56 protein-coding genes and 7 tRNA genes (1 of these 63 running past the window's edge) are annotated in these 57,671 nt (G+C 38.5%); 36 read left to right on the plus strand and 27 right to left on the minus strand.

Annotation, left to right across the window (positions count from 1 at the left end; translation table 11 throughout):
- Positions 1-26: 26 nt before the first annotated feature.
- Both ACG59Z_RS13365 and ACG59Z_RS13370 read left to right on the plus strand, forming a co-directional pair.
- On the plus strand, positions 27-1,418 hold the full coding sequence (locus ACG59Z_RS13365; protein WP_400199844.1) for a coproporphyrinogen-III oxidase family protein: 1,392 nt from the start codon (positions 27-29) through the stop codon (positions 1,416-1,418).
- Between the two features lie 7 nt (positions 1,419-1,425).
- Entirely contained in the window at positions 1,426-2,307 is an 882-nt protein-coding gene (locus tag ACG59Z_RS13370) for an alpha/beta fold hydrolase (RefSeq protein WP_400199796.1), read from the plus strand.
- Positions 2,308-2,444: 137 nt separating this feature from the next.
- On the opposite strand, the gene dapE is transcribed toward ACG59Z_RS13370, so the two are convergent.
- The 3 genes from dapE to ACG59Z_RS13385 all read right to left on the minus strand — a co-directional run bounded on the left by dapE (position 2,445) and on the right by ACG59Z_RS13385 (position 4,853).
- On the minus strand, positions 2,445-3,578 hold the full coding sequence (dapE, locus tag ACG59Z_RS13375; RefSeq protein WP_400199797.1) for a succinyl-diaminopimelate desuccinylase: 1,134 nt from the start codon (positions 3,576-3,578) through the stop codon (positions 2,445-2,447).
- A gap of 125 nt (positions 3,579-3,703) precedes the next feature.
- Entirely contained in the window at positions 3,704-3,847 is a 144-nt protein-coding gene (locus ACG59Z_RS13380; protein WP_002051109.1) for an entericidin A/B family lipoprotein, read from the minus strand.
- Between the two features lie 112 nt (positions 3,848-3,959).
- Positions 3,960-4,853 carry a DUF1853 family protein gene (locus ACG59Z_RS13385; protein ID WP_400199798.1) on the minus strand — a complete coding sequence of 298 codons (894 nt, stop codon included), beginning with the start codon at positions 4,851-4,853 and terminating at the stop codon, positions 3,960-3,962.
- Positions 4,854-4,957: 104 nt separating this feature from the next.
- Between ACG59Z_RS13385 and ACG59Z_RS13390 the strand changes: the two genes are divergently transcribed.
- The 8 genes from ACG59Z_RS13390 (at position 4,958) to ACG59Z_RS13425 (ending at position 6,843) form a co-directional block, all read left to right on the plus strand.
- Positions 4,958-5,326, plus strand: coding sequence for a YbaN family protein (locus ACG59Z_RS13390; RefSeq protein WP_400199799.1), 369 nt, complete (start codon positions 4,958-4,960; stop codon positions 5,324-5,326).
- Between the two features lie 151 nt (positions 5,327-5,477).
- A complete protein-coding gene (gene elsL, locus ACG59Z_RS13395) occupies positions 5,478-5,981 on the plus strand; it encodes a cell wall-recycling L,D-carboxypeptidase ElsL (RefSeq protein WP_400199800.1) in 504 nt (167 codons plus the stop codon).
- Positions 5,982-6,187: 206 nt separating this feature from the next.
- Positions 6,188-6,263, plus strand: a tRNA-Val gene (locus ACG59Z_RS13400).
- A 24-nt stretch (positions 6,264-6,287) separates the two neighbouring features.
- Positions 6,288-6,364 (plus strand) — tRNA-Asp (locus tag ACG59Z_RS13405).
- A gap of 47 nt (positions 6,365-6,411) precedes the next feature.
- Positions 6,412-6,488, plus strand: a tRNA-Asp gene (locus tag ACG59Z_RS13410).
- 21 nt (positions 6,489-6,509) lie between these two features.
- Positions 6,510-6,585 (plus strand) — tRNA-Val (locus ACG59Z_RS13415).
- Positions 6,586-6,624: 39 nt separating this feature from the next.
- Positions 6,625-6,701: transfer RNA gene (locus ACG59Z_RS13420), tRNA-Asp, on the plus strand.
- A gap of 66 nt (positions 6,702-6,767) precedes the next feature.
- Positions 6,768-6,843 (plus strand) — tRNA-Val (locus ACG59Z_RS13425).
- Between the two features lie 226 nt (positions 6,844-7,069).
- On the opposite strand, the gene ACG59Z_RS13430 is transcribed toward ACG59Z_RS13425, so the two are convergent.
- From ACG59Z_RS13430 to yccS, 4 genes are all read right to left on the minus strand, one after another.
- Complete coding sequence (locus ACG59Z_RS13430) at positions 7,070-7,855, minus strand: YdcF family protein (protein ID WP_400199801.1); 786 nt, start codon at positions 7,853-7,855, stop codon at positions 7,070-7,072.
- Positions 7,856-7,981: 126 nt separating this feature from the next.
- Positions 7,982-10,528 carry a PepSY domain-containing protein gene (locus ACG59Z_RS13435; protein WP_400199802.1) on the minus strand — a complete coding sequence of 849 codons (2,547 nt, stop codon included), beginning with the start codon at positions 10,526-10,528 and terminating at the stop codon, positions 7,982-7,984.
- Positions 10,529-10,685: 157 nt separating this feature from the next.
- Entirely contained in the window at positions 10,686-11,261 is a 576-nt protein-coding gene (locus ACG59Z_RS13440) for an SdpI family protein (RefSeq protein ID WP_002051565.1), read from the minus strand.
- Between the two features lie 100 nt (positions 11,262-11,361).
- Positions 11,362-13,536 carry a YccS family putative transporter gene (yccS, locus tag ACG59Z_RS13445; RefSeq protein ID WP_400199803.1) on the minus strand — a complete coding sequence of 725 codons (2,175 nt, stop codon included), beginning with the start codon at positions 13,534-13,536 and terminating at the stop codon, positions 11,362-11,364.
- 127 nt (positions 13,537-13,663) lie between these two features.
- Here yccS and ACG59Z_RS13450 point away from each other — a divergent pair, with 127 nt between their 5' ends.
- On the plus strand, positions 13,664-14,878 hold the full coding sequence (locus ACG59Z_RS13450; RefSeq protein WP_400199804.1) for a multidrug effflux MFS transporter: 1,215 nt from the start codon (positions 13,664-13,666) through the stop codon (positions 14,876-14,878).
- A 27-nt stretch (positions 14,879-14,905) separates the two neighbouring features.
- Here ACG59Z_RS13450 and ACG59Z_RS13455 read toward each other — a convergent pair whose 3' ends face one another.
- Complete coding sequence (locus tag ACG59Z_RS13455) at positions 14,906-15,610, minus strand: nitroreductase (RefSeq protein ID WP_400199805.1); 705 nt, start codon at positions 15,608-15,610, stop codon at positions 14,906-14,908.
- Positions 15,611-16,120: 510 nt separating this feature from the next.
- On the opposite strand from ACG59Z_RS13455, the gene ACG59Z_RS13460 reads away from it, so the two are divergent.
- The 6 genes from ACG59Z_RS13460 (at position 16,121) to sbmA (ending at position 22,224) form a co-directional block, all read left to right on the plus strand.
- A complete protein-coding gene (locus tag ACG59Z_RS13460; RefSeq protein WP_263614502.1) occupies positions 16,121-16,324 on the plus strand; it encodes a hypothetical protein in 204 nt (67 codons plus the stop codon).
- A gap of 184 nt (positions 16,325-16,508) precedes the next feature.
- The gene (locus ACG59Z_RS13465) at positions 16,509-16,649 is read left to right on the plus strand and encodes a hypothetical protein (protein WP_396520605.1); all 141 of its coding nucleotides are present in this window, start codon (positions 16,509-16,511) and stop codon (positions 16,647-16,649) included.
- A gap of 99 nt (positions 16,650-16,748) precedes the next feature.
- Positions 16,749-18,224: a sodium:alanine symporter family protein gene (locus ACG59Z_RS13470; protein WP_263614501.1), complete on the plus strand. Its 1,476-nt coding sequence runs from the start codon at positions 16,749-16,751 to the stop codon at positions 18,222-18,224.
- 166 nt (positions 18,225-18,390) lie between these two features.
- Positions 18,391-19,362: a patatin-like phospholipase family protein gene (locus ACG59Z_RS13475; RefSeq protein ID WP_400199806.1), complete on the plus strand. Its 972-nt coding sequence runs from the start codon at positions 18,391-18,393 to the stop codon at positions 19,360-19,362.
- Positions 19,363-19,556: 194 nt separating this feature from the next.
- Complete coding sequence (locus ACG59Z_RS13480; protein ID WP_087606030.1) at positions 19,557-20,792, plus strand: threonine ammonia-lyase; 1,236 nt, start codon at positions 19,557-19,559, stop codon at positions 20,790-20,792.
- A 235-nt stretch (positions 20,793-21,027) separates the two neighbouring features.
- Positions 21,028-22,224, plus strand: a complete 1,197-nt coding sequence (sbmA, locus tag ACG59Z_RS13485) for a peptide antibiotic transporter SbmA (RefSeq protein ID WP_263614498.1) — start codon at positions 21,028-21,030, stop codon at positions 22,222-22,224.
- 42 nt (positions 22,225-22,266) lie between these two features.
- Here sbmA and ACG59Z_RS13490 read toward each other — a convergent pair whose 3' ends face one another.
- Positions 22,267-23,016 (minus strand): DUF4850 domain-containing protein, encoded by a 750-nt coding sequence (locus tag ACG59Z_RS13490; RefSeq protein WP_400199807.1) that lies wholly within the window; start codon positions 23,014-23,016, stop codon positions 22,267-22,269.
- A 126-nt stretch (positions 23,017-23,142) separates the two neighbouring features.
- Between ACG59Z_RS13490 and ACG59Z_RS13495 the strand changes: the two genes are divergently transcribed.
- Positions 23,143-24,210: a DUF1176 domain-containing protein gene (locus tag ACG59Z_RS13495; protein ID WP_400199808.1), complete on the plus strand. Its 1,068-nt coding sequence runs from the start codon at positions 23,143-23,145 to the stop codon at positions 24,208-24,210.
- Between the two features lie 83 nt (positions 24,211-24,293).
- A complete protein-coding gene (locus ACG59Z_RS13500; RefSeq protein WP_004705802.1) occupies positions 24,294-24,812 on the plus strand; it encodes a hypothetical protein in 519 nt (172 codons plus the stop codon).
- Between the two features lie 78 nt (positions 24,813-24,890).
- Here ACG59Z_RS13500 and ACG59Z_RS13505 read toward each other — a convergent pair whose 3' ends face one another.
- The 5 genes from ACG59Z_RS13505 to gatC all read right to left on the minus strand — a co-directional run bounded on the left by ACG59Z_RS13505 (position 24,891) and on the right by gatC (position 29,530).
- Positions 24,891-25,469 carry a DJ-1/PfpI family protein gene (locus ACG59Z_RS13505; protein ID WP_400199809.1) on the minus strand — a complete coding sequence of 193 codons (579 nt, stop codon included), beginning with the start codon at positions 25,467-25,469 and terminating at the stop codon, positions 24,891-24,893.
- A 169-nt stretch (positions 25,470-25,638) separates the two neighbouring features.
- Positions 25,639-26,103 carry a hypothetical protein gene (locus tag ACG59Z_RS13510; RefSeq protein WP_114270221.1) on the minus strand — a complete coding sequence of 155 codons (465 nt, stop codon included), beginning with the start codon at positions 26,101-26,103 and terminating at the stop codon, positions 25,639-25,641.
- Between the two features lie 111 nt (positions 26,104-26,214).
- Entirely contained in the window at positions 26,215-27,684 is a 1,470-nt protein-coding gene (gene gatB, locus ACG59Z_RS13515) for an Asp-tRNA(Asn)/Glu-tRNA(Gln) amidotransferase subunit GatB (protein ID WP_000796643.1), read from the minus strand.
- Positions 27,684-29,162 carry an Asp-tRNA(Asn)/Glu-tRNA(Gln) amidotransferase subunit GatA gene (gene gatA / locus ACG59Z_RS13520; protein WP_400199810.1) on the minus strand — a complete coding sequence of 493 codons (1,479 nt, stop codon included), beginning with the start codon at positions 29,160-29,162 and terminating at the stop codon, positions 27,684-27,686. The genes gatB and gatA overlap by 1 nt, the downstream gene beginning before the upstream one ends.
- A 53-nt stretch (positions 29,163-29,215) precedes the next feature.
- Positions 29,216-29,530, minus strand: a complete 315-nt coding sequence (gatC, locus tag ACG59Z_RS13525) for an Asp-tRNA(Asn)/Glu-tRNA(Gln) amidotransferase subunit GatC (protein ID WP_000107699.1) — start codon at positions 29,528-29,530, stop codon at positions 29,216-29,218.
- Between the two features lie 133 nt (positions 29,531-29,663).
- Here gatC and ACG59Z_RS13530 point away from each other — a divergent pair, with 133 nt between their 5' ends.
- From ACG59Z_RS13530 to ACG59Z_RS13555, 6 genes are all read left to right on the plus strand, one after another.
- On the plus strand, positions 29,664-30,704 hold the full coding sequence (locus tag ACG59Z_RS13530) for a rod shape-determining protein (RefSeq protein WP_000601379.1): 1,041 nt from the start codon (positions 29,664-29,666) through the stop codon (positions 30,702-30,704).
- A 16-nt stretch (positions 30,705-30,720) separates the two neighbouring features.
- Positions 30,721-31,578: a rod shape-determining protein MreC gene (gene mreC / locus ACG59Z_RS13535; RefSeq protein WP_002051136.1), complete on the plus strand. Its 858-nt coding sequence runs from the start codon at positions 30,721-30,723 to the stop codon at positions 31,576-31,578.
- The gene (mreD, locus tag ACG59Z_RS13540) at positions 31,565-32,056 is read left to right on the plus strand and encodes a rod shape-determining protein MreD (protein WP_002051447.1); all 492 of its coding nucleotides are present in this window, start codon (positions 31,565-31,567) and stop codon (positions 32,054-32,056) included. The genes mreC and mreD overlap by 14 nt, the downstream gene beginning before the upstream one ends.
- Positions 32,044-32,604 (plus strand): Maf-like protein, encoded by a 561-nt coding sequence (locus ACG59Z_RS13545; RefSeq protein WP_263614492.1) that lies wholly within the window; start codon positions 32,044-32,046, stop codon positions 32,602-32,604. Before mreD ends, ACG59Z_RS13545 begins: the two co-directional genes overlap by 13 nt.
- Before the next feature lie 113 nt (positions 32,605-32,717).
- Positions 32,718-34,172, plus strand: a complete 1,455-nt coding sequence (gene rng / locus ACG59Z_RS13550; protein WP_396481166.1) for a ribonuclease G — start codon at positions 32,718-32,720, stop codon at positions 34,170-34,172.
- Positions 34,173-34,313: 141 nt separating this feature from the next.
- Complete coding sequence (locus tag ACG59Z_RS13555) at positions 34,314-34,487, plus strand: PA1571 family protein (RefSeq protein WP_002116397.1); 174 nt, start codon at positions 34,314-34,316, stop codon at positions 34,485-34,487.
- Between the two features lie 27 nt (positions 34,488-34,514).
- Here the strand turns inward: ACG59Z_RS13555 and ACG59Z_RS13560 are convergent, their stop codons facing one another.
- Entirely contained in the window at positions 34,515-35,900 is a 1,386-nt protein-coding gene (locus ACG59Z_RS13560) for a wax ester/triacylglycerol synthase family O-acyltransferase (protein WP_400199811.1), read from the minus strand.
- Between the two features lie 172 nt (positions 35,901-36,072).
- Complete coding sequence (locus tag ACG59Z_RS13565; RefSeq protein ID WP_400199812.1) at positions 36,073-36,807, minus strand: phosphoadenylyl-sulfate reductase; 735 nt, start codon at positions 36,805-36,807, stop codon at positions 36,073-36,075.
- 184 nt (positions 36,808-36,991) lie between these two features.
- Here ACG59Z_RS13565 and thrH point away from each other — a divergent pair, with 184 nt between their 5' ends.
- Complete coding sequence (thrH, locus tag ACG59Z_RS13570; RefSeq protein WP_002051289.1) at positions 36,992-37,609, plus strand: bifunctional phosphoserine phosphatase/homoserine phosphotransferase ThrH; 618 nt, start codon at positions 36,992-36,994, stop codon at positions 37,607-37,609.
- 57 nt (positions 37,610-37,666) lie between these two features.
- Here thrH and ACG59Z_RS13575 read toward each other — a convergent pair whose 3' ends face one another.
- Positions 37,667-39,166 carry an outer membrane protein transport protein gene (locus ACG59Z_RS13575; protein WP_263614489.1) on the minus strand — a complete coding sequence of 500 codons (1,500 nt, stop codon included), beginning with the start codon at positions 39,164-39,166 and terminating at the stop codon, positions 37,667-37,669.
- A gap of 597 nt (positions 39,167-39,763) precedes the next feature.
- Positions 39,764-40,462 (minus strand): NAD(P)H-dependent oxidoreductase, encoded by a 699-nt coding sequence (locus ACG59Z_RS13580; protein ID WP_400199813.1) that lies wholly within the window; start codon positions 40,460-40,462, stop codon positions 39,764-39,766.
- Between the two features lie 157 nt (positions 40,463-40,619).
- Between ACG59Z_RS13580 and ACG59Z_RS13585 the strand changes: the two genes are divergently transcribed.
- A complete protein-coding gene (locus ACG59Z_RS13585; RefSeq protein ID WP_400199814.1) occupies positions 40,620-41,654 on the plus strand; it encodes a helix-turn-helix domain-containing protein in 1,035 nt (344 codons plus the stop codon).
- A 42-nt stretch (positions 41,655-41,696) separates the two neighbouring features.
- On the opposite strand, the gene ACG59Z_RS13590 is transcribed toward ACG59Z_RS13585, so the two are convergent.
- Both ACG59Z_RS13590 and ACG59Z_RS13595 read right to left on the minus strand, forming a co-directional pair.
- The gene (locus tag ACG59Z_RS13590; protein ID WP_400199815.1) at positions 41,697-42,689 is read right to left on the minus strand and encodes a fatty acid desaturase family protein; all 993 of its coding nucleotides are present in this window, start codon (positions 42,687-42,689) and stop codon (positions 41,697-41,699) included.
- Between the two features lie 106 nt (positions 42,690-42,795).
- A complete protein-coding gene (locus ACG59Z_RS13595; protein WP_400199816.1) occupies positions 42,796-43,596 on the minus strand; it encodes a PaaX family transcriptional regulator in 801 nt (266 codons plus the stop codon).
- A 344-nt stretch (positions 43,597-43,940) separates the two neighbouring features.
- On the opposite strand from ACG59Z_RS13595, the gene ACG59Z_RS13600 reads away from it, so the two are divergent.
- From ACG59Z_RS13600 to hchA, 4 genes are all read left to right on the plus strand, one after another.
- Positions 43,941-44,759 carry an undecaprenyl-diphosphate phosphatase gene (locus ACG59Z_RS13600; RefSeq protein ID WP_017393864.1) on the plus strand — a complete coding sequence of 273 codons (819 nt, stop codon included), beginning with the start codon at positions 43,941-43,943 and terminating at the stop codon, positions 44,757-44,759.
- A gap of 156 nt (positions 44,760-44,915) precedes the next feature.
- Positions 44,916-45,809, plus strand: a complete 894-nt coding sequence (locus ACG59Z_RS13605; protein ID WP_068936384.1) for an AraC family transcriptional regulator — start codon at positions 44,916-44,918, stop codon at positions 45,807-45,809.
- 46 nt (positions 45,810-45,855) lie between these two features.
- Positions 45,856-46,854 carry an NAD(P)H-quinone oxidoreductase gene (locus ACG59Z_RS13610; protein WP_068936381.1) on the plus strand — a complete coding sequence of 333 codons (999 nt, stop codon included), beginning with the start codon at positions 45,856-45,858 and terminating at the stop codon, positions 46,852-46,854.
- Between the two features lie 201 nt (positions 46,855-47,055).
- A complete protein-coding gene (gene hchA, locus ACG59Z_RS13615) occupies positions 47,056-47,931 on the plus strand; it encodes a glyoxalase III HchA (protein ID WP_400199817.1) in 876 nt (291 codons plus the stop codon).
- A 9-nt stretch (positions 47,932-47,940) separates the two neighbouring features.
- On the opposite strand, the gene ACG59Z_RS13620 is transcribed toward hchA, so the two are convergent.
- Positions 47,941-48,013: transfer RNA gene (locus ACG59Z_RS13620), tRNA-Arg, on the minus strand.
- Between the two features lie 312 nt (positions 48,014-48,325).
- Between ACG59Z_RS13620 and ACG59Z_RS13625 the strand changes: the two genes are divergently transcribed.
- On the plus strand, positions 48,326-48,580 hold the full coding sequence (locus ACG59Z_RS13625) for a TIGR03643 family protein (protein WP_049066178.1): 255 nt from the start codon (positions 48,326-48,328) through the stop codon (positions 48,578-48,580).
- Positions 48,581-48,665: 85 nt separating this feature from the next.
- On the opposite strand, the gene ACG59Z_RS13630 is transcribed toward ACG59Z_RS13625, so the two are convergent.
- Both ACG59Z_RS13630 and ACG59Z_RS13635 read right to left on the minus strand, forming a co-directional pair.
- A complete protein-coding gene (locus tag ACG59Z_RS13630) occupies positions 48,666-48,848 on the minus strand; it encodes a DUF2256 domain-containing protein (protein WP_400199818.1) in 183 nt (60 codons plus the stop codon).
- Entirely contained in the window at positions 48,811-50,334 is a 1,524-nt protein-coding gene (locus ACG59Z_RS13635; RefSeq protein WP_400199819.1) for a cryptochrome/photolyase family protein, read from the minus strand. The genes ACG59Z_RS13630 and ACG59Z_RS13635 overlap by 38 nt, the downstream gene beginning before the upstream one ends.
- Before the next feature lie 288 nt (positions 50,335-50,622).
- Between ACG59Z_RS13635 and nudC the strand changes: the two genes are divergently transcribed.
- Positions 50,623-51,402 carry an NAD(+) diphosphatase gene (gene nudC, locus ACG59Z_RS13640; RefSeq protein ID WP_400199820.1) on the plus strand — a complete coding sequence of 260 codons (780 nt, stop codon included), beginning with the start codon at positions 50,623-50,625 and terminating at the stop codon, positions 51,400-51,402.
- Between the two features lie 96 nt (positions 51,403-51,498).
- Here the strand turns inward: nudC and ACG59Z_RS13645 are convergent, their stop codons facing one another.
- The gene (locus ACG59Z_RS13645; protein ID WP_400199821.1) at positions 51,499-52,854 is read right to left on the minus strand and encodes an amino acid permease; all 1,356 of its coding nucleotides are present in this window, start codon (positions 52,852-52,854) and stop codon (positions 51,499-51,501) included.
- A 379-nt stretch (positions 52,855-53,233) separates the two neighbouring features.
- On the opposite strand from ACG59Z_RS13645, the gene prpF reads away from it, so the two are divergent.
- The 3 genes from prpF (at position 53,234) to ACG59Z_RS13660 (ending at position 55,921) form a co-directional block, all read left to right on the plus strand.
- Complete coding sequence (gene prpF / locus ACG59Z_RS13650; protein WP_200027415.1) at positions 53,234-54,421, plus strand: 2-methylaconitate cis-trans isomerase PrpF; 1,188 nt, start codon at positions 53,234-53,236, stop codon at positions 54,419-54,421.
- Between the two features lie 160 nt (positions 54,422-54,581).
- On the plus strand, positions 54,582-55,493 hold the full coding sequence (locus tag ACG59Z_RS13655) for a polyprenyl synthetase family protein (protein ID WP_000097114.1): 912 nt from the start codon (positions 54,582-54,584) through the stop codon (positions 55,491-55,493).
- A 59-nt stretch (positions 55,494-55,552) separates the two neighbouring features.
- Entirely contained in the window at positions 55,553-55,921 is a 369-nt protein-coding gene (locus ACG59Z_RS13660) for an MmcQ/YjbR family DNA-binding protein (protein ID WP_200027416.1), read from the plus strand.
- A 69-nt stretch (positions 55,922-55,990) separates the two neighbouring features.
- Here ACG59Z_RS13660 and ACG59Z_RS13665 read toward each other — a convergent pair whose 3' ends face one another.
- From ACG59Z_RS13665 to ACG59Z_RS13675, 3 genes are all read right to left on the minus strand, one after another.
- Complete coding sequence (locus ACG59Z_RS13665) at positions 55,991-56,845, minus strand: SPFH domain-containing protein (protein WP_016805262.1); 855 nt, start codon at positions 56,843-56,845, stop codon at positions 55,991-55,993.
- 28 nt (positions 56,846-56,873) lie between these two features.
- Entirely contained in the window at positions 56,874-57,335 is a 462-nt protein-coding gene (locus ACG59Z_RS13670) for an NfeD family protein (RefSeq protein WP_400199822.1), read from the minus strand.
- Between the two features lie 105 nt (positions 57,336-57,440).
- On the minus strand, positions 57,441-57,671 hold the 3' portion of the coding sequence (locus tag ACG59Z_RS13675) for a patatin-like phospholipase family protein (protein ID WP_016805260.1). The gene runs 687 nt beyond the window's last position; 231 of the gene's 918 nt are visible here — the last part of the coding sequence; its start codon lies off the right edge, out of view — the gene reads right to left on this strand; the stop codon is at positions 57,441-57,443.

The raw sequence follows: 57,671 nt of genomic DNA on the forward strand, positions 1-57,671 counted from the left end.
GATATATAATGACAAATATAGTGACTATGGATATTGCTTCAATTAAAAATTTCATCCAAAAAAATAAAGTAAGACATTTATCAAATAAAGTTCTACATACCCATCCCTCACCTAAAATGTGGAAAACAGATTTAAAGGAAGAAGAAAATAATTACTTTTTATTAAATACAGATGCTCAATATAAGTCTATAAATTTATATTTAGGCATTCCATATTGTATTCCTACTGATCCACCTCATTGTGGATTTTGTCTTTTCCCAACACAAGACTATAAAGGTAAGCGGGAAATGGACTTTTATCTGGATTTTTTAAGTAGAGAAGCCCACTTATATAAAGAATTTTATCAAGGAGCTAAGCTTGAAAGTTTGTATGTAGGGGGAGGTACACCTAATTTACTTCAACCTAATGACTATATGAAACTGACTAAGGTTGTATCTTCTCTTTTTCCCGATGCTGGTATATCTAGTCCTATAGAAATGACATTAGAAGGTATCCCTCAACTTTTTAATGAAGATAAAATAAGAGCAATTAAAGATGCAGGTTTTAACCGTGTCAGTATGGGAGTACAACAGGTTAATGATGAATTAATCGCTACAAGCGGTCGAAAACAAACGAGAAAGCAGGTTTTTGATGCAATTGAATTGTTCCATAAGTACTCTTTATCTTGTAACGTCGATTTGATCTATGGTTGGCCAAATCAAACGGTTGAGGCAATGCTAGGAGACTTGGAAAGTATTGTTCAATCAGGAATAAAACATATTACTCACTATGAACTTAATATTGCTGGTCGTTCTGACTTTGCGACAAAACAAAAGCAAAATACGCCCTCTATTGAGAAGAAAATTGAAATGTATAACATTGCTAAACAGTTCTTAATAAGCAAAGGCTATAAACAAAAAACAGTATATGATTGGGAAAAAGAAGATAATAACCAATTAATTTCAGAGAAATATTTATATGAAGATAACCTTAGAGACTGCTTAGATGCCAATGGGCAAAGTAAAATGACCACAATGAGTGGATTAGGTTATGCAGCGGTTAATATGAGACTGCAACCTAACTCATCAAGTATTAAATCTGTTTCAGCAATGAATCATCGAAACCTAACTGAATACTACAATGCAATATCTTTAAATAAACTTCCTGTTGAACGTATGTTTGTTCATGATCCTGAAGACGTAAAGTTAATTTGGATATTTCAAGCATTACAGGAAATGAAAATTAACACCAAAAAGTACGAGAAAATTTTTAATAGTGATATTAAACTCGATTATAAGCCTATTTGGGATGCATTAGCAGAAGAAGGTTGGGTAGAGCATAATGATGAATATATTAAACTTATTAATGAAGGTGAGTTTTATACTCCACTTATTCAGGCATTATTAAGTCAACCTAGAATAAAATCTTTGCAACAGTAGAAAATAAATGTCAATTCATAAAGAGCTGCATATTTTAAAAACAGATGACCATGGCGAGTTTGCTTTATGGGAAGTTGCTAAAAGCGAGAATACCCTGATAAAAAAAGAAGCAATTTTCTTATCTCATGGTGCTTTTTCAGACAAGACTGTTTGTATGGGTATTGCAGATTACTTGGCAAATCACGGATATATCTGTTTTATTTTAGAATGGCGAGGGCACGGCACAAGCCCAAAAACAGATATACCATTTAATTTTGAAACTGTTGCGTTATATGAATATAAGACTGCATTTCACTATATTTATCATCATTTTAATATCGCCTCTTTACACTGTGTAACCCATAGTGGCGGAGGTTTATGCTTAACAATGTTCTTGATTAATTATCCAGAATATTTGAAGAATATCCAAAGTATTACTTTTATAGCTTGCCAAGCATTTGGAGCAGTAAATAACTCTTTTGACTTTATTAAACTCTTTTCTGCAAAACTCATTGTTAAAGGTCTAGGCCAGATACCAGCTAATAAATTTAAATTAGGACGAGTAAATGAAAGCTACTACACCATGCGGCCATGGTTTAACTGGAATTTAAAGCAAAATTTTATTAGTGAATTTAAAAATATTGATTATAAAAAACATATGAGCTCTATTAGAGTCCCAATATATTCTATTAGCGGAACTGGCGATAAATTTATTGCACCAGTTAAAGGATGTTATAAATATTTAGAAGCTTTTAAAAATCAAAATAACGTATTTCGTGAATTTGGTTACTCTAATAATAACTTAGAAAATTATTCTCATAGCCGAATTGTTTTAAGCCAAAATGCTGCTAAGGAAGTCTGGCCAACTATATTGCAATGGATAGATAAGAACTCAAAAGAAGTTCTATAAAGATTATGAAAATAAATTATCTAGGTTAATAAATAAGAATCTTATTTTAAGATTTTTAAAAAATATACTCACAGTTAAAAATAATAAAAAGCACCCTAAAGAGGATGCTTTTTATCTAATTACTGATCTTTAATATTTTAAGCAAGTAGGTTTTCTAAAATTTGCTCATAAATATCAGTTAAAGGATCAAGGTCGTGTACATCTACATGTTCATTAATTTGATGAATAGTTGCGTTTAGAACACCGAGTTCTAAAACTTGTGCACCTGTTGGCGCAATGAAACGTCCATCAGATGTACCGCCACTAGTCGATAGCTCAGTTTCAGTGCCAGTTACATTTAGAATAGCAGTTTGAGCAGCATTAACTAATTCACCTACTGGAGTCAAAAATGGCAAACCAGATAAGTTCCAGTCAATCTCATATTGCAAACCATGCTTATCTAAAATTTCATGTACGCGCTGTTTAAGCTGTTCAGCTGTAACTTCTGTTGAGTAACGGAAGTTAAAAGTAACTTCTAAAGTACCTGGAATAACGTTAGTTGCACCAGTACCTGAATGAATATTCGAAATTTGGAATGAGGTTGCAGGAAAATATTCATTTCCATTGTCCCAAACAGTTTGGCATAACTGTGCTAAGGCAGCCGAAGCTTCATGAATTGGATTGCGAGCTAAGTGAGGATACGCTACATGACCTTGCTTACCATGAACATGTAGAACCCCATTTAAAGAACCACGACGGCCATTTTTAACAATATCACCTAATTTACTTGTACTTGATGGCTCACCGACCAAACACCATGTAATTTTTTCATTACGCTCTTCAAGTGTTTCAATAACTTTAACTGTACCGTTAACAGCAGGGCCTTCTTCATCTGAAGTAATTAAAAAAGCAATTGAGCCCTTATGATTTGGATGCTTTGCTACAAAGCGTTCAGATGCGACCACCATCGCTGCCAACGCAGTTTTCATATCAGCTGAACCACGACCATAGAGTTTGCCATCACGAATTTCTGGTGCAAATGGGTCTGAATTCCACGCTTCTAAACGGCCTGTTGGAACAACATCGGTATGTCCTGCAAAACAAAACACAGGCCCTTCAGTGCCGCGTCGAGCCCATAAATTATCGACATCTCCAAAGCGCATAGGCTCAATGTGAAAACCAGCTTTAGCTAAGCGGTCAGCCATAATCGTTTGGCAAGTATGATCAATAGGAGTAACAGAAGGCTGTTGTAAAAGTTCTAAACTAAGCGAGAGAGTGTCTGAGTGGTTCATACCGGAAACTACATGATGAGTAGGTGAAATATAGTCCGATATAATAGGCGAATCTCTGAAGGTTGGGTATTTAAAAATAAAAAAACCTTATCGAAGTGATAAGGTTTTCCGAAGCTGTGCATAACTTACATTTTATTCTCAGTTTTTTGTGCGGTATTACTTACAGCATCACCAGCTTTAGAGACATCTTTACCAAAACCCTTGAACGTATTACAGCCAGTTAATACAAATGCAATCATTACAGACGCGACTAAAACTTTTTTCATCATTTTCTCCGTTTAAATTTAATAATGAAGTAAATTTAGATTAAAAAACAAACGCAAAAAGAAACATGACTATTTAATAGTAAAAACGTTATAAATTGTTTCTATAAGCTCATACCTACTTGTAAAGCGGCATTTTTTCGTCGCTATCGAGTCCTAGGCTTAAGAGAGGAGGATGTCTAAACATATAAAACTGAGTGTTCTCAGTGTTTCTATAATATAAGCCATCAGTCCACCAATAAGCAGTGTTTGAACTTGCTTGTTTATTTGGACAAAGCCATTCATGTCTCTCTAGACGATAAAAATTGGAGTTAGGAATCACTGTTCCCCAAAATCCGAGACGACGGGTTGAATTTACCCAGTCTGGAATCGATTGATCTTGAGCTGAATTTAAGGGAAGGTAGAGCTGACCTTTTAGTACAGCAAAACGCTGTTGAACTTTAAAACCTAAAGCTTCTGAAAACTGAAACTGCTTATCGGTAAAGTGATAAAGCTTTTTACTCAAAGTATCTTCTCTGTTTAGGCCAATCCACTGTTCTAAATTTAATTGACCTTCACCCAAGTAATATTTTAGGGCGACTTCCCAGTGTTCAACTTGTTGAGTTTCTTTATTTAAAACTAAAAAATCGAGCTCTCCTAAAGTTTTTGCACCCTCGATTTTTTGAATACTATGACCTAATAACTGATAAGAATGATATTGATCTTCCTGTAACCAAAACCAAAGTAAATTTTCAAAACGTAAGCCTAAGCGTGTGCTTTTCAGCCGAGACATAAACTGAAGTAAAGGTTCTGGTGTTTCGTCGAGTTGTTTTAAACGTGGTAAATAGCTCTGGAAATGTTGTTCCCACATCTGATCAGGGTGTAATTGAAAGTTATGCTGAATAAAAAGACTTTGAGGAAGATGACGAAGTAAATTGGGACTAGCAATAGTAAAGGCTAATTGTCTTACTATTGGATGGTTGAACTGTAGCCATGGCTCAAAATAGGATGTTTTAACTGAGGCAATATTCATACGTTTAGTACTCGAAATAATTCATCCCAATTTCATGGTCGATCAACAAAACAATACCAGAAAAACACTTTATACTACGATCAACAATAGCTTAAGGTTTATATATGCGAACATTGTTTTGGCGAACTCTGGTCGTGATTTTTATCACGCTTGGTATTATTGGAGCAATTTTACCAGGCATGCCGACAACAGTGTTTCTTATTCTGGCTGCTTGGGCTGCCTCAAAGGGATGGCCTCAGATGGATGCATGGTTATTAAATCATCCAAAATATGGACCAACCCTACGTGACTGGCGAGCCAATGGTACGGTACCACGTAAGGCGAAATGGATTGCAAGCATTATGATGACCGCAAGCGGTATTTTAATGCTGTTTACCACTGCGCCATTTTGGGTGAAAGTTTTCACTGATACTACCATGCTCGTTGTTGCAATTTGGTTATGGCTACGCCCTGAGCCAAAATTAAAAGATTGATAATCTTTTATTTTTGGCGCAAGACAAGCGGTGAAACCGCGCGTAGATAAAAGAGCATTAATAATCTTTTACTTGCGATGTATGACAAGTTTCCCATTAATTTTTATTAAAGCTCAAAATAGAGTTGAGTTTATATAAGAGAAGAAATTCGATGTCCCAATTTAAACTTGAAGATGCAGATATTCTTATCGATTTAGCAAACCAAACTTTAAGCCTTCCTAAACATAATAAGTTTTACGTGGTTTCTACGGGGAAGAATGGAATAGGGGAACAAGAAAATACCGGAAAAACTCCACGTGGATGGCATCGTGTTGCCCAGAAATTTGGTATGCAGTCCCCTAAAAATGCAGTTTTTATTGCACGTAAGCCAACAGGCGAAGTCTATAGCAGTGAACTCGCTACACAATTTCCGGAACGAGATTGGATATTGTCACGCATTCTTTGGTTAGATGGTTTAGAAGAAGGCTTTAACAAAGGGGAAGGCCACGACACTATGCAACGTTATATCTATATTCATGGTACACCTGATAAAGAACCGATGGGTGTTCCAATGTCACATGGATGTATTCGAATGCGTAATGATGAAATCATTGAATTGTTTGATTTAGTCCCTGAAGATGCTCTTGTTTATTTGTCTGAACAATCTTTAACCTAAATTCTGTTTTTAAACATTCTTGTTTTATTCATCGAATGATCAAAATATTAAAATAAGTGCTTAAATAAAATACAAAAAATTGTTTTTTACTTAATAATGACTTATTTTTAATCATTCATTCGCATTTTTTTGAAAAGTTGTCGAAAAGCGTTTGACACCTGTTAAAGATTCTCTATAATGCACCTCACAAACGATGAAGACGTTAAGGGCGCTTAGCTCAGTTGGTAGAGCGTCTGCCTTACAAGCAGAATGTCGGCGGTTCGATCCCGTCAGCGCCCACCAAGCCTTTACGTTAAGCTCTCAAGTGCAGCGGTAGTTCAGTTGGTTAGAATACCGGCCTGTCACGCCGGGGGTCGCGGGTTCGAGCCCCGTCCGCTGCGCCACTTAAGGCTTAACATCGTTTACCCCACAATTGCGATATTGTGAAAGTGCAGCGGTAGTTCAGTTGGTTAGAATACCGGCCTGTCACGCCGGGGGTCGCGGGTTCGAGCCCCGTCCGCTGCGCCACTTTTATAAAACGCTTTTGCAGGGCGCTTAGCTCAGTTGGTAGAGCGTCTGCCTTACAAGCAGAATGTCGGCGGTTCGATCCCGTCAGCGCCCACCATAATTTGTGACCATGCTTTATTTTTAAAGTATTGCAAGTGCAGCGGTAGTTCAGTTGGTTAGAATACCGGCCTGTCACGCCGGGGGTCGCGGGTTCGAGCCCCGTCCGCTGCGCCATTCTCTTGATTCCCTGATCTAGAGGATGTAATGTATAAAGACTGCGTTTGTTGTCTTTTTCAATCAGGGCGCTTAGCTCAGTTGGTAGAGCGTCTGCCTTACAAGCAGAATGTCGGCGGTTCGATCCCGTCAGCGCCCACCATAATTTTTAAGTTTTAAAAAATATGCACTAATTTATTTAGTGTTTTTGGCGTTTCTGCTATTCCTATTTCTTATCTATCTATTTTATCTCTTCTATTGTTAGTCAAAACCTATCCTTTCTATGCTTAATTTTTTAAGTTCAGCTTTTATTACTTTAAATTATGATTACTATCTGGTTTAACTAAAGCTGCCATGCCGTAAAGCTATAGCAGCTTTCTGAACTAATATTAATACTCGTTTAGAATCCAGCCACTCGCATACGCAAAGTATTCACGTAGCCAAGCGTTATAGCGTGTGACCAAAGGAGTTTCAGCAGCAACTGTATAAACCTGGGTATAGCCTTGTTTCTTTGCAATAGCTGCAGCTCGTGGGGTATGGAAGTCACTTGTAACAATCGCAATAGGTTGATCAATACTAATATGAGCTTGCTCAAGTAGTGGTTTGCTGTTTCTAAGGTTAAGTTCAGTACTTGTGCTTTTGTCTTCAAGAATCATTCGGTCTTTTGCTATATGAAAACGTTGTTCCAAGTAACGAGACATGACTAATGCTTCGGGTTCTTTCTCTGAAAAGTCTAAACCACCTGTTAAAACAACTTTTGCTTGAGGTTGTGAAAGGGCAACAGGGGCTGCTGTATCAAGGCGTTTTGCAAGAATGGCAGAAGGTTGACCATTTTCTACACCACTACCTAAAACAATAATTGCTTTCACAGCGGGAATATTTTGACCTGTATCTTTATTTTCTTTAATAAAATTAAAAAAATAGCCTAAGCCTATTAACCAGATCCAAAAACATAGCCATCCAAAACGCCAAACTGAATGCAGTCGATAGTGGTAAAAGAAAAAACGTTCCAGATGATAATAAAATAATGCATAGAGACAGAAAAATGCCCCTAAGATTAAAGGAACAATTGTGCCTACATGAATTTTATTTAGAAAAGCTAGAAATAAGCCGTCCAAAAATAAAATCGAACCAATGATAGCTAAAAAAATCCGAATCCACTTACTGACTTGCATTGTGTTTAAAGTTGCAATTTAAATTGCAGACAGTGTATGCAAAATCATTCCGAATTCAATGCTGATTGCAATAAAAAGCCGAGTAAAGCATTTTAGCTATTACTCGGCTTTATTATTTATTGAAATTTAATAAACATCGCGGCGATAACGACCTTGTTGTCTTAGCTCATCGACTTGTTCTTCACCTAAAATATCAATAAGCGCTTGATCTACTCCGCTAGCCATTCCTCCAATACTTCCACAAACATAAAGAACTGCACCGCGCCCAATCCAGTTGACCAATTCCGCTGCATTTTCTCTTATTAGATCTTGAACATATATACGTTGTTCTTGATCACGTGAGAATGCCAAATCAAGTCGCTTTAACATTCCCATTGTTTGCCAAGCTTCAATAGTTGATGCATAGAAGAAATCATGAGCTCGTTGGCGTTCGCCAAAAATAAGCCAATTTTCAGTATAGTTATGACGAGTTCGCGTATGAAGTAAACTCATTAAACCTGCGATTCCCGTTCCATTGCCGATACAGATAATTGGACGGTTATCATCGATCAAGTGAAAAGATTCATTGGTGCGAATACGTAATGCAATACTCTGATTAATTTCTGTGTATTGAGTCAGCCAGCCAGATCCTAACCCTAAATGACCAGACTCATCGGATTGCTGGCGAACAACCAAACGAAGCACTTGCTGAGAAGGGATGCTAGCAATTGAATATTCCCGCGTTGGTAGGGTAGGGAGCTGTTCTAATAAGTGGTCCAGATTAGCAAACGGTTCAATTTCACCCGTTAAATCTTTATTCCAAAGCGCCTTTTCAATAGAAATTTGTAGCGAGTCTACTACTGCATTTCTAAGAATATGGTGGTGTTGTAAAAACTCATTAATACGTTCAGGACTATTACCTGGTTGTATTTCAGCAATATCTCCCGCTTGCCATACAGCTTCATGCTTGGCAGTAAGTTCAATATTGTAAGCGGGGTGCCCTAGACTATTTGGGTTGAGTAAATCACGTTTTTGTAATGTCCAAGTGTCAAATACTTTTTCAAGATTAACAGCATGCAAATCTAGTTTAGTTGCTTTTGTAAGAGCTTGATTCCAGTTTTGAATATGTGCTGGATTTGCATTATCGACTTCGATCGTATCAAAGTAGGCTTCAGCTCCATTGTTTTTAAGCCACGTATCTACAGTGTGACCAAAACTACAATAAGTATCTGAGTATTCTTTCGAGCCTAAAGCTAACACAGCATATCTGAGATGTTTGAGCTCTAATTGCGTTTTTAATAGCTTTTTAGCAAAACTAGAAGCTAAATCTGGCGCCTCTCCAGTACCATAAGTACTGATCACAAAAAGAATTTGCTCATGCTGTTGCAAATCCGATTCAGTTAACTGTTGTATAGATTTAACCTGAACAGGTTGATGTGCTTCTTGTAAACTCGTTGCGGTACTCCATGCGAGCTGCTCTGCAACTCCTGTTTGGGTGGCATAAGTAATTAACCAAGGTTTAGCATTTTGATCGATGTAGTGACCAGCTAAAGACTGGCGAGCAGCTTGTGTTAGTTTTTTCTGTTTGCGGCGTTTTAGATAAAGCATCCATCCGGTAACAAAGAATAAAGGCATTGCTAAAGACGCAAGCATTGCTACAAATTGATAAACTGGTCCAAAGAAGCTACCACGGTGTACGGGTAACATGCTGCTCATGATTTTCTGATTTAGCTTTTTATCTTCATAAAGCTCCATCTTTTCAATATGGGCAGTTTTATAGTTATACATAGCTTGGTTACGCGCACGTTCATGTTGTGGCGTTGCATCAACAAAAGTTAATTCTACTTTTCCATCATCTTTTTTCGGTAAATTCACTGTTAGAGTTGAATAGTCACGTCCGATTTTATTGTTAAAGCCGCTCCAAGTCTGGTTGAGGGCAGTAGTCAGCTGAACGCTATCTAATTTAGCTTCAGAAGATTTGTCTTTATCGCGTCCAGCTCCGCCATGTCCTTGCATTTTAGGTTGTTCTACACCTAATACTTTGAACATACCACTACGCCACCAGTCATATGACCAGTATAAACCTGTACATGCAAAAAGAAGATAAAAAACAATAACCCATGTACCTACGACAGCGTGTAAATCCCAAATAAAATTTCGACCTTTAAGTTTGGGTTTAACAGCAAGCCATTGACGTGCAGAATGTTTCTTTGGCCAACGTAAATATAATCCGCTCAATACAAAATAAATGAGCATGAGGGCACAAGCGCCAGTAATTTGTTTACCGAACTCTCCAGCAGTTAAGTTACGGTGAATTTGTTGTATTAATAAAAGTAACTCGCGGCCTTTAACATCAGGCAATACCTGTGCTGTATAAGGGTTAACCATCATATTGTAGCCACGTCGTTCGCCTTCTTTTTCAATGTTTACAACAGATGAGGCGGTAGGATCTTTGGCTATGGTAATACTATTAATTTTAATTTCAGGCTGGGTTGTTGTGAAATGCTGATAAAGCTGAGCAGGGGTAAGCTTGGGTGAGCTTTCTGCTTGCACAACATAACTATCTGTATTTACCCATTTTAAAATTTGTTGATCATAAGAATAAATTGCGCCTGTAACACCCATAATTGATAAGATGAGGCCAGCACTAATACCCATAAACCAATGAATTTGAAATAAAAACTTTTTAAACATGGTCGAAAAATGTGAATATGATGGAGATCTTGTAACGGAGTATAGCCGAAGATTGAGTAGATAGTATGGATTTTGGAGATAATATTAATTTTCATTATCATTTATTTTTAGCATAATAAAAAACCTCCTGTAAAGGAGGCTTTTTAATGAGGTGAACTTATAAAGTTTTTGGTTCACCTACAGTTTCTTTCAAATGCTTACGAATTGTATTGAAAGAAAAGTTTTTAGAGTCCATGCGTTTAGGCAAGATATACGCACCTTGCTGTTCTTGGCCCTTAGGATCTTTTACTTTAAAGTTAACTAAAATAAAGTCAGGGGTGTTGTACCATTCATAGATGTTTTTCCATCCAATGGTTCCAACGCCTTCTTGTAAGCCCATTTGCTGGCGCATTACGATACCGTGAGGTTGTACACCTAAGCGAATGCCTTTAATTTCCTGTACAGGAAACTCATTCATCTTACGCTTAACATACCATTCCAAACCATATGTGCGGCCAAGGTAATAAAGTACTACACCAACAATGGCAACCCAGCAAATCACTGTGGAGTAGTTCTTAATAAAAATAAGACCTAAAATCGCAAGGGCTAAAATTACGCCCATAATAGCCCAGATTTTTGTGCTGATTTTATTGGTGCTGCGCCAGATAAGAAGCTGTGCATTACGTTGTTCAGCTTCTGTTACCTCGTAAGGAACTGGCTGAAGCGTATAAGCATATAGAGTTTTCGCGGTCATAGTGCAAATAACAAATTGTAAACTGTTTTAAGTTTAGCATTAATTGGCATAAGTCAGGAAAGGATATTATGCCAATTTCATACTAAATTCCGACTCAAATTTATAATGATGCGAGTTCACTGGCATCATTATCAAGATCATGACTTAGGCGTTGTTTCAACATACTAAATCGGTTTAAAACACTCAGCATCAGTGATAACTGCTGTAAAATAATGAGTGATTTCTGGTCATCTTCATCATTTTGGCTTAGACGCTGACGTATCGTTTTTAGCATGTTTTGTGCTGTAAGATCAGGCATTTCATCTCTTAATAGCGCACCTTGTATGTCGTCTAACGCTTGATCTAAAACGTTAAGAACCGCTTGATCTTGAATCTTTTCCCGATGTGCTCCAAGTGCTGCGATATAACTTAAAAATGTATGATTCAGACATAGAAATTCAAATATATCTGACTTACGGGTAGGGTCAAAATCTGGCTCAGTGGCTAAAGTTGAAATTAGTGAAGCGACCTCAGCATCGGTATTATGGGCGGCACGGCGAACAATACGATAATTAAGCGCATGGTTATGTCCTTCATGATATTGCTTTACCACTTCCGCTAAATAATTACATTGTGCTTGTAAGGAGCGTCGAATACTGCGCGGTAGGCGGCGGAACTTCCAGTCAGGCCAAATAAAGGTGACACCAAACCATGCTAAAGCGCATCCAATTAATGTATCAACAAATCTAGGAATAGCCGCAGCGACTGCCGAGCCATCTAAGTTGAAGTTAATTAATGCCAAAATTGTGATGAAAGCGGTTGCTTGGGCATATTGCTTACTACGTAACTCGAAAAATAGTACGCCGCTTAAGACCAGCATAACTAATTGTCCTTCGACAGAAGGTACAAGGAATACCACGCTAAGGCCGACAATAATTCCGACTAATGTTCCAACTATACGTAAGCGTAAGCGGCGCTTGGTCGCGTTAAAGTTAGGTTGGCTAACAAATAGTGCGGTCAGCATAATCCAGTAGCCATATTCGATTCGAGTGGTTTGAATAAATACATATCCAATAAACAGAACAATCGATACTCGAATGGCATGACGAAATAGCACAGATTCAGGTGTTAGATTTTGTTTAATTCGAACAACAATATCATTCCAACCCTTTAAATCATCATCTTTGAGTTGGTTTTCAGCCTGTTTCACTTTATCAGACTGAATGTGTTGTTCTGTTTCTAAGTTGAGTAATTGTGAGTCGATAGACTTCAAATTTCGGTATAAAGCAAAAAGTGCATTTACCCACAATAAGTCATACTGTTGATCATCTCTTAACTTTACTAAAGATAAGCGTAAGTTCTCAAAACTTTGCTTAAAGCGTTTGTTATGGATATATGGTTTGCGCTGTAAAATACATTCATTTAGCTCTTGGCAAGCTTTACCTTGAATCGCCAAAATACGCTGAAATCTAAATAAAATATCACTGTGCTGAAAAATTTTGGCTAACTTTTGATAGTCAATATGGGCAGAGTCTGCACGTTCATGAATATCTTGTGCAACAAAGTAATAATGTAAGCTACGGCGAGTACCTTTTTGTCCACGGTCACCTTTTAAACGGGTTAAAAGGGCGGTTTTAAGATCATTAAAAATTGTTATTAATTTGCCATTTTCTAATGAAAGATCAATCATGCTCTGCTGATAACTCGCAGGAGTCATATCAACATCAAATAAATTAGATTTAGCAAATAGAAAGTCGCCTAGTGAAGCATAAGACGCGGCAAGTTTGTCTTGAAGCTGACGAACCGGAAATAATAAAAAGCTAATGGTTGCAATAAGCCCGTACCATGCTGCACCCGCGACCAAAAGCGCTGGCTGTATATACCACTGGTCAAATAAATGGACTCCGAGCATGGTATAAACCGAAACAACCAGACATCCATAAGAGATTGTTGCGTAACGGCGGCCTAATGACCCCAGTAAAATCCAGCCGATGCAAGAGGCGATTAGTCCTAGTGCAAAAAGCATTGGATAAGGGAAAAGTAATTGTACGGAAGCTGCGGTAATGAAGAAACCAATATAGGTATAAATCAAATTCATGATACGCACTGAAAAGCGATCATCGATGTCACTTAAACCAGCTGCGACCACACCTAAAGTAAGGGGAATTGTTGCTAATTGATGGCCTAGAAAATAAGGCACGAATGCAGTTCCTGAAAAGGCGATCAGCATCCGCACGTTATACATAAATGATGTGTTATAAGTCGCTCTTTTTAGGCGTTTAAACCAAGATTTCAAATGAAGTCCTTGCTGATCAACCTGAGTGATAAAGGATTTGCGTATTTCTACACCAATGTTGCACAAATCATACGATAGACAGTGTAAGCTTGTCTGTATGCAAATGATTGAAAAATGAAATATCGTTATGTCTGAACAAACAGCCCAGCGTCAATATTCAATTGGCTGGATTATGTTGCTCGCTTTACTCACGGCTTTAGGGCCATTATCCATTGATATGTATTTACCAGCGTTGCCTCAAATGGCTCACGATTTTGGGGTAAGTACACAAATGGTAGCAAACACATTACCTGCTTATTTTTTTGGTTTAGCCATTGGTCAATTGGTATATGGGCCTTTAAGCGACCGCATTGGAAGAAAGAAACCACTTTATTTTGGGCTTGCGCTTTATGCAGTTGCAAGCTTGTTTTGCGTGCTCGCTACAAATGAATGGACCCTAATAGCAGCCCGTATTTTGCAGGCTTTAGGTGGCTGTGTAGGTGTGGTTATGGCTCGTGCTGCTATACGTGATCGGTTAGATGTTCAAGGTTCGGCACAAGCTTTTTCTAGCATGATGATCGTGATGGGTTTAGCACCTATTTTGGCACCAATGATTGGAGCTTGGATTTTAATCTGGTTTCCGTGGCAAGCGATTTTCATTGCACTTTCAATTGTTGGAGCAATCTGCTGGTTATGCGTACATTTCTTTTTTAAAGAAACTTTGGCAATCGATAAAAGGCTCAAGTTATCTTTATATCAAGTGGCTACCTTATATGGTGCTATTTTCAAAGATGCGAGCTTCCGGTTACCTATGTTCGCAGGGTGTTTAACTGGTGCTGCATTATTCTGCTATATCAGTTCAGCTCCAGCCGTTTTTATGGACCAGTATGGCCTAAATCAGCAAGAGTTTGCTTACGTATTTGGACTGAATGCTTTTGGCATTATGTTGATGTCATCTTTAAACAAGCACTTAACAACACGTGTTGAAATCACTAAACGTTTAAGAGCTGGTTCAATGGTACAAGTTACAGGGGCAAGCATTGTATTAATTGCTGGTTTAATTCCTGCGGCACCTTTATGGCTTGTAATGATCGGGTTATTTTTAGCGATTTCAGGGATTGGTTTAACAGGACCAAATGCCATGGCCCTTGCCATGTCAAAGCAAGGCGCACGAGCAGGAACAGCCAGTGCAATCATGGGAAGCATGCAATTTGCTTGTGGTTTGCTGGGGGGAGTGCTGCTTAACTTTCTAGTTTGGTCTGCATCACTCAATATGGGCGTGATGATGGTGTTATTTACTTTAAGTGGTTTCATCGTTGTTTTAAAAGCAGCACAACAGGCAAAAAGTAAACCTCTCTCATAATTTTAAGAGAGGGGTTTTCAGAAATTCTTAATCTAGAAAAACTGCGAAGTTCTCTACAGGCTCTCTGGGTGTAATAAATGTATTTACAATGTGTGCAGGATCGGCATGACCTAATGCAACTGCACATACCAGCTCTTCATCATCTGCTGCGCCCAAAATATCTAGAACTATCGGGTGGAAATGATTCCAAGCTGCCTGTGGACATGTATCTAAACCACGTGCTTTAGCAGCGACCATGAAATTTTGAATCATCATGGCGATATCCATTTTTGAACCAATTCCCATTGCTTTATTGACTGTAAAGAAAATCCCGACTGGTGCATCAAACAGTTTGAAATTACGTAATTGCTGTGCAGCCATTTTTTCTTTTTCACCCTTTTTAATCTCTAGTAGACCATAAAGTCCCCAACCATTTTCGCGGCGACGGTCAATAAAGGGTGAAACCCATTTTTCAGGGTAATAGGCAAAGGTTTCTTTATATTGTTCCGCAAGTTCTGGATTTTTAGAAATCTCAACTTGTGCTGCACAAACGCGCTCTACCATTTCATCACGTTTTGGCCCTGTCACTACATAGACTTTCCATGGTTGAGTATTGGTCCCAGAAGGTGCTCGACTTGCGACTTTTAAGATGTCTTTAATGACTTCGGACTCAATTGGAGTATTTAAAAAAGCACGGACAGAGTGTCGAGAGGTAATAGCTTCGTCAACAAGGCGGACTTGTTCCAGATTCATGAGTACTCCTGATCTTTTCTTTCAATATTAACTGCTTTATAGAAGTCTAATTTCATATGTTGAAATTGATGCATTTATAAGCAAAAAATATTAGAAAAGAGATATCCTTACATGTATGATGAGTCGATTCGTTTAGACATAATGTCTAATCAATGATAATTCGAATATGCCACTTTCTATTCAAATAGACAAAATAGTGTGACTTCGTCAGTTATAAAAATAAAAGTATAACAGTGGATGAGCGAAAAATATTCAACTAGAAAAAAGGTATAATATGTTTAAAAACAGTACAAAACGGATGATTTTGTATAAAATGCGACCAATTTTTATATAAAATTTTAATGAAAAACATACACAAAAGTTTAAATTTCTGCATAATACCGATTTTTTACGCAAGTATGATTTCTCCATACTCACGTTAGGAAAAAGTAGTAGCTGCATAATAAAATACTTTTACAAAAAGGATTTTATGCAGAAGTGGAGAAATACACGAGGTATAAGGAGCTTTACATGAGTTTACCGCTCATCAACAAGCAGTTCATGAAACAAGGATTGGCGATTACCATTGCAACCATGAAAATGAACTTAACTCACGCAACGACTAAGCCACAAAAAATACAACAGCTTGGTACACATCTCAATGCACTCTTCTTTCATTGCAAAGAAAGGGGCTCAGATAGTCGCGTCATAGCGATCGCTTGTTACAGTCTTTGAAATTTATATGCAGTTTAGACATTCGCTCAAAAGTATATGTAAATATGCTTATTGGCTTAAATCCAGATTTTTTGTAACTCGATTAATTGATGGGAATCATTAAGCGAGCTGATTTAGCGGTGGTCATTTGTTAGTTTCCAAGTTTGTAGCCGAGTCGATGCATACTGTTCACCCAAATGGGGTTATGTTCAGTGATGCGATGAATTCATTTTATTTGAAGGATGCTTTCTCTCATGCGACCTTCAAAGGCTTAGTGCTGGGCATCATGTTGCTTAAACTTGTGACGATAATTGCTATTCAATTGACATTAAAAGTTTTTTCTTAAATGTACTGAAAAAGTCCCTATTGCTAGGGGCTTTTTTGTTTATTGCAGTATTTTGGCTTGTGCTAATAGCACATTAGCAAGAACGTAAGCGGACCGAGTATGAATGAACAACTCAATGCGACATTGATGTCGTGGGTAAAATTTTTTAATGACCCTTTATGGGATTTCCTAGTTATTTTCTTGCTGGCTGTCGGTATTTTTTATACGGTCTTAACAGGTGCAGTGCAAATTCGCATGTTCTTGCAAAGTATTCGTGTCATGAAAAGCAGTCGTACAGAAGGCGAAGATGAGCATGGCCTTACACCTTTCCAAGCATTTGTAACAGGTCTTGCGAGCCGTGTTGGGGTAGGTAACATTGCTGGTGTAGCAATCGCTATCGCAATTGGTGGTCCTGGTGCAGTGTTCTGGATGTGGGTAACAGCTGTTCTTGGTATGAGCTCGGCTTTTATTGAGTCTACACTTGCTCAGCTATTTAAAGTTCGAGACAGCAAGAGCAAACAATTCCGTGGTGGACCGGCTTACTATATTACTCAAGGTTTACGTAGTAAAACCTTTGGTGTGGTTTTCGCACTAGCATTAATCTTTACTTACGGTTTTGTATTTAACTCAGTACAAATCAATGCGATTGCTAATGCATCTTCGCATGCATGGGGTTGGGACAAAGCCAATCTTATTGCTCATTTAGGTGGCGTTGATTTAGAAATCTCTTGGGTTGGTCTTGCGCTTGTCGTTATGGTTGCGTTGGCAATTTTTGGTGGTATTAAACGTATTGCTAAATTTGCAGAAATGTTCGTACCTTTAAAAGCAGGTCTTTACCTATCTGTAGCGTTATATATTGCATTAAGCAACTATGCAATTTTACCTGATGTGTTAAAACTCATTGTAACTGAAGCTTTCCATTTCAATGCTGCGGCAGGTGGTTTCTTTGGTGCTGCCGTATCAATGGCAATGATGCAAGGTATTAAACGTGGTTTGTTCTCAAACGAAGCAGGTATGGGTTCTGCACCAAACGCAGCTGCTGCGTCTGATGTAAAACATCCTGTAAACCAAGGTTTAGTACAAATGCTTGGTGTATTCGTAGATACATTTATTGTATGTACAAGTACGGCAATCATTATTTTAGTTTCTGGTGTATACCAAGACGCAGGCTTTGTTGGTGTTGAATTAACTCAACGTGCATTAGAGACTCAAGTTGGACACTGGGGATCTGACTTCCTAGCAGTTCTATTATTCTTGTTCTGTTATTCTGCTGTATTAGGTAACTATGCTTATGCAGAAAGTAACGTACAGTTCATTAATAACAACCCGAAAGTTATGTTCATCTTCCGTATTTTTGTATTGGTGATGGTGTACTTCGGTGCAATTGGTAGTGTGCCACTCGTTTGGTCAATGGCTGACTTGTTTATGGGTATCATGGCGACTATTAACTTAATCGCAATTTTACTTTTAACGCCTGTAGCTCGTACTTTGTTGAAAGACTACCGTGAGCAATTAAAACAAGGTATTAAAGAACCAGAATTTAAAATTAATAAGTATCCAGAGTTGAAGAAAAAAGTCGATTCAGATATTTGGTAATTTTCAAAAAAGCCCCTTAGAAATAAGGGGCTTTTTTTATGATGCATAAAAACACTTGAGTATAAAATTTAAACATGACAAATTAAATAAATTCACTACAGCTTTTCACAAAACGAGCAACTAAAATTGCAATTCGAAAATTAACGTCATAGTGCAAAGATGGGCCATGAAACAGCTTAAATTGTGGATTCTCGGACTTTCTATGGTGTTGGCAGGATGCCAGACCACCTCACACTTGTCTGCCTTAAAACCGCAAACGGCAGAGGCATACTCACGTTTTGTTGATCAGCCTTTTGCCCAACTCAAGAAACAACATAAAAAACCAGTTGTTGCGTTGGTGTTAGGTAGTGGTGGCGCCCGAGGTTATGCACATATCGGCGTGATTGAAGTTTTAGAGCAGCATGGTATTCGTCCGGATTTTATTGTTGGAACCAGTGCAGGCAGTATTGTTGGGGCAATTTATGCGAGTGGAAAAACACCTGATGAACTGCGCGATACCGCATTGAAAATGAAAGCGGCCGATGTTCGTGACATTAGTATCGGTTTAAAAGGTTTTTTTGATGGCAAAAAAGTTGAAGACTATGTAAACCAACAAGTAAATAACTTGCCGCTCGAAAAAATGAAAATACCGATGTATGTGGTTGCAACAGAGCTCAAGCATGGTACAAAAACCGTATTTAACTATGGCAATACTGGGCAAGCTGTTAGAGCATCTGCTTCAATTCCAAGTATGTTTATACCCACTAAAATTGGTAAATCTGAATATGTAGATGGCGGTTTAGTCAGTCCAGTGCCTGTTGAAGTCGCCCGTGACTTAGGTGCAGATGTTATTATTGCTGTCGATATTTTAGCTCAACCGATTTATACGGAAACCTCGAATGTATGGGGGCTATTTAACCAGAATATTAATATTATGCAAGGGCGTTTAGCTGCTGAAGAACTTCAATATGCAGATGTCGTGATTCAACCGGATTTAAGAGAAAAAGCCCATATTTTTGATGTGAAAGGCCGTGAAGCAACCATGAGAGCTGGTATAGATGCAGCAAATGCAAAACTGTCTGATATTCAGTTTGCAATTGATGAAAAAATAGCTGAACAGAATCTTTCTACCGATGGTTTAAGTGCCCAGTCAAAATAAGTTATAAGCAAGTATATGAAAATTAAATAAAAGCCCGAGAAGGGCTTTTTTGTTGAAAAATAAAAGATTTGTATGTGCTGACAAAAAATTTTGTATAGTGGAGCTATGCTGAAAACTACTCATGACAGATATGAGAAATTCATGCTATTTTCAAAAAATAATTGATTTGTAACGTATTGAGGCCGATTAATTAGATGATTCAGCAACAGGTAAAACATGAGTTTCCAACATTAGAAGATATACATGCCGCTGCAGAGCGTTTAGATGGTTTAGTGGTTAAAACACCTTTTGTTTTTTCAGAAACCATTTCTAAAACCCTAGGGGCAGAAATGTGGCTGAAATTTGAAAATCTACAATTTACGGCTTCTTTTAAAGAAAGAGGCGCATTGAATAAACTCTTGAGTTTATCTGAACAAGAAAAGCAACATGGTGTAATCGCTGCTTCAGCGGGGAACCATGCACAAGGGGTTGCTTATCATGCTCAGCGTACAGGCGTAACAGCAACCATTGTCATGCCTAAGTCGACCCCCAATGTGAAGGTACAACGAGTACGTGAATACGGTGCACGTGTAATTTTGCATGGACAGGACTTCTCGGAAGCTGCTGCTGAAATGCACCGTGTCGCTCAAGAAGAATCATTAACCATTATTCATCCTTTTGATGATGCTGAAATTATTGCTGGTCAAGGTACTATCGCGCTTGAAATGCTAGGTGCCGTGCCTGATTTGGACATATTAGTGGTTCCTATTGGTGGTGGTGGTCTCATTTCTGGTATTGCGATTGCAGCAAAATCGATAAATCCTAAAATTAAGGTCATCGGGGTTCAGTCGGTGGTTTACCCAAGCATGGCGAAATTGCTTTGTAACTATCAAATTGCGGTTTCCTTAGGTTCAACCGTAGCTGAAGGTATTGCGGTTAAAACTCCGGGTGAGCTGACGACTCAAGTCGCTAAAGAATACGTTGATGACATTGTCGTTGTCACTGAAGACATGATTGAAGAAGCGATTGCGCTGTTACTTAACATTGAGAAAACAGTGTGCGAAGGAGCAGGGGCGACAGGTATCGCTGCAATTATGTCTCGACCAGATCTATTTTTAGGTCATAAAGTCGGGGTTGTTTTATCTGGGGGTAATATTGATACACGAGTGATGGTTTCCGTATTACAGCGTCATTTAACGCGTACAGGACGTATGGTTCGTATTCGTGTTGAATTACCAGATAATCCGGGTGCTTTAGCGCGTTTAACAGCAATTATTGCTGAGCAAGGCGGTAACATTTACGAACTGCGCCATGAACGCTTTGCTGCCACAAGTCGTGCCAAAGAAAGTGCGGTCAGTGTTGATGTCGAGTTAAAAAGTGCTCCAGATCTGGAGCCTTTAATTCAGGCCATGCAGCTTGAAGGTTATATTGTTCGTAAAGAAGAGATTTAAACACAGATATCGCTATGATATAAAAGCCGTATATGGCTCTTAAGGGAGTCATATACGAAGCAATTTAAATGGATTAAATTGCAAAAAGGATGAATTTACAAAAAAACGATCAAATCCTTCAATGAAATGGGAAAAACTGACAATTCTCTAAACTTTGCCCTTCACAATTTTAAGGTTTAGGTTTTAGTATTCTCTTCATTGCAAATTTGAAGAAATATAGGGATAACAACACTCAATGTTCAAATCATTTTTTCCGTCACCACGATATTTCTTTATATCGGCGGTTATTTGGATCGCACTAAATATGGTGCTCTGGTACACAGGTGGAAACACATGGGGAACTTTTATCGGCTTTGCTCAAGGCTATCATCAAGCTCAATTACCTGTTGGTGTTAGCCGTTTTTGGTCTCCAACTTTCTTATGGTTTTATGTCTGGTTTTTAGTCTCTACAGCATTGTTTGCTGGTTTTTGGAAAATTGTTTCCAATAATCCTTGGCAAAGATGGTCCATTTGGGGTTCTGCTTTTATTCTATTTAACATCTGGTTTGGTGTTCAGGTCAGTGTTGCCATTAATGCATGGTATGTACCGTTTTGGGACTTAATTCAAAAAATGCTTTCTGATGGAGGTGGAGATCTCTCTGCACTATACAGTGAAACTCTAGTTTTTCTTTATATTGCAATGGTCGCTGTAACCTTAGCTGTCATTAATGCTTTTTTTACAAGTCACTATGTATTTCGTTGGCGTACGGCAATGAATGAATACTACACGGAACATTGGGAAAAGCTTCGCCATATTGAAGGTGCTTCGCAGCGTGTACAAGAAGACACCATGCGTTTTGCGACTATTATGGAGGACTTAGGTGTTGAACTGGTAAAAGCTGTGATGATTTTAATTGCATTTTTACCTATTTTATTTCAGCTCTCTAAACACGTTCCTGTTTTACCAATTGTTGGTGAGTTAAACCACTCTTTGGTATGGGCTGCAATTGTATGGGCTGCTTTTGGTACCATTTTATTAATGGTTGTTGGTATTAAATTGCCTGGTCTACAATTTAACAATCAAAAAGTAGAAGCAGCTTATCGTAAAGAATTGGTTTATGGTGAAGATCATGTCGACCGTGCAAAACCAGCTACTTTAAAAGAGCTTTTCAGTCGAGTCCGTACAAACTATTTCCGTCTCTATTTTCATTATGCTTACTTTAACTTGGTAGCAACTTGGTATAAGCAATTAGACATTTTATATAGTCTAGTGGTCTTATTCCCTGCAATTGCGAGTGGGAAGATGACGTTAGGCTTAATTAACCAAATTGGTGGTGTATTTGATAAGGTTCGTGAATCATTCCAATATTTAATTAGTTCATGGAAAACCATTATTGAGTTACTTTCGATTTACAAGCGTTTAAAAGCTTTTGAATCAATATTGCATAAATAAATGAAAACCCGCGAAAGCGGGTTTTTTTATAGGTACAAATATTTAATGAGTTGCATTATAAAAATTAAGAATAGGACCAACTAATGATTGCTGAGATTTATCTAAGGTGACTTGAATCTCTTTGTAGTTGAACGTGTCCTCATCATAATATTTGGCAATACCATGCGTTTTATTGTTCATTTGTGGAATTTGATAACTAAAAAAAGCCACTTTTTTTGAGGGATGAACGATGTTAATGAGTTTTTTAGGGTCTTTAAAACCGCCAAAATCATCTTCAACACTTTCTTTTAAAAGTTCAGGAAAATACAGCGTTGCATTTGGTAATCCACACCCAACGCAAAAAGAAGAGTCATAAAGCTCTATCGCTTGTTTTTGATCTGGACTCATTGCTAAAGCAAAACCAGTTCCATTCGCACCTGCATTTGCTTCTACATCTTGCCAGTTACGTGGAACCAGTACTAATCCTATTTCAGGTAATGCAAGAAGCTTGAGTTGTTTGGCATGTTGAGCATCGAGTTTAAAATTAAAATTACAGCTTTTAGGTGTGCATTTTTTAAAATCTTTAAGTAAACCATCTTCCATTGGGTTTTGTGCAGTAACGCCATAAAAAGGGACTGTAACGCCGTTTAAAAAATTTGCTTCTCCAAGCTTGTAGAACTGATTATCTGCTTTGCGGGTTGCAGCAGAGCTATCAAACTTTGGAAAAAGAGGAGTAAAGCTTTTTACTTCTGCATAAGCAGTTGAAGTGAGACTGACCAATGCCGTGCATAATAAAAAATTTAATTTTTTCATTTTTAGAAAGTAATCAATTTAAAATCTTATATAAATCTAACATATTCTTTTAAACTATAAGGTAGTTCAAAATTGAAAACTGTTTTTAATTTCATAATAAAAACAGATTTATAGAGATATGGAAAAATGAAAAATATACTTTCAATTTGCTGTTTAGCAGCAATAAGTTCTTATAGTTTTGCTCAAGATATTAAAGGCATTTCATTTTCTCATCAAGAATGGGAAATCTATTGTAGTAATACAGGTACTTGTAAGGCTGCTGGCTATCAAAATGAAGACAATGGTGATAATCCAGCTTCAATTTTAATAACGCGTAAAGCAGGGCCAAAACAATCTGTGCAAGTTGAGTTTGCTTTGTCTGACTATGAACAAAGCATGCCTGCAAATCAGCTTAAAAATATCCATTTTTATATCAATGGCAAAGACTTAGGGCTTGTGGCTGTAGATGGTACTGAGCTGCCAATTATGGGTAAATTAACTAGTTCACAAGCCAATGCTGTACTGCAGCAGTCTAAACAGAAAACTGAAATTGTATTTAAAAATGCGCAACATGAATGGAAAATTTCTGATGCTGGTATGACTGCTGTGTTATTAAAAATGGATGATTTTCAGAAGCGTATTGGGACCGTTGGTGCTTTAGTCAAAAAGGGCAGTGCCAATGAAAATCAAGTGCTGATGCCTGAACCAAAACTAGTTGTAAAACGTATTAAAACGGCAACTAAACCTTACTTAACTTTACAGCCAAAAAATAAACAGTACCAAACAATATACCGTAGCCTGATGGCAGCTAAACCGAATCCGAAAGAAGACGGCTTTTGTGAAGGCGTTTATGGCGGTAATAGTGATGGAGCTGAACCACAAGAAATTGACCTATATAAATTAACCAATCAAAAAGTTCTGGCGACTACATTGTGTTGGAGAGGGGCTTATAACGAAGGGTATGGAGCTTGGGTACTCGATGAGTCTTTAAATGGTAAAGCAACTTTTGTGACCGAGTCCGCTTCAGATTTCGATAGCGGTATGATCAGCAGTTCTCAAAAGGGACGAGGTATTGGAGATTGTTGGGCAAGTGAAGAATGGGTCTGGGATGGCAAGAGTTTTGTGCATACTAAGGATATGTGGACGGGTATGTGCAAAGGCTTGGCCGCAGGTGGGGTGTGGGAGCTTGATCGTATTGAATCAGTCGTAAAGTAAGTATTTTACAGTTACAGAGTCATAACAGGTAACTTTGGTGACTCTGTGATAAAAAGAACAGATTGTTTATTGGAGCTAGACCTATGTCACGTCATCTTTACGCTATTGCTCGCCATAAGTTTTCACATCTGAGTCGTTCAATATGTGTGGCGGCGGCTGTACTGGGCACAACACAAATTGCAATGGCGGGTCCAACGGTCGATCAGCTCAGTGATTGTCTTGTTAAAGCGACAACAGCTTCAGATAAAACTACAGTGCTTCAGTGGACATTTACGGCTTTAGCAGCTCATCCCGATCTAAAAGCATTTAGTAATGTAACGCCTGAGCAAAAAGATCAGTTAGATCAAAAACTGGCTCAAGTTTTACAACGGGTGATTGTGGAGCAATGTTCTACCCAAACTAAAGCTGTGATTAAGGCAGAAGGTGTTAAGGCAGTTGGAGAAGCTTTCCAACAGTTAGGTCAAAGTGCTGGTGAAGATATTGTTAAAGACCCAGCTGTTAAACAGCAGTTACAAGGTACATTGCGTTATATCGATTTAAATAAATTAGTGACGACGTTTTTAACACCAGAAATTTGGAATAAATTAGGGATTACAAGATAAAAATCTAGTTTTCTATTTTAGTAATAAAGCCTGCTATCTAAGAGCAGGCTTTATTGTATTTGGGATAAAGAGATCTCTTTAGATCGTAATTGTAGCCCCTAAAACTTTCACAAATTGAGCTAACCAAGCTGGATGTGCAGGCCAAGCTGGAGCAGTCACCAAATGTCCATCTGTAACAGCATCAGTTACAGCAATATATGCATATTGACCACCTGCGAGTTTTACTTCGACAGCACATGCTGGATAAGCAGAACAGAGGCGGCCTTTTAAAATGTCAGCCGCTGCGAGTAACTGAGCGCCATGGCATACGGCTGCAATTGGTTTTTTCACTCGATCGAACTCACGTACAATTTCGACAACACGTTCATTCATGCGTAAATACTCTGGTGCTCGACCACCCGGAATGACTAGGCCTACATAGTCTTCGGTATTAACGGCATCAAAATCATAGTTAATTGCAAAGTTGTGGCCTCGTTTTTCGCTATAAGTTTGTTCGCCTTCAAAATCATGAATAGCTGTCGCAATATGGTCACCGTTCTTTTTATTTGGGCAAACAGCATGCACGGTATAACCTAAACCTGTTAAGAACTGAAATGGAACCATAGTTTCATAGTCTTCAGCATAGTCACCGACTAACATTAAAATCTTTTTAGACATGATTTATCCCTCTTTTTAAAATATAAGTGATTTCTATTTTTAATTTAAATTAGCATAACGGTAGTGTGATTTTTAGGAAAAAGCTCATTCTTTAGTCGAAGAGTGTTTCGTAAGTGATATAAAAAAAGCCTCGATAAATAGAGGCTTTTAAATTTATGGGGTCTGATTTTTATAACTCACAAGCTTTACCTTCATATTCACGACGGTTAAGGGTGTATTCCTTACCATTCCATCGATAAATAGGAAAACAGAAGCCTGTTCCCCCATTTTCAATATCAGGCCAGCCATCTTTGCCTTTAGTTTTCAAAAAGGTGGGAATGCCAGAGTCGCTAAATAGTTTTTTCCATTGACCATCTTTTTGCTGTGAAACTATATAATAGCCAACACCCGTATTGCCATAACACATAGTGCTACTATCTTGAATAACCGCATCTTTATAGCCATCGCCATTTAAATCTTTATAAATGATAATTTCACCAGTATCACAGTTACCTTTCCAGCCATGTTTTGTTTTTTTGAAATTTGCAGCTTTAAAAATAGATGCTACTTCACTCTTTGGGACTTGAACCGTTTGAGCAAAAAGTGTCGAGTTTATTAACAATAAAGAAGCAGTAATAAGTAATTTATTTGTCATGGATAACCTATCAGAATGGTTTTAGTTTAAAAATTATTTTGGATTGATTGAGTTTTTGAAATAGATAAAAACCCGCTCTAAAGCGGGTTTTTATCTAAAAGCTAGATTGGCTTAACCAATTAACTTTTTCATTAATTCATTTACTTGAGCAGGGTTGGCTTTACCCTTAGAAGCTTTCATGACTTGACCAACAAGACCGTTAAAGGCTTTCTCTTTACCAGACTTGTACTCTTCAACCATTTTTTCATTGGCTGCAAGTACTTCTTTAATGATCGCTTCAATTGCACCTGTGTCGGTTTCTTGCTTTAAGCCTTTTTCCGCAATAATGTCGTCGGCAGATTTACCTTCCGATTCCCACATAAAGCCAAAGACTTGTTTTGCAATCTTACCGCTAATGGTGTTGTCAACAATACGTGCAATCATGCCGCCAAGCTGTTCAGCAGAAACAGGTGAGTCAGCCAAATCTAGGCCTGCTTTGTTTAAAGCACCAGAGAATTCGCCCATTACCCAGTTTGCAGATACTTTACCTTGCTTCGCACCGCCAGCAGCAGCCACAACAGCTTCATAGAAGTCTGCCATTTCGCGTGAGAGCGTAAGTACATGTGCATCGTACTCAGTTACACCAAAGTCTGCGATAAAGCGTGCACGACGTGCGGCAGGAAGCTCTGGGAGAGCAGCGCGAGCAGCTTCGATTTGCTCATCTGCAATAATCACTGGTAACAAATCTGGATCTGGGAAGTAGCGGTAATCGTTCGCTTCTTCTTTAGAACGCATAGAGCGCGTTTCCATTTTGTTTGGATCGAACAAACGTGTTTCTTGGTCGATACTTCCGCCGTATTCTAAAATTTCCATTTGGCGTTCAATTTCAACATTGATCGCTTGCTCAATGAAACGGAATGAGTTGAGGTTTTTAAGCTCACAGCGTGTACCAAACGGTTGACCAGGGCGACGTAAAGACACGTTACAGTCGGCACGGAATGAACCTTCTGCCATGTTACCGTCAGAAATACCTAACCAACGTACTAGTGTGTGAATCGCTTTAATATAAGCAACAGCTTCTTCAACCGAGCGCATGTCCGGTTCAGAAACGATTTCAAGCAAAGGAGTACCGGCACGGTTTAAGTCAATGCCAGACATGCCTTCAAATTGATCGTGTACAGATTTACCCGCATCTTCTTCAAGGTGAGCACGAGTTACGCCAATACGTTTAGTCGTACCATCTTCAAGCTGAATGTCAATGTGACCCAAGCCCACAATCGGATTGTCCATTTGACTAATTTGATAGCCTTTTGGTGAGTCAGGGTAGAAGTAGTTTTTACGCGCAAATACTGAAGCTTGGTCGATGTAAGCATCGATACCCAAACCAAAGCGAATAGCAAGATCAACTACTTTTTCATTTAAAACAGGCAATACACCCGGCATAGCCAAATCTACTAGGCTCGCTTGAGTATTTGGATCTTGACCAAATTCAGTTGATGAACCTGAGAAAATTTTAGAATTGGTTGCAAGCTGAGTGTGAATCTCGATACCAATAACGACTTCCCAACCGTCAATCAATTTCAACTTTTGAGCTTCAGCCATTATGCATTCTCCTCAGCAATTGCCGCACGTTGAGTATGGAAATCGGTGTTTTGTTGGTATTGATGGACAATCGACAACAATTGTGATTCTGACCAATAGTTACCAATTAATTGTAAGCCTACAGGTAAGCTGTCTTTATCAAAACCAACAGGAGCATTAATCGCTGGTAAGCCTGCTAAGTTCACTGCAAGTGTATAGATATCGCCTAAATACATTTCAGTTGGACTTAAGTTCGCACCAATTTTATATGCAGTTGTTGGAGCAGCAGGAGCCGCAATCACATCTACATTTTCAAATGCTTTTAAGAAGTCTTGTTGAATTAAACGACGTACTTTTTGTGCTTTCACATAGTAAGCATCGTAATAACCTGCAGAAAGCGCGTATGTACCAATCAAAATACGACGTTGAACTTCTGGACCAAAGCCTTCTGAACGAGAACGCTTATAGAGATCCATCAAGTCTGCTGGATTTTCACAGCGGTAGCCGTAACGAACGCCATCGTAACGAGATAAGTTAGATGATGCTTCTGCTGGGGCAATGAGGTAATACGTTGGTACATACGCTTCAGTCATGTTGAGACCAATCTCAACAAGCGTAGCACCCATTTCTTCAAGCTTTTTCAAAGACTCTTCAACACGTGCTTTTACGTCTGCATCTAAGCCTGCAACGTTAAAGTACTGTTTAGGAATACCAATGCGTAAACCTTTTACAGATGTGCCATTTAAATTTGCAACGTAATCATCAACTTCTTTTTTAACCGAAGTTGAGTCTTTTGCATCATGACCTGCGATTACATTCATGAGGTAAGCACAGTCTTCAGCAGAGCGTGCCATTGGACCTGCCTGGTCTAAAGATGATGCATAAGCAATGATACCAAAGCGAGATACACGACCATAGGTTGGTTTTAAGCCTGTTAAGCCACAGAAAGAGGCAGGTTGACGAATTGAGCCACCTGTATCAGTACCCGTAGCGAAAGGTGCTAAATCAGCTGCTACAGCCGCAGCAGAGCCACCTGATGAACCACCAGGAACGTGGTCAAGCGCCCATGGGTTACTCGTTGCACCAACATATGAGCTTTCAGAGGTTGAACCCATCGCAAACTCATCCATGTTCACTTTACCTAAAGTGACAAGACCAGCTGCTTTAGTTTTTTCAACAACAGTTGCATCGTAAGGAGAGATGAAGTTGTCTAATATTTTTGAACCGGCAGTGGTTTTAATGCCTTTGGTACAAAAGATATCTTTATGCGCAAGTGGAATACCCGTTAAAGCAGTTGCATTACCCGCTTTTAAAGCTGCATCAGCTGCGTCGGCTTCAGCAAGTGCTTGCTCAGGCGTAACCGTCACGTAGCTTTTTACCAGTGGGTCAATTTTAGCAATACGTTTTAAATAGTGTTCAGTCAATTCGCGAGATGAAAACTTCGCTTGGCTTAAGCCTTCAGCAAGTTCACGAATTGATAAGCGATGTAAATCAGTCATGAGTAAAATTTCTTTACATTCAAAATTGGGAAGATGGATTAATTGACTAAAAGTTATTCAATCACGCGAGGAACAAGATACAAACCATCTTGAGTTGCAGGTGCAACAGCTTGGTATTCATCTCGATGATTGCTTTCAGTTACCACATCAGCACGTAAAGGTTGAGGATTGTCAAAAGGACTCTTCAAAGGTTCTACGCCTTCCGTATCAATGCCTTTTAAGGTTTCCATCATGCCTAAAATTTTATTTAGACTTTGAGCATATTCAGCAGATTGCGTATCATTGAGCGACAATCGAGCAAGATTGGCGATTGCTGAAACTGTTTGTGCATTTAAATCTGCTGAATGCTGTGCATCCGATGTAGACATAACATCACCTAATCAGTATTAAAAATTTTCAAAATATCGTGCGTTATAATAAGCGATTGACTTGTTCAAATCATCACATTTAGTTTAAAGTTGCCACCTTGCATCCACATGAAAGTTTAACTGAGAACGAACCGTGATTCTAAAACGACTAATTGGCTTGTTTTCGCCGGATCTAGCCATTGATTTAGGTACAGCAAATACACTTATTTATGCACCAGGCCGCGGCATTATATTAAATGAACCAACAGTTGTGGCAATTCGTCACAGTGGTTCACAAAAAATTGTTGCTGCTGTAGGGCTGGATGCGAAACAAATGTTAGGCCGTACGCCTGCAAATATTTCTGCAATTCGTCCAATGAAAGACGGTGTAATTGCAGACTTTGAAGTGACTGAAACCATGCTGAATCAGTTCATTGGTAAAGTTCACGAAAAACGTTTGTTCCCACCTGCACCTCGTGTAGTTGTATGTGTACCATGTAAATCAACTTTGGTCGAGCGCCGTGCAATTCGTGAAGCCGTATTTAATGCGGGTGCCCGTGATGTGCGCTTAATTGAAGAGCCAATGGCTGCTGCAATTGGTGCTGGTATGCCAGTTGAACAAGCATGTGGTTCTATGGTTGTGGATGTTGGTGGTGGTACAACTGAAATTGCAATTATTTCATTGCAAGGTTGTGTCTATGCCGATTCTTTACGTATTGGTGGCGATGTATTTGATGAGCAAATCATCAACTATGTTCGTAAAGCTCACGGTTGCGTAATTGGTGAAACCACAGCAGAAATCATTAAAAAAGAAGTAGGTATGGCTGTTTCTGATGGTACGACATTAGAAATTGAAGTACGTGGTCGTAACCTTGCAGAAGGTGTACCTCGTGCAATTACTGTAACTTCTGACGAAATTACTCAAGCGATTTCTGACCCGCTACAAAGCATTGTAAGCGCGGTGAAATCTGCTCTTGAACAAACTCCTCCTGAACTCTCTTCTGATATTGCTGAGCGCGGTATTGTGTTGACAGGTGGCGGTGCGTTACTTCGTAACCTCGACAAATTATTAGCGCAAGAAACTGGTTTACCAGTTGTTGTTGCTGAAGATCCTCTTACTTGTGTGACCCGTGGTGGTGGTAAAGTATTAGAATTCTTCGACAACCCGAACCATGACATGCTTTTCGTCGGTTAAGTTTAAGGATTAGGCGGTGCAACCGAATATTTTTTCAAGACAGCCGCCATCTTTCCGCTCGTTCATTATTGCGGTCATTACATGCTTGGTTGTGCTGTTCTTTGATTGGCGCATGCCTTATGTAATTCAGCCAGCAAGGGATGTCTTGTACGCTGCATATAATCCAATTTATGCGCTTGCAAGCTATCCGGTACTGTCGAGAGAATGGCTGAATCAACAAACTAAATCTGAAACACAACTGCGCCGTGAAAACACTGCAATGCAGGCTGAGCTGTTACAGGCTCAGGTTCGTTTGCAGAAATTGTCTGAATTGTCTGCTGAAAATACCCGATTACGCGGTTTACTCGATACACCATTAATTATTGATGGCCGTATGGAAATTGCTGAAGTAATTGGAACAGATGCCGATCCGCTACGTCACATTATCATTATTAACCGTGGTTCCATGGATCACCTTAAGGTTGGTCAAACGGTTCTGGATGATAAAGGGATTATGGGGCAAATCATCAATGTATATCCTCATAGTTCACGTGTGATGCTACTTTCTGACAAAGAGCATTCACTCTCTGTTCGTTTAGAGCGTACAGGTATGCGTGCGATTGTTTCGGGAACTGGTGATTTAGGTCGTTTGAAAATGGAATACGTTCCAACCAGTGCAAATATTCAGGTCGGTGATAAAGTATTAAGTTCGGGCTTAGGTGAGCATTTCCCAGCAGGCTATGCAGTGGGTACGGTGGCTAAAATCCGTCGGCATAATTCAGGTGAATTTGCTGAAATTGATATTACGCCAGCTGCTCAACTTGCAACAGGACATCACGTGGTTGTGCTTTTCTCTGACTCATTAGCGAAGGAGCAACCTTATGCCGATCGCTAAATTGAAACGTGAGAAGCGTAAAGATCCACTATGGGGAATTATTCTTTCCGTTATCGTGGGTTCTGTGCTCATGGTTTACCCGCTTTCCTACGATATTTCTGGCTGGCGTCCATTGTTCATGCTTATGATCATGTTGTTTTGGGTCGTTTGCCAACCAACATGGTGTGGGGTGTGGTTTGCATTTGGCATGGGAATTTTTACAGACCTTTTGCTTGATGCACCTTTGGGCTTAAATGCCTTAAGTTTTGTTATTGTTACCTTTGTGACCCGATTTTTAATACGTGAACGTCGAATTTTAACTTTCGTTAATTTATGGACGATTGCCATTTTAGTGATTATTGCTCATTTGGCATTTATGTGGGTAACCCAAACCATGGGCGGCATTCATTTTTCGATTGCTCGACATTGGCAACCGTTAATAACAAGCATCTTAACTTGGCCTGTTGTTTACTATTGTTTAGCAAAATGGCGCATTTAATTTTAGCTTCCAGTTCTCCGCGTCGCAGAGAGCTTTTACAACAGCTGGGCTTAAATTTTGAAGTTTATAGCCCTGATATTGATGAATCTGTTCATGACGGTGAGCTGGTTCATCAATATGTTGAGCGTTTGGCAAGAGAAAAAGCTCAAGCCGTATTAAATATTTTTCCAGATTCAATTGTTATTGCTGCCGATACAAGTCTTGGGCTTGATGGTCAGATTATTGGTAAACCTGACTCAAAACAGCATGCTTTTGAAATTTGGAAACTATTATCTGGCCGTTGGCATGATGTGTTTTCCGGAATTTGTATTGCGACACAGCAGCAAATCTTGAGTGAAGTAGTGCAAACACAAGTTGAGTTTGCATCAATGACTACGCAAGATATGGAAGACTATTGGGCCACAGGAGAACCTGTAGGGAAGGCCGGTGCATATGCAATTCAAGGAATTGCTTCGCAATATATTCCCAAAATTCAAGGAAGTTATAGTAATGTGGTAGGGCTTCCTTTGTACGAATTTTCACAGTTATTCAAAAGAGTGAAGACATAAGGGGTTGTTGATAATTCTTGATTGAATTGCATTGTCGATGAATAGTGGACAAAGCTACATTAACAGTCCCTCTGACTCTTTAATAAAAATTTTATAATGCTTTGAGTTTATGTATGTCAGAAGAACTACTTATTAATGTCACACCTATGGAGTGTCGGGTGGCATTAATCGAAAATGGAACTGTTAATGAGCTGTATGTTGAACGTACAGTGAAACGAGGACTTGTCGGCAATATCTACAAAGGTAAAGTTGTCCGTGTGCTTCCAGGCATGCAAGCAGCTTTTGTTGATATCGGCTTATCTAGAACAGCCTTTTTGCATATTAATGATATGGTTTGGCCTCGTTCACAGCCAACACCTAATGTTTTTGAATTACTTCATCCGGGGCAAATTTTAACCGTTCAGGTTATGAAAGATATGCTTGGTACGAAAGGCGCTCGCCTGAGTACAGATCTTTCAATTCCTTCTCGCTATTTAGTTCTTATGCCATATGGTAACCATATTGGTGTTTCACAGCGTATTGAGTCTGAAGAAGAGCGCGAACGCTTACGTAATATCATCGAAGGTATTCAGGCAGAGCATAATCTACCTGGTAGTGTGATTGTTCGTACTGCTGCAGAAGGCGTAGATGATGCTGAGATTGCTCAGGATATGTGTTATCTCAGTAAACTGTGGGAATATATTCAGCGTAAACAAGTTGATGTTGCAGTTCCTTCTTTAATTTTTGAAGAGCTACCACTACCACAACGAATTATTCGTGATTTGGCAAGTGAAGAAACTGCAAAGATTTATGTCGATTCGAGAGAGATTCACGGCAAACTGCGTGAGTTTGTAGATGAATTTGTTCCGAACATGCAAAGTCGCCTGATTCATTACCCAGGTGAGCGCCCGTTATTTGATCTTTATAACGTTGAAGAAGATATTCAAAAAGCGCTACAAACACGTGTTGCCCTAAAGTCTGGTGGTTATTTAATGATTGACCAGACTGAGGCTATGACTACGATTGATGTCAATACAGGCTCTTATGTCGGTGGTCGTAGTCTTGAAGACACTGTCTTTAAAACCAATATGGAAGCGACTCAAGTCATTGCACGTCAGCTTAGATTGCGAAATCTAGGTGGTATTATCATTATTGATTTTATTGACATGCAAGAAGTGATTCACCGTGAAGAGGTGATGCGTCAATTTGAAAAAATGCTTGAACGTGATCATGCCAAAACCAAAATCACACAAGTGTCTGAACTTGGCTTAGTCGAAATGACACGTAAACGTACACGTGAATCGTTAGAACACTTGTTATGTGAGTCGTGTCCAACGTGTCAGGGGCGTGGTTTTGTCAAAACAGCAGAGACAGTGTGTTACGAAATATTTCGAGAGATATTACGATATACGCGTGCATTTGAGTCAACGAGTGGCTTTACTGTTGTTGCCCATCCTTCTGTGATTGACCGATTATTAACTGCAGAAGCCCCTGCAGTGGCTGATTTAGAGCACTTTATCAACAGAGTTATTAAATTTCAGGTCGAAAATTTATATACGCAAGAGCAATACGATATCATTTTAAGTTAAAGTTGTAACAAGATATCGCTTAATCCTTGTTACAACTGAAATTTTACTTTCATTCATGAATTTTAAATACTACTTACGTACAGTAGCCCTAGACGTTCTCCCCATTTAAAACGTCTTAGCAAACAATAAGAGGTATAACCCATGAATGTAAGTGAAAACTTAATTAGCAACGGTCTTAAACATGTTTTAGAAAGCACGCCAGTAAATAGCTGCTATATGTTGAATGACCAAGGTAAGGAAGTACCGATCACAACTGCAATGATTCGCTCAGTATGTCATCAGTTGCTTAACCAGTGCCGCACAATCAAAAAATAAGGGGCCAATTCAAAGCCCCTTAATTTTTTAACTCGCTGAATGATGTTTCAGATGTTTCTCTTCAATAATTTCTTCAAAACGTTGAATCTCATCTTCAAGATGAGTTAAAAGGTTTTGCATTTTAGGTAAAGCATTTCGACATGCTGTTAAACCTACCTCAAGCTTATCTAAATAGCTCGTCATCGTAATATTGAGTGCTTGTCCATCCATGACAATAGAAGCAGGGTAGAGCGCATCTAATTTCGCACCATTCCAATAAAGTGGCTCACGTGGGCCTGGTACATTGGAAATGACTAAATTGAATGCCTGACGCTTAGGAAGCAACCCAGACATGATATTTAGACCTGCTGGACCATAAACCACAGCGCTATAGTTTAAAATCTCGTTTGCAGTCATACGGCTAAAGCGTTGCTTTGAATTTTGCATACTACGACGAATGATTTCGAGTCGTTCTAGAGGCTGGACTTTATGGGTCCCCAAATTCGCTAGAATCATCGTAATGCGGTTACTCACGTCAGAATCATCTGTGCGTAGTGAAGCGGGCACCATCGCAATAAGAGGCTTTTTAGGCAAGCTGTTATGGCTAATCAGGTATTCACGTAGCGCACCTGAACATACAGCAAGTACGACGTCATTGATGGTCACACCAAGCGCTTTAGAAATCTTTCTAAGGCGACTTAACTCGAAAGATTGGGCTGCAAAACGGCGTGAAGCACTTACGCGCTGATTTAAAATAGAAACTGGGGCTTGAAAAGTCGAAACGTAGTCAGGATTTTTCCCCATTTCTTTAAAAATGGTTTGTGATAACTCATGCATGACTTTCGGAGTAACTTCAAGCTGTGACTTGATGCCTCCTAAAATACTTTTGATTTTACTAGTACTCGGCTTTGGTACTTTTAAGCGTTTTGTTCTTTTACTTTCTACACACCAAAGTGGAACCACATGTTTTTCTTGTGGTGTCTTTGATAGCGATTTCTCAATTAAGCGCATACCCGCAACGCCATCTACCATGGCATGATGAATCTTAAAGTACATCGCGAAACGATTTCCTTCGATCCCTTCAATAATGTCACACGTCCAAAGAGGCTTTGCTCGGTCAATTAAAGAGCTGTGCTGCTGTGAAATATACACCAGTAATTCACGGATTCGGCCAGGGTGAGGCAGGGCAATATGACGGAAATGGTGATCAATATCGAATTCTTCGTCTTCATCCCAAAATAAGCCATTCAAGCGGTTATTGAAGGGTGGGACAGGAATACTTTTTGATTGGCGAATTTCTTCTACTAAATCACGAACAAAAGTTTCAGGGGCATTTTCAGGAATTTCAAATAAAAACAATCCGCCAACATGCATCGGTTGTTGTCGTTTTTCTAGTGATAGAAAAATAAAATCAATAGGGTGTAATGGACGCATAACTCGTTGTGCCTCATGCTTTTTTCTAAGAAGCCCTTAACTGAGCTCTTATTAGAATTATAGAACCGTAAAATTTAGTATATAGCGTTTATTACAGATTAAATATGACTTTGTGTACGAGATATAACTGTAAAAAAAACCACTGATTCATCAGTGGTTTTTTTATACCAGACTATTTTTTTAAGTTGCCTGCATGTAAGCCACATTCTTTTTGTGTTGCTTCTTCCCACCACCAGCGTCCTTCACGTTCATGTTGGTTTGGAAGTACTGGACGCGTACATGGTTCACAACCAATAGAAACAAAACCACGCTCGTGTAGAGGGTTGTATGGAATTTCCATCATACGGATGTAACTCCACACATCGGCGCTAGACCAGTTTGCAAGTGGATTATATTTAATGAGTTGCTTGCCTGGGCCAGAGAAGCCTGTATCCGCTTGTACTACAGGAATTTCAGTACGCGTACCAGGACTTTGATCTTTACGTTGACCTGTAATCCAGCCATCTAAAGTCGCAAGCTTTTTACGTAAAGGCTGAACTTTTCGAATACCACAGCATTCTTGGTGTCCATCTTTAAAGAAACTAAATAAGCCTTTTTCATTCACCATGCTTTGCACAGCTTCAGATTCAGGAAAGCAAATCTCGATATTAATATTGTAATGCTTACGCACAGTTTCAATAAATTGATAAGTCTCAGGGTGCAGGCGCCCAGTATCAAGACTAAAAACACGGAAGGGTTTACCTAAACGTGAAGCCATATCAATTAAGACTACATCTTCTGCTCCAGAGAACGAAATTGCAATTTCACCTGGTTGGCTTAATGCAAGTTCTAAAATCTCACGTGGGCTTTTAGCTGCATATTCAGCCGCGAGAGCATCAACGATATCAATAGTCGGAATAACGGTCATGGGTGTTCCTGGCAAAAGGCTTGGGCGCATTGAGTTATGAAAAATATTCTAAAGGATAGTGAATAAATTGCTTAGCACTTTAAGTTCGATCCTTATGAATAAAATTGATTTGATCAATAACAGCGCAAATCTGAAAATCTTAATGGTATGATACAGCAATTTTTAACCAACGTTGGAAGCATTCATGGAAATCGTATGCCTAGATCTTGAAGGGGTTTTAGTTCCTGAAATCTGGATCAATTTCGCAAAAAAAACAGGGATTAAAGAACTAGAAGCAACAACTCGTGATATTCCAGATTATGATGTTTTAATGACTCAGCGTCTGAATATTTTAAAACAACATGGTTTAGGCCTAAACGACATTCAAGAAGTCATTGCCGAGATGGGGCCGTTGCCAGGCGCCAAAGAGTTTGTTGAATGGGTGAGCAATCATTTCCAACTGGTGATTTTGTCCGATACTTTCTATGAGTTTGCTCATCCTTTAATGAAGCAATTAGGCTGGCCAACAATTTTCTGTCATAAATTAGAGACTGACGAAAATGGCATGATTACGGCCTATAAACTACGCCAACCAGATCAAAAGCGTGAGTCAGTTAAAGCGCTTCATGGCTTAAATTTCCGTGTAATTGCTGCTGGTGACTCTTATAACGATACAACGATGCTCGGTGAAGCTGATCATGGCTTCTTGTTTGATGCACCTGCAAATGTCATAGCTGAGTTTCCACAGTTCCCAGCAATTAATGGCTATGATGCGTTGAAAGAAGCAATCCGTTCAGTTTCGCAGCGTAATATTCCCGCTTAAGAATAGACAATAAAAAAGGCGCTTTAAGCGCCTTTTTTATATGAATGAGTTTGAAACTTAGAATTTATAGCCAAGTTTTAAACCATACGCGATCGCGTTGTTGTCAGAGAACTCTGCAACATATTGATCGCTACCAGCTTGGGCACCAGTTTGTGCTTTAGCATCACCTAACCAGAAGTATTTCACACCACCAGCAATAAATGTTTGTGGAGTAGGGCTATATTGAACACCTACACCTACGTTCCAGTAACCTTCTGTTGGGCCTAATGTAGTTACAGGGTTACCTGCGCCAGAATCCCAACCTACAGAGACATTACCTGCCCATTTATCGTTAAGTTTACGGCCTACACCAGCATTCACTGTCCATTGATCGTCTGAATATTCAACTAAGTTAAAACCATTTGGACGACCAACGAGAGGACCAACAACTTGTGAAAGTTGGCCAAATTTGTATGGTTGAATCGCGAAATCTTTCCAGTTCACCCAACGTACGTTAGCAAATGCAACAGTATTTGCCATGATACCTGTTTGGAAATCAAAGTTTACTGATTGAGGTGTCGTGATTGTTGTATCAGCTGAACTATTCGCAATTGCAGCAGCAGCTGCATCTTGTCCTAAAAGTGATAAAGCTGGAAGAGTAGGGATTTTTTCGCGAATATTTACGTCATGATCAATTTCAGAACGATAAGTTAAAGAAGCTTTAAGTGCAATTTCAGGAATTTGATATGCAACACCAGCTAACCAACCCGCTCCACCTGTTTCTTTAATGTCGGCATCATAACCGTTATAAATACTATAAGCTTGCCCGCGTAAACTTACATTTCCTTTGATCGTTTGATAAACACCACCCGCGTAGATATTCCAGTTTTGAGTTGGTTGGAAACCAAACACAAAAGATAAGTTTTGAGTATCAACTTTAACTTTTGTATTACCAGTTCCAAGCAAACCGTTGACTCGCTTTAAACCTGCATCTACTTGTGCTGCAACGCCTTGTTTTACACCAGCATCAATAACTGCTTTAGTCGTTGGGTCGTTATTGTAGGCATTTAGCGTTGCTGCAAATTGTGCTTGACCTGCTGGAGTAGATAAATTAACCCCTTGTGCTTGAAGAGCTGCGCCAACACGTTGATTTGCTGTTAAATTATTAAAAGTTGTATTAATAGTATTTGTACGGATAGTATCTAATGCTGCTGGAGCTAAAATAGTATTAGACGGGTCAGAAACAAAGACATTCTGACCACTGTACTCAGCATCCGCTCCAAATGGTTGGTCGTAAAGTAAACCAAAAGAAAACTTATCGTTGAGTTGTAATTTTAGTGCGGCATTTGGGAAATAATAATCATTACCCATATCGTCAATATTACGACGTGTTGCACTTACCCCAGCTTCTTTACCCTCTACAGTTGGATCTAAAATAGTGATACCTGCTTCGAAGTAGTTATTCGGTTGTAAAAATGCGGACATCGATTGTCCAGAGCGATCCAAAGCTGCCGCAAAAACCCCAGTTGCAGGCAGCGTTGCTAAAATCATTGCAGTGCTCAGATGTTTTAATTTCATTTTAATCTTTCCTTGAACTTCAAGACATTTTTTTAAAAGTAACAGAGTTAAACCGTTTAAACTGTGTTGCTTTCAAAGCTTTTAATTACAAGTTTCAAAGCTTTGATAACTCCATGTAACAAAAATAGCATAATTACACTAAGAGTAAATCTGTTATATGAACTGAAGAGTACTCATTTTTTATACAAAAAAAGTCAATAAAGGATGAAAGATGAAGGAATATTTACATTAATAAACCAATTTAAATAACTGATATTTATATTTTTTATCTATTAGTAATAAGCTTTGTTTTTATGACATTTTTGTCATAAATTCGAAAAAAATGGTCAAAGATTTTTTTGTAAAAATATGAATTGATTGGTTATGAATTGAGTATTAGTTATCATTTTTACTGGATAAGTCTAGTTTCTTTACATGTGTATATTATTGATTAAGTTTTATATTATTAACTGCCAAGTGAAAATTTAGCAAATTTTTTGACCGTTTGATCAATTTTTAGGGTGGTTTAATGACTACTTCTAATCTTCTATAACTTAAAGAATAACCAAAAATGAAAAATAGGTCTGGTTATTCTACTTTTAGAGCTAAAACATACCATTAAAGGGGATATAACTTTTCATCAAATTCTTCAAGTTTGGGAAACTTTAAAGGTTCGAGCTGGTCGAGGTGAGTAAGGTACGTTATATAGTCCTCAAGAATGGTTTCTCGTGCTTCTTGGCTAATATAAGGTACATGATAGGCAATGAATGGTGGAAGAACTTCAAAGCCAGTATAAGCTAAGGTACCGCGTTGAATAGGTGATAGATAATGCTCTATTGGTCCGTGAATAGAGTTCTCGCCAAACATATGCGTTCTACCGCCCAGTGTTAAACAGAGCATCGCTTTTTTACCCGCCATACCGCCATGGTTATAAAAGCGCTTTCCGCCATAAAAAAGTCCTGAAACGAATACGCGATCAATCCATCCTTTTAAAATGGCTGGGACAGAGGTCCAGTAAAGAGGGAAGTTTAAAATGATTAAATCTGCTCGTTTTACCTTTTCAATTTCCGCTTGAATATCAGGTGCTAAAAGGTTTTGCTTGGTGGCATTACGCTGTTCTAATGCGTAGTTGAAATAGTCGGGCTGATTGAGCTCTAAAAAATCCTCTTTAGAAGCTACAGGGTTGAACTGCATTGCATACAAGTCAGAAACTTCTACATGATGACCCAGTTTTTTAAAGGTTTGCTGGGCTGTCGTTTTCAATGATGCTGTAAAAGACTGTGGCTCTGGATGAGCATGAACAATCAGGATATTCATAAGGCGACCTGTCTTCTTTTCAGAAATTGTGCTGTGTAGCGTGATTCAGTGGATTCCGCTTTGAACAACTATGCATCAATTTAAAAACGTGGCATAGTTCATGAACTGACAGTTTTTACCATTTGACGCCACAATTATGATTGCTAATGGATCACGTATGAATCCAGAATTACCCGGAACTTATATTAATTTATTAGTTGATATGGTTAAGCGCTGGAATATCTCGGGTGATCAGCTTCTAGATGGAAGTGGCATAACATTAGAACAATTAACCAAACCCTATTGGTATTTTGAATTTAATGCTTTAAACAAACTTCTTGAACATGCTATTGAACTCACTCATGAGCCAGCATTAGCGGGTTATTTGGCTTTGGAAATGAAAGCATCTTGTTATGGTTCGGTGGGTATGGCGGCCATGGTCTGTGCAAATTTAGAAGAAGCCCTAAAAACACTTGAACAATTTATTGGATCACGTTGTGATGCATTTAAGCCAGAGTTAAAACAAGAACAAGATTATATTTACTGGTCTATACGCCAGCCTTTGAAAGCTTTTCAGTTGAGTCCAAATGCTACTATTTTTTTGTTATTAGGTTTTGTTCAAATCGTGAAGCATCTAACAGGATTATCTTCTTTAGGTACCGTTAAGTTAAATATGTCTGAACCCGTCGGTTTTTCAAAACTAAAAGAAGAATTGGGTGTAGATTGTTTATTTAATGAAAAACATAATGCCTGGATTTTTCCAAAAAAATATTTATCGCAGCCTATCCTAACAGCCGACCCGATGCTTGCACCATTACTAAAAGCACAGTGTAAAAAAGATATAGATAAACTGAAGTTACGCAGCGGATGGAAAGCAGAAATTAGTCACGTAATTAAAAAATTATTGATGAATAGTCAGGGGGAAATGTTAAAAGTTAAGCAAGTTGCTCAAATGATGAATATGTCAGAGCGGAGCCTGCAGCGGTATTTGGCAACCGAAAATACAAGTTTTTCAGCATTAGTTGATTTAACTCGAAAAGAACATGCGCATAATCTTTTAGAAAATAGTTCAACATCAATTGAAACTGTGGCCTTAAGTTTAGGTTATGCAGATACATCCCATTTCACCCGCGCTTTTAAACGCTGGATGGGAGTGACACCGAAGTATTATCAAACTCAATTAAAACTAAAAAATTTAGAGATACGTGAATAATCAAGAAGACCACAAATTTGAAAGTGGTCTTCTAAATAAGCATTAAGTTGATGATTCTTGTTTTGATGAAAGTGAATGAATCACTTCAAAATAGCTAGGCGGAACTGGAACATGACCTCGTTCTCTTAATACTTTGTGCATACGCGGTAATTTAAAATATGGCACAGAAGCCATTAAATGATGTTCCATATGGTAGTTTACGTGGATTGGTGCAACAAAACTTCTCGCAATCCATCCAGCTCGTGTTGTTCGAGTATTGGTTAAAGCAGTATTGCTGGTTTGCATACCAGCATGTTCTGCCATAGAGCGAATACGTAAAAAAAGTGGGAATGGGGTTAAATAAGCCAGAGGCCATAACCAATAAAAACGTTGTTGACCAAATGCTTTTAGAACACCATAAAGTGCCAGATTGGTTGCAATAGCGCCTGTACTGTTTTTTGCAATACTCTTTGCATAGTCCGTGAAATTTTTATGACTGCGGTCTAACCAGACTTGATCATTGGCAACAGTCCATTTCATAACATCCAGATCCATTAAAACTCGACCTAAGCTAAACTTTAATCCAGTCATACCTGTTAAGTCGCGTAAGAATTTACGAGTTAGAGACTTTTTACTGACAGGAAAACCGGCAACTAAAGAAAGATCTGGATCATCTGGGGTAGACGTTTTTGCATGGTGACGAACATGGTGTACACGATATTTTTGAAGATCATTCCAGATGGGGCGGGCGCATAGCCATTCACCTACGAAATCATTTATTTTTTTATTTTTGAATAGACTTTTGTGAGACGCGTCGTGCATTAAAATTGCGAGGCATAACTGACGACCTGCCAAGATTGCTAAGGCAAGCATACATGCTAATAATTTACCCCAACTCGGTAAGTAGTCCCACATCATTATTAAGCTGGCGAATGTTCCGCCAATAACAGCCCATGTGCTGGCAACAGCCCAAGTACCATATGCATCTGAAGGTTCTGTAAGCTCTTGTATTTCTTCTCTGCTAAATAGGTCCGTAACACTCACCGGTGTATTCATTTTTATTCTCCCAAATTAGAGTTCGGTATCTATACCTTATATTACAAATATAGTCATAAAAAATTAAAAAGTGAAATATTTGTTTGTAAAAAAATAAATCAGATGACTATAGATTTAATTCTTGTTCATATATTTTTTTCCAAAGTTTTTGACCGATCGCGTCTAGTTGCTGTACATCTTGAGCAAATTGATTACGCGCAGACTCATTTACAAATGGTGCTGGTAATAGGGGATCATTCATGAGTAAAGCAATCGTTTCCCTACCTAAAAGAAGGGCTTTAACAGCAGCATCATTTAAGGAGAGGTGAGTATAGTTTTCAAGCCAGTGTGTGATATCTCGACTATACATTTCATAATTTTTTTCGAGTTGTTTAGTATCCCACAAAGAAAAAATTTGCTTAAGCGTTGATGGCTCGAAATGCTGAATAATACAAATTTTTGCTTCTTTCTCTAGTCCAGCTAAAACAAGCTCCTCACAGGTTTTTTCAAAACTATAAGCTAAATTGTCTGGGCGGATGTAAATACCTGTTTCCAGTTCTTTAAAACCAAATTGACGTAGTATACGTTCACGCTTTTTAAGTGCAGTTCGGTCTATACGACCCAATGTGCCTGTAAACACAGCAAGATAATGTTGCTGCCATTCTTTAGTTTGTTTAATACCATTTTTACGATTGAGAATTACTTTTGCCCAATCTTTCGTAGAAGGGGAAAGTTGATAGATTCCGCGTTCTACGCTTTCGATCATTCCTTCATTTAACAAACGAGTTGTCGCAACTCGAATACCATTTTCACTTAAGTTAAACAGTTTGGCTGCCACCAAAATTTGTTTAATACTCAGCTGAGGGTACGCAGAGGAAAGAAAGAGATCGATAATCAGATGACGTGCGTTGATTTTAGTATTTTTCATTCTGTTTAAATTTTAAATATAAATGACATATGCTTGAAATAATATCATGTTTATTTGATGTTTTTAGATGGTTTGTTGGATTGCTTGAGCGTGAGTGCTTTTATTTATAACTAGAAGACGATTTGTTATTGATTAGATTTTATCTTTTTACGATAGTTAACCTAAGTTTGTCATAATGATGTGATACATTATTGCACTTTAAATAATCGGCCTTTAATTAAAGGCAATAACCAAAATGCTAGAAATGATCTGATATTGAACATGAATTAGGCCAAAGTGTTGGTTTATCCATGATATAAAACAAATTTTTAGACCTTTCTAGTGATTAACTTTTTGAGCAAGTGATGGAAAATTTTGAAGTTATAAAAGCACTATTTCTAGGGTTTGTTGAAGGTTTAACTGAATTTTTACCAATTTCCAGTACTGGCCATTTGATTTTATTTGGTCATATTATCGATTTCCATTCAGATGGTGGTCGTGTATTCGAAGTAGTGATCCAGTTAGGTGCTATTTTGGCAGTGTGCTGGTTATATCGACAAAAAATTATTAACTTGATTAAAGGCTTCTTTAGTGGCGATGTAGAGTCGCGTCATTTCGCTTTTAGTGTATTAATTGCTTTTTTCCCAGCAGTGATTATTGGTGTTTTAGCCGTCGATTTTATTAAAAGCGTTTTGTTTAGCCCAATTGTGGTTGCGATTGCCCTCATTGTCGGTGCACTCATTATTTTCTGGGTTGAATCTAAACAGTTTGAGCATAAAACATTAGATGCGACAAAAATCACTTTTAAACAGGCACTTTTAGTCGGCCTTGCTCAATGTGTTGCGATGATTCCAGGAACTTCTCGTTCAGGTGCGACAATTGTAGGTGGGATGTTTGCAGGTTTATCACGTAAAGCTGCAACAGAGTTTTCGTTCTTCCTTGCAATGCCGACCATGTTAGGTGCTGCTACATTTGACTTAATTAAAAATGCTGATGTGTTGACCTCAGACAACATGATTAATATTGGTGTTGGTTTCGTTGCAGCATTTATTGCAGCTTTATTTGTAGTAAAGGCACTCGTACTTTTTGTTGAACGTCACACTCTACGTGTATTTGCTTGGTATCGTATTGTGCTCGGTGTCATTATTTTGATTGCAGCAATGTTCTTTAACTTATCTGCTTAATAGTCAGACTAAGTGAAAAAACCTAGATCTTCTAGGTTTTTTTATGCCTAAAAATAGCTTTAATTTGCTTGTTTATACAAAGTACTACCAAGAAACTCTTTTTCCTTTTAGTTTGATTGATATAGTAAATCTTAAATAGCCCGTAAAAATAAAACGATGCAACAGAATGATTTGATGAAAAGTTTGGTAGAGGCTTTTTTATATTTAGCTCCTCAAGAAGGGCTATACCCCACTTATATTTCAAATATCACCCTTATGAGGGTTGATCATTCCACACAGCCTGTCGCTGTATTACAAGAGCCTTCAATTGTTTTAGTCATACAGGGTGTAAAGCGTGGATATATCGGAAAAGAAACTTTTCAGTTTCAACAAGGCCAGTGTTTACTTATCTCGATTGCTATTCCTTTTGATTGCGATACGTTGGTTGAAAATGAACCGATGCTGGCAATTGCGATTAAGTTTGAAGCACAAATGATGGCTGATTTAGCCACTAAAATGGATAAAGAGCAGCAGTCATCCATAGATGAGCTTGAAAAAAGAGATATAAAGCTCAGTTGTGGTTTAAATATTATAGATATGAACGCGGCAATATCTGAGGTTGCTTTACGCTTATTGAATTTACTTCGTTCTAAACAAGATACCGCGATATTGGGAGAGCAGATAAAACGAGAGCTTATTTATAGGGTTTTACAGGCCGGTAGTCGTGATTTAATCGAAAATCTTTCGGCTATGATAAGTCGAAATAGTGTGATTTATACAATTTGTGAAATTATTCAAAGAGATTACTATCATAATTTAACGGTTCAGGAACTTGCTAAACAAGCAGGAATGAGTGTCTCTCTTTTTCATCAAGCGTTTAAGAAAGTCACCAACTATTCTCCATTACAGTACATCAAAATTACTCGATTACATAAGGCACGTGATTTAATCTTAAATAATCAAATGGGTGTTGCGGAAGCTGCCTATCAGGTAGGGTATGCAAGTGCCTCACAGTTTAGTCGAGAGTTCAAACGGCTGTTTGGAGTTCCACCTAAATCTTCAATGAATTAAAGTAAATCAATACATTTAAAATATAAACCAAACATGGAGCATATCAATGAGTCTTCCAACAACTATGAAAATTGTTGAAATTACGGTTCCCGGCGGACCTGAGGTCTTAAAACTTCAAGATTCAGATGTTCCAGTTCCTCAAGCAGATGAAGTGTTAATTGAGGTAAAAGCTGCTGGAATTAACCGCCCAGACGTATTGCAACGTATGGGCTTATACCCAATGCCAAAAGGTGTTACGCAAATTCCGGGACTGGAAGTCGCTGGGGTGGTAGTTGCTGTAGGTGAACAGGTGCAACAGTTCAAAGTTGGAGACAAGGTTTGCGCTTTAACCAATGGTGGCGGGTATGCAGAGTATTGTGCTGTCACTGCAACTCAAGTATTGCCAATACCTGAAAATCTAACATTTACTCAAGCTGCTGCGATTCCGGAAACATTCTTTACAGTTTGGGCAAACCTGTTTGATATCGGCTGTTTAAAAGAAAACGAAACAGCACTGATTCATGGTGGTGCAAGTGGTATTGGGACCACAGCTTTAGCGATTTGCCATGCTTTAGGGATTAAAACTTTTGCTACAGTTGGAAGTGAAGATAAAGTTGCAGCACTCTCTAACTTAACGACTGCAATTAACTATAAAACCCAAGATTTTGAGCAAGAAATTTTAAAACACACCCAAGACCAAGGTGTTGATGTGATTTTGGATATTGTGGGTGGTTCGTATTTCTCGAAAAACTTAAATCTATTAAAACGCGATGGCCGACTTGTCATTATTGGTTTTATGGGCGGTCGAATTGCAAAAGAATTTGATTTACAAAAACTGATTTTAAAACGTGCAACCATTACTGGCTCAACTATGCGAGCACGTAATAGCCAAGAAAAAGCCCAGATTGCTCAGTCCTTACATGAACATGTGTGGCCGTTATTAGCGCAAGGCAAGTGCTTACCGCAAATCTATAAAACCTATGATTTTTCAGATGTACAAAGTGCCCATGCATGTATGGAACAAGGTGACCATATTGGAAAGATCGTTTTAGAGATTAATACCTAATTTAATCTGTGACAGTTTAGGTGAACGTCATGTTTGCCTAAACTGAAATTTATAATTATTAATTGTGCCTATTTCTATATAAAAATTGCCAAATTCTATTGGCGTGTTGCACCAGTTTCTTGATCTAAATATACATGTACAAAGAAATAATAACTGGCTTAAAGCTGTTATTTCGTTCTTCAATTCTAAAGGATGGTAACAATGAATACCCCAGCATCAAATGATAAAAATCCGACTCCAGATTTGGCAGAAGATAATGCATTCTTCCCATCACCATACTCACTAAGCCAATATACTTCGCCTAAAACAGATTACGACGGGACGACTTACCCAACGCCGTATACGGGCAATAAAAAGGTCTTAATGATTGCAACTGATGAGCGTTATATCCAGATGCAAAACGGTAAGTTTTTTTCTACAGGAAATCATCCAGTAGAAATGCTTTTGCCAATGTTCCATTTAGATAATGCTGGTTTTGAAATTGACGTTGCGACACTTTCCGGTAATCCAGCCAAACTTGAAATGTGGGCAATGCCAAAGCAAGAACAAGTGGTATTAGATACTTTCCAGAAATATGCAGATAAATTAAAAAATCCACTAAAACTTGCCGATATTTTAGAAAATGCAGTGGGGGAAAACTCACCATACGCAGCTGTATTTATTCCGGGTGGGCATGGTGTTTTAGCTAAGATTCCATATAGCTTAGATGTAAAAAAAGTTCTTAAATGGGCAGTTGAACAAGACAAATTTATTATTACTTTATGTCATGGACCAGCTTCGTTACTTGCTGTGGCAGTAGATGAACAGCCTGAGAATTATATTTTTAAAGATTATCAAATTTGTGTATTCCCTGATTCATTAGATAAGGGGGCAAATATTGATATCGGTTATATGCCGGGAGCTTTACCATGGTTAGTCGGTGAGAACCTTGAAAAACTCGGTGTGAAGATTTTGAACACTGGCATTACAGGACAATGTCATAGAGATCGTAAATTATTAACAGGCGATAGTCCGCTTGCTTCTAATAATTTAGGAAAACTTGCAGCTGAAACATTGTTGGCTGAAGTGAAGGATTAATTAAATGCGTGCGCCCTGCGGGACTCGAACCCACGTCGGTCGCTTAGGAGGCAACTGCTCTATCCAGTTAAGCTAAGGGCGCATAATTTAATGATTATAAACGAAAAAGCTATTGCTAAGGCAATGGCTTTTTTCATGTTTTAGGTATTAAAAATTTTGTCATAGTGGTTAATAAAAAGTTAAACCACTCAAAGGTTTTAGAACTGTTTATGTCTTATATAAAATAGAGTTTATAAAGCAAAAAAATCACAAAAAATTCATGTTTGCCTTTCTATGATCTGAAGCAAAACACGAAAACATTCAAGGCAAGCAATCGGGTAAGTGAAGCTATTTTCAGAAAGGTTGTTTGTTAAAGAATTTGACTTGGCTACGACATAATTTAAAAGGGCATAACATGAAAAAAATTGATGAACAGGACTTATCTAGAATTATTGAAATGGCATGGGAAGATCGAACCCCATTTGAAGCAATTGAGCGAGAGTATGGCTTAGGTGAAAGTGAAGTTATTCGTTTAATGAGATACAACTTAAAATCGAGCAGTTTTAAACTCTGGCGCAAGCGTATGGCAGGGCGTAAAACCAAGCATCAGCAATTACGTTCACCAGAAGTTGAAAGAGCTTACTGTTCTCGTCAGTATAAATATGCTTAAGACCATCAAATATAATCAATTGAAAGATAACTGATTCAACAATGAAGAGTAGTGTTGAATCAGTTAAAACAATCGCGTGAAATATTTACTTATTTGAGCGGGCTTGTCGTTTACATCTTTCAGAGCAATATTTTACTTCTTCCCAGCAACGCTCCCATTTCTTTCGCCAGTCAAAAGGGCGTTGACAATAGACACATATTTTCTGGGGTAGATGCTGTTTTTTCGTGATCTTAAAGGTTACCAAGTTGAAGAATAAGTAACTTTGCATGCTGCATGACAGAAGCTTTATCTTTCATACGATCAAGGTTTTTATAGACCATCGCCATTCTGGGATTTTGACGAAATATGGCCTCATGCTGGCTCATAAAATACCAATACAAGCTGTTAAATGGGCAACTGTCTGGTTCAGTTTTGGTTTTGACGTTATATGTACAGTGCTGACAATAATTTGACATTTTATGTATGTAATTACCTGATGCAGCATAGGGTTTACTTGCCATGATGCCGCCATCTGCATACATGGCCATGCCTAATGTATTCGGTAATTCGACCCATTCATAAGCATCTACATAGACTGCTAAATACCATTCGCAAATTTCAGATGGATTTACACCAGCTAAAAGCGCAAAGTTGCCTGTAATCATTAAACGCTGAATATGGTGAGCATAGCCATGTTCAAAGGTATTTCTGAAACACTCGGCCATACATGCCATTTTTGTATCACCTGTCCAGTAATATTGTGGCAGCGGCGTGGTGGCATGAAGGGTATTTTGATCGCTATAGTTAGGCATAGACAACCAATAGATTCCACGCACATATTCCCGCCATCCTAAAATCTGACGAATAAATCCTTCTACTGCATTTAAGGGAGCCTGTCCGTTGTAATAAGCTGTTTGGGCAGCGTCACATACCTCTTTTGGTAATAACAATCCACAATTTAAATAAGGCGAGAGCAGACTATGAAACATAAAGTCTGAACCATAAACCATAGCATCTTGATAATCGCCAAAGTGGGGCAAGCTGTTAGAAATAAAATGGTCTAAAGCAAGTAAGGCATTTTGACGGGTTGTTGCCCATTGAAAGGAATCGATATTGCCGATATGTTGAGAAAATTCTTTCTTGACCAGTTGAATAACATCTATATCAATTTGATCATGCTCAAAGGTTAATTTTGGTGGCAAAGGTGGATTGCCTGACCACGCTTTTCGATTGGCTTGATCAAAGTTCCATTGCCTGCCTACGGGTTGTTGGTCATGCATTAAATAGTGAGTTTGCTTGCGCATTTCTCGGTAAAAGTATTCCATCCTTAGCGTTTTATATTTGTTTGCCCATTGCTTGAATTGTTCTACGGTACAAAAGAAGCGATCATCTTCTAAACAAATAACAGGTAGTTTTAGTGAGTTAGCCCATGAACTTTCGATTTCATGCTGTAAGCGATACTCACCACATTGGGTAATGATGAGAGTATTTGCCGAGAAGTGTTGCTGCTGCAAAGCAATAAAGTCGACTAACTTTTTTATATGACTTTCGCGCTTAAATGTGTGATAACGGATTTTCCAGCCTTGTGCTTTTAATTCTTTTGCAAAGTGCCGCATTGCACTAAAAATCAGCGCTATTTTTTGTGGATGATGAGCAACATAAGATGTTTCCTCAAGTACTTCAGCCATCAAAATAATGTCTTCATTCCGGTTTAAATACTTGAGCGTTGCGAGTTGGTGATTTAATTGATCACCCAGAATTAAACCAAATCGCATATTTTTACTTCATGAGATGGAACTAAAACTAGTCTAAGTTTTCAGAGATCAATTTTATGTGAAGCAGTGCTTCTAAGTTTATTACTAGTCACTTAGCTATAAAGTCATAGATATAACTTAAAAGCATAGAATGCGTGAATAAAATGTGATTTTAATCAAAAAGATACAAATTAAATAAATTGAAGGTGTTTGCCAATATGCGTAAGATTTTTGAAAAATATGTTTTAAGTCTGATCCTTTTGAAGAAGTTATAGAGGCCGTCGAAAGGTTCTTCACTCGAGTATATAAATGGATACCAACAACCTTCCTATTGCTTATATTTTTCAGCAGCAACAACTTTTGGTTGATGCGAATTTTCATCTGCCTTGCCTTAAACAGCAGGAACATGATTTACATATACAAGCAGACCCTCAAGTAATAGCAAGAGATTTCCAAGAAGGTGAACCTATACCAAATGGATATCAGTTCATATCGATTCGCCAACTCTTACAGTATTGGACTAAACCGCAGTTTGAACAGGCGAGTCGTGCTTTTCAGTTACTAGAGTGGCGACGTAATCATCAGTTTTGTAGCCGTTGCGGACATAAAACCCAGCAGCATAAGACTGAATATTCTATGACTTGTCCTGCATGTAATTTTAGTCAATATCCTAGAGTTAACCCTTGTGTGATTACTATTATTACGCGTGGTGAGAACGAGATTTTGCTGGCTAAAAATGCCAGAAATACGGGCCAGATGTACAGTTTAATCGCTGGCTTTGTAGAGGTAGGGGAAACCTTAGAAGATGCTGTGCGACGTGAAACCTTAGAAGAAGTTGGATTGCACATTAAGAGTATTCAGTATTTGGCGAGTCAACCATGGCCATTTCCGAGTAACTTAATGTTGGCCTTTAAAGCTGAATATGAAGCGGGCGAAATTGAAATTCAGGAGAAAGAGCTCAGTGATGCTCAGTTTTTCAAATTTGATGAATTACCCGAAATACCATTTAAAGGTAGTATTGCGCATGCAATGATTATGCACATTATTCATGGCACACCTGTGGCTGATGATACGAAACATTGGCTCTAAACAGATATCACTATAAAACTTTAATCTTATCGTCTTAAACAAAAAAGCCATTGTCTAGACAATGGCTTTTTTGTGTTTTAAGTACAAGCGTTCAGATTATTGTTCTTTAGCATTAAGTACTTTAAATAAAATAAACATAAGAACGATCCAGATCGGAATCATCATCACAGACTCTTTAAAGCCTTGGCTCCACATGATGTAGAGTACAACAGCAATGAAACCTAAAACCAAATAGTTACTAAATGGTGCCCAAAGTGCAGGGAAGTGAGTTTTTTGACCGAGTTTTTTCATTGCTGATTTAAACTTAAGGTGAGTTAGACTGATCATCGCCCAGTTTAATACCAATGCTCCAACTACAATGTACATTAAGTGGCTTAGTGCATTTTCAGGTACAAAGTAATTTAAAAGAACACAGCCAAAAATGAGTAATGCAGATAATAAAACTGCTGGTACAGGTACACCTTGTTTGTTTACTTTCTTGAAAATTTTTGGTGCATTACCTTGTTGAGCTAAACCGTAAAGCATACGGCTATTGGCAAACATCCCACTGTTATAAACAGAAAGGGCAGCGGTTAAAATAATAAAGTTAAGTAAGTGTGCAGCCCAACCAATACCCATTTGACTAAAAATCATAACAAATGGACTTTTATCGAGACCGCCAAGGTCTAATTGGTTCCATGGCACTAATGAAAGTAAAATTGCCAATGAACCGATATAGAAAATCAAGATACGGAAAACAACTTGGTTAATTGCTTTTGGAATGGTTTTTTTCGGATCTTTTGCTTCTGCCGCAGCCATACCAATCAGTTCAATACCACCAAAGGCGAACATCAAGAAAGCCAACATGTAGAACAGGCCACTAAAGCCATTTGGAAAAAATCCGCCATGTGTCCAAAGGTTGCTAAATGAAATGCTTGAACCTACATCCGCTGTAAATAGCAAATACAGTCCAAAAACAATCATTGAGATAACCGCAACAACTTTAATAATAGCGAGCCAGAATTCGGACTCACCATAAAATTTGACGTTTGTTAGGTTAATTGCCGTAATCACGACAAAGAAAAATAAGACAGACGTCCACGCTGGAATATGAGGCCACCAATAATTAATATATTTGGCTACCGCAGTAAGTTCGCTCATCGCGACCAGAACGTAGAGTATCCAATAATTCCATCCAGCTAAAAATCCGGGAAATTTACCCCAATATTTATAAGCAAAATGGCTGAACGATCCTGCAACAGGTTCTTCAACAATCATTTCTCCCAGGTGGCGCATAATTAAAAAAGCAATTAAGCCACCAATGGCATATCCTAAAATAATGGATGGTCCCGCAGATTGAATCACTTGCGCCGAGCCTAAAAATAATCCGGTACCAATTGCTCCACCCATAGCAATTAATTGGATATGTCGATTTTTTAGTCCTCGTTGCAGTGTAGAAGATTCGTTGGTCAAAGGTCTTCACTCACTATGAATAAGTAAATTATTCTAATAGATGGATTTATTTTAGCCTAGACTACAAATTAACAAGCGGTGACTGAAAAGTAACACTAAAAAATATTTAAAATCATTAACTTGCTTTTAATAATTCAAAAATGATTGAAAAATATTCTAAAAATATATTTTTTGATAGACTCTTTTTTTCATGATTTTGCTTAATTCGGTCATTGCGAGCATGAATCTAAATTCTCAAAATAAGTCTGCGTCAATACGATTGATGTATAAAAGTATAACGCTATCTCTAGATCACAAAACGATTTAAGATGAAGCGGATGACTAAACAAGTCTGTTTGTTTTGAGATATAAAAACACAATAGTAAGGATAACAGTTGATATGAGCTCAGTACCGCAAATTAAAATTCCAGCAACTTACATGCGTGGTGGAACCAGTAAAGGTGTATTTTTTAAACTTGATGATTTGCCGGAAAGAGCTCAGGTGGCAGGTCAAGCAAGAGATCAACTCTTACTACGTGTCATTGGTAGCCCAGACCCTTATGGAAAGCAAATTGATGGAATGGGTGGAGCCACTTCAAGTACGAGTAAAACCGTTATTCTGGCTAAAAGCACACAGCCAGATCATGATGTCGACTATTTGTTTGGGCAGGTTTCAATTGATCAGCCTTTTGTGGACTGGAGCGGTAACTGCGGTAATTTAACTGCTGCGGTTGGCTCATTTGCGATTTCAAATGGTTTGGTTGATGCAGATCGTATTCCAGAAAATGGCCTATGCACGGTTCGAATCTGGCAAAAAAATATTCAGAAAACCATTATTGCACATGTGCCTATTACCAATGGTCAAGTTCAAGAAACTGGTGACTTTGAACTAGATGGGGTGACTTTCCCTGCCGCTGAAGTTCAAATTGAGTTCTTAGATCCTGCCGATGATGGTGAAGAAGGCGGCGATATGTTCCCAACAGGGAATGTTGTTGACCAACTAGATGTTCCTGATATTGGTCGTTTCCAAGCGACATTTATTAATGCAGGTATTCCAACCATTTTTTTAAATGCAGAAGATTTAGGATACCAAGGTACAGAGTTGCAAGATCATATCAATAGTGATGCAACTGCGCTGGCACGTTTTGAAAAAATTCGTGCGTATGGTGCAGTTCAGATGGGTTTAATTAAAGATATTTCAGAAGCAGCTGCGCGTCAGCACACACCAAAAATTGCTTTTGTCTCTAAACCGAAAAACTATACGGCATCTAGTGGTAAGAATGTTTCAGAAAATGATGTCGACTTACTGGTTCGTGCTTTGTCGATGGGTAAATTACACCATGCCATGATGGGTACAGCAGCTGTAGCAATTGGTACTGCTGCTGCTATTCCGGGCACATTGGTAAATTTAGCAGCTGGTGGTGGAGAGCGTGAAGCAGTGCGTTTTGGACATCCTTCTGGAACATTACGTGTTGGTGCTCAAGCCGAACTTACGAATGGCCAATGGGTTGTGAAAAAAGCCATTATGAGCCGTAGTGCACGTGTCTTAATGGAAGGTTGGGTACGCGTTCCGGGCGACAGTTTCTAAAAGTTATTTTAATGAAAGAGCCTCTCTACTATAGAGAGGCTCTTTTGCATGTGACATCCATAACTCATCACGCACTTTTCACAGCGAATCGTGTATGATGTAGTACATGAATGTTTCATAACATTTAATAAAATTTCTCTACTGATTTTACGAGGCGACTGTGTCATCACTCTCTCAAGTTAATGCGGATGTTTTAAAACAAGCTCAACAACGTATTCAACAAGATTTATTGACGACACTCGCTGCATTTTCAATTCCTGAACCTTTAAAAAGCGCAGTACACCATGCAGTGATGCTTGGTGGAAAACGTGTTCGTCCAGCTTTGTGTTACGCCACAGCTTCTTTGCAAGATAATCCAAATTTTGCTGCTGCTCGCCGTGCTGCGGTTGCAGTTGAGCTTATTCATTGTTACTCGCTAGCGCATGATGACTTGCCTTGTATGGACAATGATTTGCTTCGTCGTGGCCAGCCAACGTGTCATGTAGCATTTGGTGAAGATACCGCTTTACTTGCAGGCGATATTTTACAGTCGATGGCTTTTGAGGTTTTAGGGAGCCGTTTGTTTGATGAACAAGGGCAGGGAACTGATGCTGCAATTGTATTAAAGCAAATTCAAATTTTAGCAACAGCCAGCTCTAAAATGGTTTGTGGGCAGGTTTTAGACCTACAAGCTGAAGCTAAACAAATTTCTCAAGACGAACTAGAAAATATCCACCGCAATAAAACGGGAGCGCTTATTCAGGCTGCCATTATGATGGGTGCAGTGACAATTTTCTCTGGAACAGATCAGGCAATTCCAAAATTGCGCCAATACGGACAAGCGATTGGATTGGCTTTTCAGGTGCAAGACGATATTTTGGATATTACCTCAAGCACTGAAACTTTAGGTAAAACTGCGGGTAAGGATGAACAAGTACAAAAGTCGACTTATCCTGCTTTAATGGGACTTGAGCAAGCACAGGTTTATGCAAAAGAGTTACATGACCAAGCTTTTGAGGCTTTAGCGCATTTTGGTGAAAACGCAAAAGAATTAGTTGAGATTTCACAATTTCTTTTGGCCCGTACCAACTAATATAAAATCAAATTAATAATCCTGCTTGTATTCATATTCAATGAATAAAGGAGATAAAAGTGAATGGTGATCAGCTCCACCAAGTCGCGATAGAGATTGCGTGTAATCTTCCTTTTAGCGAGCAAACTCATCCATTTGGTCCAGACTATGAAGTTTTTAAAATTTTAGAAAAAATGTTTATGCTGACAGTGGAAGTGTCTGGCGTAAAAATGATTAATGTCAAATGTGACCCTTACAAAAGTCAGGAATATCAGGAACTTTATTCATTTATTATCCCGGGTTACCACATGAATAAAAAACACTGGATTTCAATTAAGCCGCATAAAAACTTAACTCGGGATTTACTTCAAGACTTGATTCGCGATTCTTATGACTTGGTTGTAAAAAAGCTCCCTTTGAAAGATCAGAAAAGATTAAATAACCAATAATACTTAATATAAAAACGGCGACATGATTGTCGCCGTTTTTATTTCAATGACTTATTTGAAGCAATTAAATTAATTATGTTTTCCCATAATGCCACGAATTGTATTTAAAACATCGGCAGGTAACACAACAGTTTTGGCATTGCTTGATTTCGCCATCTCTTGCATTGCTTTAACGTACTGTTCACCTAACAGGTAAGCAACAGGTGTTTCTTTATCTCCGACTGCGCTCGTTACCATCTCAATCGCTTTTTGAGACGCCTCTGCTAAAACAACTTGTGCTTCTGCATCACGGCGGGATGCTTCTAAACGACCATCAGCTTCTAAAATTGCAGCTTGTTTTTCACCATCAGCTCTGGTTACTGTGGCACGACGTTGACGTTCAGCAGCAGCTTGCGCTTCCATAGCAGCTTGCATGGTTGAAGATGGCTGAATATCTTGAATTTCTACGGTTTTTAAAGTGATACCCCAATCCGAAATATCATCAGAAATCGCAGCTTTTAGTTTAGCTTTAATATGATCTCGTGAAGACAGTGCATCATCTAGATCCATTTCACCAACAATAGAACGTAGTGAAGTCTGTACAAGGTTTTGAATGGCCCATGTATAATTTTCAATACCGTACACTGCTTTTTCAGGAGTTGTTAAATTGATATACGCTACTGCATTCATAAGCAATACAGCATTATCACGGGTAATCACTTCTTGGGACGGAATATCAAGCACAATATCTTTAGTGGTGACTTTATAAGCTACGTCATCAATATAAGGAATAACAAAGTTAAGCCCCGGATTAAGCGTAGAATGATATTTCCCTAAACGCTGAACAATCCATTTATAACCTTGAGGAACAATACGTACCCCTTTAAAAATGGTGACTGCAACAAAAGCCAAAAAGGCTAAAACAATAATGGTACCAACTGGCATGAAAATAACCTCTCTTTATCTTTAATGTTTATGAAGTACTGTGGGGCTGAACAATTAAGTCATTACCCGAAATATCAATGACTCGAACCCGATCACCAACTTTCACAGTGGTGGTGCTTCGACAGTTCCATTCATCGGCCCCTAAAATAGGCATAGGGAAACGAACAATAATTTGGTCATGAGCGAGTTCGGTTTGAATCACCATACCAATTTGCCCAATGGTGGCTTCACGAGGTAAACCCGCTTTAGTTTTATCAATCGACAATGGTTTAATAAATTTGAACCAAAGAATAGTGCATAGCACCGATAAAATAATCCACAATACAATTTGTGTTGTCAGGCTAATATCTGGAAATAGCCAATAGAGAAAGCAAACCATAATGGCTGCAATACCAAACCAGAGAGCGGCAAAAGCAGGGATAATCAGCTCAGAAAGAATAAGTAAGATACCCAATACAAACCAGTGCCAAGGTTCTACAACAAACTCCATAGATCTGCTCTTTTATATATCTTTATGATGGGTAAAAGTGATCTCATATCACTTTTACCACTGTAGCAGATGATGGTAGGTGTGGATAGAAAAAAACCACCTCAATTAAAATTTAGGACGTGGTGCTGGCTTAAATGCGGCTGGTGATTTTTTGAAATTCGCAATTGCAGTTTCAACTTGACGTATTTGTGCTTGAGCAGCTTTTTCACCTTCTAAAATAGCTTCATTGCTTGATTTCAAATCGAGTGTACCTAAGTGTCCAACTTTAGGCTGGATCACTACATTGGCTTGCTTTAACTCTTCATTAATACTTTGTTGCCCCATAATATTAATGGT

The sequence above is a fragment of the Acinetobacter sp. ABJ_C1_1 genome, assembly GCF_044684115.1.
Lineage (GTDB): Bacteria > Pseudomonadota > Gammaproteobacteria > Pseudomonadales > Moraxellaceae > Acinetobacter > Acinetobacter nosocomialis_A.

Bases quoted from the DNA above. Each gene is read 5' to 3' on its own strand.
- ACG59Z_RS13365 (WP_400199844.1), top strand. From the start codon at position 27: ATGGATATTGCTTCAATTAAAAATTTCATCCAAAAAAATAAAGTAAGA.
- ACG59Z_RS13370 (WP_400199796.1), top strand. From the start codon at position 1,426: ATGTCAATTCATAAAGAGCTGCATATTTTAAAAACAGATGACCATGGC.
- dapE (WP_400199797.1), bottom strand. From the start codon at position 3,578: ATGAACCACTCAGACACTCTCTCGCTTAGTTTAGAACTTTTACAACAG.
- ACG59Z_RS13380 (WP_002051109.1), bottom strand. From the start codon at position 3,847: ATGATGAAAAAAGTTTTAGTCGCGTCTGTAATGATTGCATTTGTATTA.
- ACG59Z_RS13385 (WP_400199798.1), bottom strand. From the start codon at position 4,853: ATGAATATTGCCTCAGTTAAAACATCCTATTTTGAGCCATGGCTACAG.
- ACG59Z_RS13390 (WP_400199799.1), top strand. From the start codon at position 4,958: ATGCGAACATTGTTTTGGCGAACTCTGGTCGTGATTTTTATCACGCTT.
- elsL (WP_400199800.1), top strand. From the start codon at position 5,478: ATGTCCCAATTTAAACTTGAAGATGCAGATATTCTTATCGATTTAGCA.
- ACG59Z_RS13430 (WP_400199801.1), bottom strand. From the start codon at position 7,855: ATGCAAGTCAGTAAGTGGATTCGGATTTTTTTAGCTATCATTGGTTCG.
- ACG59Z_RS13435 (WP_400199802.1), bottom strand. From the start codon at position 10,528: ATGTTTAAAAAGTTTTTATTTCAAATTCATTGGTTTATGGGTATTAGT.
- ACG59Z_RS13440 (WP_002051565.1), bottom strand. From the start codon at position 11,261: ATGACCGCGAAAACTCTATATGCTTATACGCTTCAGCCAGTTCCTTAC.
- ACG59Z_RS13450 (WP_400199804.1), top strand. From the start codon at position 13,664: ATGTCTGAACAAACAGCCCAGCGTCAATATTCAATTGGCTGGATTATG.
- ACG59Z_RS13455 (WP_400199805.1), bottom strand. From the start codon at position 15,610: ATGAATCTGGAACAAGTCCGCCTTGTTGACGAAGCTATTACCTCTCGA.
- ACG59Z_RS13460 (WP_263614502.1), top strand. From the start codon at position 16,121: ATGAGTTTACCGCTCATCAACAAGCAGTTCATGAAACAAGGATTGGCG.
- ACG59Z_RS13465 (WP_396520605.1), top strand. From the start codon at position 16,509: ATGTTCAGTGATGCGATGAATTCATTTTATTTGAAGGATGCTTTCTCT.
- ACG59Z_RS13470 (WP_263614501.1), top strand. From the start codon at position 16,749: ATGAATGAACAACTCAATGCGACATTGATGTCGTGGGTAAAATTTTTT.
- ACG59Z_RS13475 (WP_400199806.1), top strand. From the start codon at position 18,391: ATGAAACAGCTTAAATTGTGGATTCTCGGACTTTCTATGGTGTTGGCA.
- ACG59Z_RS13480 (WP_087606030.1), top strand. From the start codon at position 19,557: ATGATTCAGCAACAGGTAAAACATGAGTTTCCAACATTAGAAGATATA.
- sbmA (WP_263614498.1), top strand. From the start codon at position 21,028: ATGTTCAAATCATTTTTTCCGTCACCACGATATTTCTTTATATCGGCG.
- ACG59Z_RS13490 (WP_400199807.1), bottom strand. From the start codon at position 23,016: ATGAAAAAATTAAATTTTTTATTATGCACGGCATTGGTCAGTCTCACT.
- ACG59Z_RS13495 (WP_400199808.1), top strand. From the start codon at position 23,143: ATGAAAAATATACTTTCAATTTGCTGTTTAGCAGCAATAAGTTCTTAT.
- ACG59Z_RS13500 (WP_004705802.1), top strand. From the start codon at position 24,294: ATGTCACGTCATCTTTACGCTATTGCTCGCCATAAGTTTTCACATCTG.
- ACG59Z_RS13505 (WP_400199809.1), bottom strand. From the start codon at position 25,469: ATGTCTAAAAAGATTTTAATGTTAGTCGGTGACTATGCTGAAGACTAT.
- ACG59Z_RS13510 (WP_114270221.1), bottom strand. From the start codon at position 26,103: ATGACAAATAAATTACTTATTACTGCTTCTTTATTGTTAATAAACTCG.
- gatB (WP_000796643.1), bottom strand. From the start codon at position 27,684: ATGGCTGAAGCTCAAAAGTTGAAATTGATTGACGGTTGGGAAGTCGTT.
- gatA (WP_400199810.1), bottom strand. From the start codon at position 29,162: ATGACTGATTTACATCGCTTATCAATTCGTGAACTTGCTGAAGGCTTA.
- gatC (WP_000107699.1), bottom strand. From the start codon at position 29,530: ATGTCTACATCGGATGCACAGCATTCAGCAGATTTAAATGCACAAACA.
- mreD (WP_002051447.1), top strand. From the start codon at position 31,565: ATGCCGATCGCTAAATTGAAACGTGAGAAGCGTAAAGATCCACTATGG.
- ACG59Z_RS13545 (WP_263614492.1), top strand. From the start codon at position 32,044: ATGGCGCATTTAATTTTAGCTTCCAGTTCTCCGCGTCGCAGAGAGCTT.
- rng (WP_396481166.1), top strand. From the start codon at position 32,718: ATGTCAGAAGAACTACTTATTAATGTCACACCTATGGAGTGTCGGGTG.
- ACG59Z_RS13555 (WP_002116397.1), top strand. From the start codon at position 34,314: ATGAATGTAAGTGAAAACTTAATTAGCAACGGTCTTAAACATGTTTTA.
- ACG59Z_RS13560 (WP_400199811.1), bottom strand. From the start codon at position 35,900: ATGCGTCCATTACACCCTATTGATTTTATTTTTCTATCACTAGAAAAA.
- ACG59Z_RS13565 (WP_400199812.1), bottom strand. From the start codon at position 36,807: ATGACCGTTATTCCGACTATTGATATCGTTGATGCTCTCGCGGCTGAA.
- thrH (WP_002051289.1), top strand. From the start codon at position 36,992: ATGGAAATCGTATGCCTAGATCTTGAAGGGGTTTTAGTTCCTGAAATC.
- ACG59Z_RS13575 (WP_263614489.1), bottom strand. From the start codon at position 39,166: ATGAAATTAAAACATCTGAGCACTGCAATGATTTTAGCAACGCTGCCT.
- ACG59Z_RS13580 (WP_400199813.1), bottom strand. From the start codon at position 40,462: ATGAATATCCTGATTGTTCATGCTCATCCAGAGCCACAGTCTTTTACA.
- ACG59Z_RS13585 (WP_400199814.1), top strand. From the start codon at position 40,620: ATGAATCCAGAATTACCCGGAACTTATATTAATTTATTAGTTGATATG.
- ACG59Z_RS13590 (WP_400199815.1), bottom strand. From the start codon at position 42,689: ATGAATACACCGGTGAGTGTTACGGACCTATTTAGCAGAGAAGAAATA.
- ACG59Z_RS13595 (WP_400199816.1), bottom strand. From the start codon at position 43,596: ATGAAAAATACTAAAATCAACGCACGTCATCTGATTATCGATCTCTTT.
- ACG59Z_RS13600 (WP_017393864.1), top strand. From the start codon at position 43,941: ATGGAAAATTTTGAAGTTATAAAAGCACTATTTCTAGGGTTTGTTGAA.
- ACG59Z_RS13605 (WP_068936384.1), top strand. From the start codon at position 44,916: ATGCAACAGAATGATTTGATGAAAAGTTTGGTAGAGGCTTTTTTATAT.
- ACG59Z_RS13610 (WP_068936381.1), top strand. From the start codon at position 45,856: ATGAGTCTTCCAACAACTATGAAAATTGTTGAAATTACGGTTCCCGGC.
- hchA (WP_400199817.1), top strand. From the start codon at position 47,056: ATGAATACCCCAGCATCAAATGATAAAAATCCGACTCCAGATTTGGCA.
- ACG59Z_RS13625 (WP_049066178.1), top strand. From the start codon at position 48,326: ATGAAAAAAATTGATGAACAGGACTTATCTAGAATTATTGAAATGGCA.
- ACG59Z_RS13630 (WP_400199818.1), bottom strand. From the start codon at position 48,848: ATGCAAAGTTACTTATTCTTCAACTTGGTAACCTTTAAGATCACGAAA.
- ACG59Z_RS13635 (WP_400199819.1), bottom strand. From the start codon at position 50,334: ATGCGATTTGGTTTAATTCTGGGTGATCAATTAAATCACCAACTCGCA.
- nudC (WP_400199820.1), top strand. From the start codon at position 50,623: ATGGATACCAACAACCTTCCTATTGCTTATATTTTTCAGCAGCAACAA.
- prpF (WP_200027415.1), top strand. From the start codon at position 53,234: ATGAGCTCAGTACCGCAAATTAAAATTCCAGCAACTTACATGCGTGGT.
- ACG59Z_RS13665 (WP_016805262.1), bottom strand. From the start codon at position 56,845: ATGCCAGTTGGTACCATTATTGTTTTAGCCTTTTTGGCTTTTGTTGCA.
- ACG59Z_RS13670 (WP_400199822.1), bottom strand. From the start codon at position 57,335: ATGGAGTTTGTTGTAGAACCTTGGCACTGGTTTGTATTGGGTATCTTA.